The sequence below is a fragment of the Amycolatopsis sp. NPDC004169 genome, assembly GCF_040610315.1.
GTDB lineage: Bacteria > Actinomycetota > Actinomycetes > Mycobacteriales > Pseudonocardiaceae > Amycolatopsis.
In genome coordinates this window covers 1-55,639 of sequence record NZ_JBEXMD010000038.1, presented here as the reverse complement: position 1 = coordinate 55,639, position 55,639 = coordinate 1, and the positions used below count along the sequence as shown (strand labels likewise).

General features: G+C 71.8%; 54 protein-coding genes and 1 tRNA gene (1 of these 55 cut by a window edge). 24 read left to right on the top strand and 31 right to left on the bottom strand.

Annotated features, from left to right (window positions below):
- A protein-coding gene (locus ABZX11_RS36930) for an adenylate/guanylate cyclase domain-containing protein (protein WP_354922189.1) crosses the window boundary here: on the bottom strand, positions 1-204 show its start. It extends 1,344 nt beyond the left edge of the window; the window shows 204 of its 1,548 coding nt (coding positions 1-204); its start codon is at positions 202-204; the stop codon falls past the left edge of the window.
- 106 nt (positions 205-310) lie between these two features.
- Between ABZX11_RS36930 and ABZX11_RS36925 the strand changes: the two genes are divergently transcribed.
- Positions 311-1,213 (top strand): diiron oxygenase, encoded by a 903-nt coding sequence (locus ABZX11_RS36925; RefSeq protein ID WP_176170119.1) that lies wholly within the window; start codon positions 311-313, stop codon positions 1,211-1,213.
- A 1-nt stretch (position 1,214) separates the two neighbouring features.
- A complete protein-coding gene (locus ABZX11_RS36920; RefSeq protein WP_354922186.1) occupies positions 1,215-2,684 on the top strand; it encodes an FAD-dependent oxidoreductase in 1,470 nt (489 codons plus the stop codon).
- 206 nt (positions 2,685-2,890) lie between these two features.
- Here ABZX11_RS36920 and ABZX11_RS36915 read toward each other — a convergent pair whose 3' ends face one another.
- Positions 2,891-5,107 carry a hypothetical protein gene (locus ABZX11_RS36915; protein ID WP_354922183.1) on the bottom strand — a complete coding sequence of 739 codons (2,217 nt, stop codon included), beginning with the start codon at positions 5,105-5,107 and terminating at the stop codon, positions 2,891-2,893.
- Between the two features lie 24 nt (positions 5,108-5,131).
- A tRNA-Asn gene (locus ABZX11_RS36910) sits at positions 5,132-5,204 on the bottom strand.
- 136 nt (positions 5,205-5,340) lie between these two features.
- On the opposite strand from ABZX11_RS36910, the gene ABZX11_RS36905 reads away from it, so the two are divergent.
- Positions 5,341-5,949 (top strand): TetR/AcrR family transcriptional regulator, encoded by a 609-nt coding sequence (locus ABZX11_RS36905; RefSeq protein WP_176170117.1) that lies wholly within the window; start codon positions 5,341-5,343, stop codon positions 5,947-5,949.
- Here the strand turns inward: ABZX11_RS36905 and ABZX11_RS36900 are convergent.
- The 8 genes from ABZX11_RS36900 to ABZX11_RS36865 all read right to left on the bottom strand — a co-directional run bounded on the left by ABZX11_RS36900 (position 5,903) and on the right by ABZX11_RS36865 (position 12,220).
- Positions 5,903-6,790 (bottom strand): class I SAM-dependent methyltransferase, encoded by an 888-nt coding sequence (locus ABZX11_RS36900; protein WP_354922180.1) that lies wholly within the window; start codon positions 6,788-6,790, stop codon positions 5,903-5,905. The two genes, ABZX11_RS36905 and ABZX11_RS36900, sit on opposite strands and share 47 nt — an antisense overlap.
- A gap of 1 nt (position 6,791) precedes the next feature.
- Entirely contained in the window at positions 6,792-7,136 is a 345-nt protein-coding gene (locus tag ABZX11_RS36895) for a VOC family protein (protein ID WP_354922177.1), read from the bottom strand.
- Between the two features lies 1 nt (position 7,137).
- Positions 7,138-7,296, bottom strand: a complete 159-nt coding sequence (locus tag ABZX11_RS36890; protein WP_176170114.1) for a CopG family transcriptional regulator — start codon at positions 7,294-7,296, stop codon at positions 7,138-7,140.
- Positions 7,297-7,339: 43 nt separating this feature from the next.
- On the bottom strand, positions 7,340-8,458 hold the full coding sequence (locus tag ABZX11_RS36885; RefSeq protein ID WP_354922174.1) for an alpha/beta hydrolase: 1,119 nt from the start codon (positions 8,456-8,458) through the stop codon (positions 7,340-7,342).
- A gap of 114 nt (positions 8,459-8,572) precedes the next feature.
- Complete coding sequence (locus ABZX11_RS36880; RefSeq protein ID WP_354922171.1) at positions 8,573-9,124, bottom strand: snapalysin family zinc-dependent metalloprotease; 552 nt, start codon at positions 9,122-9,124, stop codon at positions 8,573-8,575.
- A gap of 162 nt (positions 9,125-9,286) precedes the next feature.
- The gene (locus tag ABZX11_RS36875; protein ID WP_176170113.1) at positions 9,287-9,841 is read right to left on the bottom strand and encodes a TetR family transcriptional regulator; all 555 of its coding nucleotides are present in this window, start codon (positions 9,839-9,841) and stop codon (positions 9,287-9,289) included.
- Between the two features lie 2 nt (positions 9,842-9,843).
- Complete coding sequence (locus ABZX11_RS36870) at positions 9,844-11,334, bottom strand: MFS transporter (RefSeq protein ID WP_354922168.1); 1,491 nt, start codon at positions 11,332-11,334, stop codon at positions 9,844-9,846.
- A 61-nt stretch (positions 11,335-11,395) separates the two neighbouring features.
- Positions 11,396-12,220, bottom strand: a complete 825-nt coding sequence (locus tag ABZX11_RS36865; protein WP_354922165.1) for a class I SAM-dependent methyltransferase — start codon at positions 12,218-12,220, stop codon at positions 11,396-11,398.
- Between the two features lie 170 nt (positions 12,221-12,390).
- Between ABZX11_RS36865 and ABZX11_RS36860 the strand changes: the two genes are divergently transcribed.
- Positions 12,391-12,621 carry a hypothetical protein gene (locus ABZX11_RS36860; protein ID WP_176170111.1) on the top strand — a complete coding sequence of 77 codons (231 nt, stop codon included), beginning with the start codon at positions 12,391-12,393 and terminating at the stop codon, positions 12,619-12,621.
- A gap of 19 nt (positions 12,622-12,640) precedes the next feature.
- Here ABZX11_RS36860 and ABZX11_RS36855 read toward each other — a convergent pair whose 3' ends face one another.
- Positions 12,641-13,813: an ROK family protein gene (locus ABZX11_RS36855; protein WP_354922285.1), complete on the bottom strand. Its 1,173-nt coding sequence runs from the start codon at positions 13,811-13,813 to the stop codon at positions 12,641-12,643.
- A 136-nt stretch (positions 13,814-13,949) separates the two neighbouring features.
- Between ABZX11_RS36855 and ABZX11_RS36850 the strand changes: the two genes are divergently transcribed.
- Genes ABZX11_RS36850 through ABZX11_RS36840 form a run of 3 tightly spaced genes read left to right on the top strand, consistent with a single transcriptional unit; the run spans position 13,950 to position 19,104 of the window.
- Entirely contained in the window at positions 13,950-15,374 is a 1,425-nt protein-coding gene (locus ABZX11_RS36850) for an APC family permease (protein ID WP_354922162.1), read from the top strand.
- Complete coding sequence (locus tag ABZX11_RS36845; RefSeq protein WP_354922159.1) at positions 15,371-18,199, top strand: beta-mannosidase; 2,829 nt, start codon at positions 15,371-15,373, stop codon at positions 18,197-18,199. The genes ABZX11_RS36850 and ABZX11_RS36845 overlap by 4 nt, the downstream gene beginning before the upstream one ends.
- The gene (locus tag ABZX11_RS36840) at positions 18,196-19,104 is read left to right on the top strand and encodes an ROK family protein (protein ID WP_354922156.1); all 909 of its coding nucleotides are present in this window, start codon (positions 18,196-18,198) and stop codon (positions 19,102-19,104) included. The genes ABZX11_RS36845 and ABZX11_RS36840 overlap by 4 nt, the downstream gene beginning before the upstream one ends.
- Positions 19,105-19,234: 130 nt before the next feature.
- On the opposite strand, the gene ABZX11_RS36835 is transcribed toward ABZX11_RS36840, so the two are convergent.
- On the bottom strand, positions 19,235-20,443 hold the full coding sequence (locus ABZX11_RS36835; protein WP_354922153.1) for an MFS transporter: 1,209 nt from the start codon (positions 20,441-20,443) through the stop codon (positions 19,235-19,237).
- A gap of 116 nt (positions 20,444-20,559) precedes the next feature.
- Between ABZX11_RS36835 and ABZX11_RS36830 the strand changes: the two genes are divergently transcribed.
- Positions 20,560-21,168, top strand: a complete 609-nt coding sequence (locus tag ABZX11_RS36830) for a hypothetical protein (protein ID WP_354922150.1) — start codon at positions 20,560-20,562, stop codon at positions 21,166-21,168.
- A gap of 4 nt (positions 21,169-21,172) precedes the next feature.
- On the opposite strand, the gene ABZX11_RS36825 is transcribed toward ABZX11_RS36830, so the two are convergent.
- Positions 21,173-22,168 (bottom strand): LacI family DNA-binding transcriptional regulator, encoded by a 996-nt coding sequence (locus ABZX11_RS36825; RefSeq protein WP_354922147.1) that lies wholly within the window; start codon positions 22,166-22,168, stop codon positions 21,173-21,175.
- Between the two features lie 131 nt (positions 22,169-22,299).
- Here ABZX11_RS36825 and ABZX11_RS36820 point away from each other — a divergent pair, with 131 nt between their 5' ends.
- From ABZX11_RS36820 to ABZX11_RS36805, 4 genes are read left to right on the top strand one after another with little or no spacing between them, the layout of a single operon-like run.
- Entirely contained in the window at positions 22,300-23,955 is a 1,656-nt protein-coding gene (locus ABZX11_RS36820; RefSeq protein ID WP_354922144.1) for a peptide-N4-asparagine amidase, read from the top strand.
- A 9-nt stretch (positions 23,956-23,964) separates the two neighbouring features.
- Positions 23,965-24,558, top strand: a complete 594-nt coding sequence (locus tag ABZX11_RS36815; RefSeq protein ID WP_354922141.1) for a hypothetical protein — start codon at positions 23,965-23,967, stop codon at positions 24,556-24,558.
- A gap of 11 nt (positions 24,559-24,569) precedes the next feature.
- Positions 24,570-25,211: a methyltransferase domain-containing protein gene (locus ABZX11_RS36810; RefSeq protein ID WP_354922138.1), complete on the top strand. Its 642-nt coding sequence runs from the start codon at positions 24,570-24,572 to the stop codon at positions 25,209-25,211.
- A gap of 53 nt (positions 25,212-25,264) precedes the next feature.
- Positions 25,265-26,542: a cytochrome P450 gene (locus ABZX11_RS36805; RefSeq protein ID WP_354922135.1), complete on the top strand. Its 1,278-nt coding sequence runs from the start codon at positions 25,265-25,267 to the stop codon at positions 26,540-26,542.
- A 2-nt stretch (positions 26,543-26,544) separates the two neighbouring features.
- On the opposite strand, the gene ABZX11_RS36800 is transcribed toward ABZX11_RS36805, so the two are convergent.
- Together ABZX11_RS36800 and ABZX11_RS36795 are read right to left on the bottom strand one after the other, a co-directional pair.
- Positions 26,545-27,174: an alpha-ketoglutarate-dependent dioxygenase AlkB gene (locus ABZX11_RS36800; protein ID WP_354922132.1), complete on the bottom strand. Its 630-nt coding sequence runs from the start codon at positions 27,172-27,174 to the stop codon at positions 26,545-26,547.
- A 57-nt stretch (positions 27,175-27,231) separates the two neighbouring features.
- Positions 27,232-27,807 carry a dihydrofolate reductase family protein gene (locus ABZX11_RS36795; protein WP_176170102.1) on the bottom strand — a complete coding sequence of 192 codons (576 nt, stop codon included), beginning with the start codon at positions 27,805-27,807 and terminating at the stop codon, positions 27,232-27,234.
- Between the two features lie 242 nt (positions 27,808-28,049).
- Here ABZX11_RS36795 and ABZX11_RS36790 point away from each other — a divergent pair, with 242 nt between their 5' ends.
- Positions 28,050-28,628, top strand: a complete 579-nt coding sequence (locus ABZX11_RS36790; protein ID WP_176177677.1) for a hypothetical protein — start codon at positions 28,050-28,052, stop codon at positions 28,626-28,628.
- Here ABZX11_RS36790 and ABZX11_RS36785 read toward each other — a convergent pair.
- Complete coding sequence (locus ABZX11_RS36785; RefSeq protein WP_354922128.1) at positions 28,609-29,580, bottom strand: RluA family pseudouridine synthase; 972 nt, start codon at positions 29,578-29,580, stop codon at positions 28,609-28,611. The two genes, ABZX11_RS36790 and ABZX11_RS36785, sit on opposite strands and share 20 nt — an antisense overlap.
- 15 nt (positions 29,581-29,595) lie before the next feature.
- On the bottom strand, positions 29,596-29,988 hold the full coding sequence (locus tag ABZX11_RS36780; RefSeq protein ID WP_354922125.1) for a DUF5313 domain-containing protein: 393 nt from the start codon (positions 29,986-29,988) through the stop codon (positions 29,596-29,598).
- Between the two features lie 70 nt (positions 29,989-30,058).
- Here ABZX11_RS36780 and ABZX11_RS36775 point away from each other — a divergent pair, with 70 nt between their 5' ends.
- Entirely contained in the window at positions 30,059-30,496 is a 438-nt protein-coding gene (locus ABZX11_RS36775; protein ID WP_176170099.1) for a MarR family transcriptional regulator, read from the top strand.
- A gap of 56 nt (positions 30,497-30,552) precedes the next feature.
- Positions 30,553-31,434: a TIGR03854 family LLM class F420-dependent oxidoreductase gene (locus tag ABZX11_RS36770; RefSeq protein WP_354922122.1), complete on the top strand. Its 882-nt coding sequence runs from the start codon at positions 30,553-30,555 to the stop codon at positions 31,432-31,434.
- On the opposite strand, the gene ABZX11_RS36765 is transcribed toward ABZX11_RS36770, so the two are convergent.
- Positions 31,431-32,213: a hypothetical protein gene (locus ABZX11_RS36765; RefSeq protein WP_354922119.1), complete on the bottom strand. Its 783-nt coding sequence runs from the start codon at positions 32,211-32,213 to the stop codon at positions 31,431-31,433. The two genes, ABZX11_RS36770 and ABZX11_RS36765, sit on opposite strands and share 4 nt — an antisense overlap.
- 153 nt (positions 32,214-32,366) lie before the next feature.
- Between ABZX11_RS36765 and ABZX11_RS36760 the strand changes: the two genes are divergently transcribed.
- Positions 32,367-34,622: a tetratricopeptide repeat protein gene (locus tag ABZX11_RS36760; RefSeq protein ID WP_354922116.1), complete on the top strand. Its 2,256-nt coding sequence runs from the start codon at positions 32,367-32,369 to the stop codon at positions 34,620-34,622.
- Between the two features lie 152 nt (positions 34,623-34,774).
- Here the strand turns inward: ABZX11_RS36760 and ABZX11_RS36755 are convergent, their stop codons facing one another.
- The 4 genes from ABZX11_RS36755 to ABZX11_RS36740 form a co-directional block, all read right to left on the bottom strand.
- Complete coding sequence (locus ABZX11_RS36755) at positions 34,775-35,953, bottom strand: hypothetical protein (RefSeq protein ID WP_354922113.1); 1,179 nt, start codon at positions 35,951-35,953, stop codon at positions 34,775-34,777.
- 414 nt (positions 35,954-36,367) lie between these two features.
- Positions 36,368-37,231, bottom strand: coding sequence for a helix-turn-helix transcriptional regulator (locus ABZX11_RS36750; protein WP_354922110.1), 864 nt, complete (start codon positions 37,229-37,231; stop codon positions 36,368-36,370).
- A gap of 183 nt (positions 37,232-37,414) precedes the next feature.
- Positions 37,415-37,570, bottom strand: coding sequence for a DUF397 domain-containing protein (locus ABZX11_RS36745; protein WP_354922281.1), 156 nt, complete (start codon positions 37,568-37,570; stop codon positions 37,415-37,417).
- 371 nt (positions 37,571-37,941) lie between these two features.
- Positions 37,942-39,450 carry an MDR family MFS transporter gene (locus ABZX11_RS36740; RefSeq protein ID WP_354922107.1) on the bottom strand — a complete coding sequence of 503 codons (1,509 nt, stop codon included), beginning with the start codon at positions 39,448-39,450 and terminating at the stop codon, positions 37,942-37,944.
- Between the two features lie 121 nt (positions 39,451-39,571).
- On the opposite strand from ABZX11_RS36740, the gene ABZX11_RS36735 reads away from it, so the two are divergent.
- On the top strand, positions 39,572-40,732 hold the full coding sequence (locus ABZX11_RS36735; protein WP_354922104.1) for a DUF1015 family protein: 1,161 nt from the start codon (positions 39,572-39,574) through the stop codon (positions 40,730-40,732).
- Here the strand turns inward: ABZX11_RS36735 and ABZX11_RS36730 are convergent.
- Positions 40,729-41,652, bottom strand: a complete 924-nt coding sequence (locus ABZX11_RS36730; RefSeq protein ID WP_354922101.1) for a squalene cyclase — start codon at positions 41,650-41,652, stop codon at positions 40,729-40,731. The two genes, ABZX11_RS36735 and ABZX11_RS36730, sit on opposite strands and share 4 nt — an antisense overlap.
- The gene (locus tag ABZX11_RS36725; RefSeq protein WP_176170090.1) at positions 41,652-42,158 is read right to left on the bottom strand and encodes a DinB family protein; all 507 of its coding nucleotides are present in this window, start codon (positions 42,156-42,158) and stop codon (positions 41,652-41,654) included. Before ABZX11_RS36725 ends, ABZX11_RS36730 begins: the two co-directional genes overlap by 1 nt.
- A gap of 71 nt (positions 42,159-42,229) precedes the next feature.
- Between ABZX11_RS36725 and ABZX11_RS36720 the strand changes: the two genes are divergently transcribed.
- Both ABZX11_RS36720 and ligD read left to right on the top strand, forming a co-directional pair.
- Positions 42,230-43,309 (top strand): ATP-dependent DNA ligase, encoded by a 1,080-nt coding sequence (locus ABZX11_RS36720; protein ID WP_354922097.1) that lies wholly within the window; start codon positions 42,230-42,232, stop codon positions 43,307-43,309.
- Positions 43,306-44,310, top strand: a complete 1,005-nt coding sequence (ligD, locus tag ABZX11_RS36715) for a non-homologous end-joining DNA ligase (RefSeq protein WP_354922094.1) — start codon at positions 43,306-43,308, stop codon at positions 44,308-44,310. The genes ABZX11_RS36720 and ligD overlap by 4 nt, the downstream gene beginning before the upstream one ends.
- Here the strand turns inward: ligD and ABZX11_RS36710 are convergent, their stop codons facing one another.
- Positions 44,311-45,441, bottom strand: a complete 1,131-nt coding sequence (locus ABZX11_RS36710; RefSeq protein ID WP_354922091.1) for an MFS transporter — start codon at positions 45,439-45,441, stop codon at positions 44,311-44,313. It lies immediately after the preceding gene.
- Between the two features lie 92 nt (positions 45,442-45,533).
- Here ABZX11_RS36710 and ABZX11_RS36705 point away from each other — a divergent pair, with 92 nt between their 5' ends.
- Positions 45,534-46,094: a TetR family transcriptional regulator gene (locus ABZX11_RS36705; RefSeq protein WP_354922088.1), complete on the top strand. Its 561-nt coding sequence runs from the start codon at positions 45,534-45,536 to the stop codon at positions 46,092-46,094.
- Here ABZX11_RS36705 and ABZX11_RS36700 read toward each other — a convergent pair.
- Both ABZX11_RS36700 and ABZX11_RS36695 read right to left on the bottom strand, forming a co-directional pair.
- The gene (locus ABZX11_RS36700; RefSeq protein WP_176170087.1) at positions 46,091-46,345 is read right to left on the bottom strand and encodes a hypothetical protein; all 255 of its coding nucleotides are present in this window, start codon (positions 46,343-46,345) and stop codon (positions 46,091-46,093) included. The two genes, ABZX11_RS36705 and ABZX11_RS36700, sit on opposite strands and share 4 nt — an antisense overlap.
- 67 nt (positions 46,346-46,412) lie before the next feature.
- Complete coding sequence (locus ABZX11_RS36695; RefSeq protein WP_354922085.1) at positions 46,413-47,438, bottom strand: GTP-binding protein; 1,026 nt, start codon at positions 47,436-47,438, stop codon at positions 46,413-46,415.
- 383 nt (positions 47,439-47,821) lie between these two features.
- Here ABZX11_RS36695 and ABZX11_RS36690 point away from each other — a divergent pair, with 383 nt between their 5' ends.
- The 3 genes from ABZX11_RS36690 to ABZX11_RS36680 all read left to right on the top strand — a co-directional run bounded on the left by ABZX11_RS36690 (position 47,822) and on the right by ABZX11_RS36680 (position 50,902).
- A complete protein-coding gene (locus ABZX11_RS36690) occupies positions 47,822-48,970 on the top strand; it encodes a nitric oxide synthase oxygenase (protein ID WP_176177674.1) in 1,149 nt (382 codons plus the stop codon).
- A 75-nt stretch (positions 48,971-49,045) separates the two neighbouring features.
- Entirely contained in the window at positions 49,046-49,552 is a 507-nt protein-coding gene (locus tag ABZX11_RS36685) for a flavodoxin domain-containing protein (RefSeq protein ID WP_176170085.1), read from the top strand.
- Positions 49,553-49,630: 78 nt separating this feature from the next.
- Positions 49,631-50,902, top strand: coding sequence for an MFS transporter (locus ABZX11_RS36680; protein WP_354922082.1), 1,272 nt, complete (start codon positions 49,631-49,633; stop codon positions 50,900-50,902).
- Between the two features lie 8 nt (positions 50,903-50,910).
- Here ABZX11_RS36680 and ABZX11_RS36675 read toward each other — a convergent pair whose 3' ends face one another.
- Genes ABZX11_RS36675 through ABZX11_RS36665 form a run of 3 tightly spaced genes read right to left on the bottom strand, consistent with a single transcriptional unit; the run spans position 50,911 to position 54,773 of the window.
- Positions 50,911-52,908: a hypothetical protein gene (locus ABZX11_RS36675; protein ID WP_354922079.1), complete on the bottom strand. Its 1,998-nt coding sequence runs from the start codon at positions 52,906-52,908 to the stop codon at positions 50,911-50,913.
- Positions 52,905-53,564: a response regulator transcription factor gene (locus ABZX11_RS36670; RefSeq protein WP_176170082.1), complete on the bottom strand. Its 660-nt coding sequence runs from the start codon at positions 53,562-53,564 to the stop codon at positions 52,905-52,907. The genes ABZX11_RS36675 and ABZX11_RS36670 overlap by 4 nt, the downstream gene beginning before the upstream one ends.
- Before the next feature lie 9 nt (positions 53,565-53,573).
- Positions 53,574-54,773 carry a histidine kinase gene (locus ABZX11_RS36665; RefSeq protein ID WP_354922075.1) on the bottom strand — a complete coding sequence of 400 codons (1,200 nt, stop codon included), beginning with the start codon at positions 54,771-54,773 and terminating at the stop codon, positions 53,574-53,576.
- Between the two features lie 169 nt (positions 54,774-54,942).
- On the opposite strand from ABZX11_RS36665, the gene ABZX11_RS36660 reads away from it, so the two are divergent.
- Positions 54,943-55,551, top strand: coding sequence for an MmpS family transport accessory protein (locus ABZX11_RS36660; protein WP_354922072.1), 609 nt, complete (start codon positions 54,943-54,945; stop codon positions 55,549-55,551).
- Positions 55,552-55,639: the final 88 nt, after the last annotated feature.

Here is a 55,639-nt window from a genome sequence, read left to right as displayed (position 1 = left end):
GCGGACGAGTTCGCCGGACATCCCCGGCGCCGGCATCAGCAGCGCCGCGAGGCCGACGACGACCAGGGCACCGATCACGTTGGTGGCGATCAAAGTGGCCGTGAGCAGGCGCTGGACGCGCCGGCGGAGCAGGGTGGCGTGCTCGTCGACCGGCCCGAGCAGGCCGGAGCCGAACGGCTTCGCCGTGGCGCGTCCTGGGTTCACCATCCGAGTGTACAGTCGTTCACTCAATTGCCCCGCGACGGGCTTCCGAGTATGTGTTACGGTTGGTAACAGTGAACTTCGGTAACACCTGACGAGGAGGTCGGTAGTGACCAGCATCAGCGAATCGGGCGTGTCGGACCGGGAGACCGTGGCGCGGCGGCTGCTCGACTCGTCGGAGCAGCTGTCCTACGACCCCGTCAAGGAGGTCGACTGGGAGACGCCGCTCGACACGGGCTACCACGGCGCGAGCCCGGAGTGGAGCACGCTGTACGGCACCTCCTACTGGGACGACATGACCCCGGAGCAGCAGCGCGAGCTGACCCGCCAGGAGGCGGCGTCGGTGGCCAGCACCGGGATCTGGTTCGAAATGATCCTGCAGCAGATGGTCCTGCGCGACTTCTACGCCAAGGACCCCACCGACCCGGCGTTCCAGTGGGCGCTGACCGAGATCGCCGACGAGTGCCGTCACTCGATCATGTTCGCCCGCGGCGCGGCGAAGCTGCGGGCACCCGCCTACCGGCCGCGCCGGTTCGTCGTCGAGCTGGGCCGCGTCTTCAAGGCCACCGCGACCGGCGAAGCCGCGTACGCGGCGATCCTGGTGGCCGAAGAGGTCCTCGACGTCATGCAGCGCGACTGGATGCGCGACGAGCGGGTGGTCCCGTTCGTGCGGACCATCAACAACATCCACGTCGTGGAGGAGTCGCGGCACATGAAGTTCGCCCGCGAGGAGACCCGCGAGCGGCTGCGCGGCGCCGGCTGGCTGCGGCGGCAGGTCAACGGCCTGGTCGTCGCGATCGCGTCGTACTTCATCGTGACGAGCATGGTGAACGCCAAGGTCTACGAGAACGCGGGCCTGGATGGCAAGCGCGCGCGGCGCGAGGCGAAGGCCAACGAGCACCACAAGTCGATGCTGCGCTCGAGCTGTGCCGGGCTGATGGAGTTCCTGCACTCGGCCGGGCTGCTCACCAAGCCGTCGCTGTGGTTCTACAAGCGCGCGAGCCTGATCTGAGATGGCCTTCGCGATCACCCAGACCTGCTGCGCCGACGCGTCCTGCGTGTCGGTCTGCCCGGTCAACTGCATCCACCCGACACCGGACGAGCCGGACTTCGGGACGACGGACCTGCTCTACATCGACCCGGCCACCTGCATCGACTGCGGCGCCTGCGCGGACGCCTGCCCGGTCGACGCGATCTTCCCGGCCGGCGACCTGACCGGGCCGCTGCGGGCCTACGAGCAGATCAACGCCGAGTACTACGCGGGCCGGGACGTGCTCGCCGACGTCTCGGTGGCCCCGAACTTCCACCGCTGGTCGCCGCCGTCGTTCGCGCGGGTGCTGCCGAGCGACTTCGCGCCGCTCGACGTCGCCGTCGTCGGCACCGGCCCGGCGGGGATGTACGCGGTCGAAGACCTGCTGCTGCACACCAACGCCCGGGTGACGCTCGTCGACCGCCTGCCCGTGGCCGGCGGCCTGATCCGCTACGGCGTCGCGCCGGACCACCCGTCGACGAAGAAGATCGGCGAGACGTTCGCGCGGTTCCACGACCACCCGCGGCTGCGCCTGCGGCTCGGCGTCACGGCCGGTCCCGAGCTGGCCGACCGGCACGACGCGGTGATCTACGCGGTCGGCGCCACGGAGGCCCGGCGCCTCGGCGTCCCGGGCGAGGACCTGCCCGGCAGCCTGCCGGCCGCGACGGTCGTCGGCTGGTACAACGGCCACCCGGACGTCGAGCCGGACGCGGTCGACCTGTCGGCCGAGCGCGTGGTGGTCGTGGGCACGGGCAACGTCGCCCTGGACATCGCCCGCATCCTCACGGCGGACCCGGGCGAGCTCGCCGAGACGCCGATCGCGCCGGACGCACTGGCGCGGCTGCGGTCGGCCAAGGTCCGCGAAGTGGTGCTGCTGGCCCGCCGCGGCCCGGAGACGGCGGCGTACACGCGCCCGGAGCTCCTGGCCCTCGCGGCCCGCGGCGGCCTGGTGGTGGACACGCACGACCCGCGCGTTCCGGCGGCCATCGACGCCGCGGAGCCGGGGGAGAAGGCGGCGTGGCTGCGGGGGGTGCCGCGGGAGCGGGTGGACTGGTCGGTGCCGCCGCCGGAGGGCCGCCGGATCGTGCTGCGGTTCCACTCGGCACCGCTGGAGTTCGGCGGCGACACGGAGGTCCGCGCGGTGGTGACGTCGGGCCCGTCGGGTGCGGTGGAGATCCCGGCGGGGCGCGTGGTCCGGGCGGCGGGGTTCCGCGGGGTGCCGGTGCCGGGACTGCCGTTCGACGAGGAGGCGGGGATCGTGCCGAACGCGGCGGGCCGCGTGTCCGGCCGGCCGGGGGTGTACGTGGCGGGCTGGATCAAGCGCGGCCCGTCGGGCGGCATCGGCGCGAACAAGGCCTGCGCGCGGGAGACGGTGGGCGCCCTGCTGGAGGACGCGGTGGCCGGGCGCCTCCCGGCCCGGCGGAAAGCGGCGAGGTTTTTCAGCCGAGCTTAAGCGGCGTGAAAGGGCCGAGGCTGCTCCCGGCCGAAGCTGCGGTCACGCCGGGATTGCTCGGCCGAGCCCGAGCGGCTGCCGAGGAGCGAGGCTGGTTTCCGGCCGCGCCCGAGCGGCTGCCGAGGGTGGGGCTGGTTTCCGGCCGAGCCCGAGCGGCTGCCGGAAACTCGCGTGGGAACGGGTTTCCGGCCGCGTCGGCGCGCGAATCACCGGCACCAGTGCGGCCCGGTCGTCCAGCCGAGCAGCCGCCGTCCCGAGCCGTCCGGCAGTGTGCCGTCCGGCGAAAACCGCGCGCCCTCGACCGCCGCCGCCAGGCCGGTCACCGCCGGGCCGAACCGGTGCTGCAGCCCCGCCTGCGTCACCAGCTCACCCAGCTGCGCCACCGCGGCGCGCTGCTCGTCTTCGCCGCGGAAGCTCAGGAAGAAGATCGCCTGCCGCCAGGCGTACGCGATGTTCTTGAGCAGCTGCCGGTCCCACGACCGCTGTCCCGCGAGGCGGCGCACCACCCAGGTGAACACCCGGCCGGCCAGGCCGGGATCCAGGCGCGACCGCAGGTCCAGCGTCTCCGCCAGCACCGCCAGGTTGTGCGTCGTGAGGATCTGGCTCTGCTCGATCACCATCCCGTTGCCCGCCACCGACCGCCGCCGTCGGCCCGCCCGGGCCTCGCAGACCGCCGCGAAGTCGTCCGCCGTGCGTCGCAGCCTGCGCGGCGGGGCCGGCCACCCCTCCGGGAGGTCGTAGTAGCGGGCGTACAGCGTGCCCGCCATGACCCGGCTCGCCGTCGCCGCCGCCGTGCGCCACTTCTCCGTGAAGGTGCCCACGAAGATGTCGGCGGCCAGTTCCTCCAGCAGCGGCATCGGTACCCCGGCCTGCTTCGCCAGGGCGCCGAGCTCGCGCAGCAGCGTGTTCGGCAGGATCGCCTGCGGAAAGGCCCCGAGCGCCAGCAGCACCGTCTGCGTCAGCGTCTGCCGCGCGGCCCCGGCGACGTCCGGACGCCGGGCGCGGAACGGCTCCAGCGCCCGGATCCAGGGCAGTTCCTCCAGCCGGACCTGGTGCTCGAGGTCGAGCAGCAGCAACCCCCGGCGACGGCGGAAGGCGGCGTAGGTCTGCGCGTACAACACCGCCAGCCGCTCGTCCTCGAGGTTCGCCGCCATCAGCTGGGCGGTGAGCTGCGGCAGCACCACCGCGAGGACGTCGCCCGAGGTGATCACCCCGCGTTCGACCAGCTCTTCGACCGGCGCTTCGAGCGCCCGCGTCACCTTCGCGACCAGGTGCGGCGGCACGGCGTCCGCCGGCTCGACGACCGGGTCGAGCGCCGGGAGGCCACCGTCGCCGGGGTAGGCGTCGAGGCGGCCGGCCAGGACGGCCGCGAGCTCGGCGTGCGTCGGGCGCGCGGCCACCGCCGCCTGCACCGACCGCAGGGCCGCCCGCCGCTCCGAACCCGGCTCGCCGTGCCGGGTGATCGTGTTGGCCAGCGCCCGGCGGATCCAGCCGACGTCCCGGCCGGTGAGCCGCGCACTCGCGAACTGGCACAGGGTGAGCGCCCGGTACAGCCGGGCGAAGTTGCTCTTCGGCTGCCGGTGGGACGTCGACGCCCGGTGCCGCGCGCACGCCGTCGCGTAGTCCGCGAGCCACTGCGCGCGCCGCGAACCCCAGCCCTCGGGCCACGTCCGGCAGGGCCAGCCGCCGGTGACGCCGTCTTCGGTCAGCCGCGGCAGCTCGCCCTCGACGGTCTCCGCCCAGAGCGCCACCAGCCGGTCGTAGAGCGGGTGCCACACCCGCAGCGTCTCCAGCATCGCCGCGATCGCGGGCTTGGTCTTCGCCGACCGCAGGGTTTCGCGGACCTCGCCGACCGTGGCCAGCCGCACCAGCGCGCCGGACGGCCGCGGGACCGCGCCGGGGAGCGGGGCCAGCCGCAGCCGGTGCAGGAGCGGCCGCAGCTCGGCGATGAGGTCGAGGGCGGCCTCGGCGTGCCCGTGGTCGAGCAGCCAGGCGGCCACCGGCAGCGCCGCGTCCTCCGGCACCTCGACCCGGTAGGCCTCGGTGGCCAGTGCGGTGCGCAGGGCGGCGAGCCCGCTGTCGGTGAGGTGGCCGAGGTTGACGCGCTCCCGGTCGGTGCGGCCCGGCGTGCCGGCGGGCACGGCGGCGAGTTCGTCCGGGCGCACCGGCACCTCGGCGAGGTACCGGCCGGTGGCGAACCCGCCGTGGGCGACCTCGATGGTCACCCACGACGGGGTGTCCGCGACCGGCGTCCGCGAGCCGACGCCCAGTGACCCGTCGGCCATCCCGGCGAGCACCGCCCGCCACCGCGCCGCCTTGGCGTCGGCGCGCCGGCGGACTTCGGCGTCCTGTGTGGACGAAGCGGTGCGCAGGGCGCGTTCGAGCTGCCCGTAGGCGTACCCGCGCGACACCTCCGGTGCCATGTGGACTCCCCCTGGTGGAACGGGACTTGGAGGCAGGATTCGAACCTGCGCCCTCCCGGAGAACAGCCGGGTGTTCTGCCTGCTGAACTACTCCAAGCTGCGGGGACCCGAGCCGTCGGGGTTTCCCGCACCGGAAGGGTAAACCGCCGCGCGGACGTGCTGCGACTGACTTTTCGGCGCCGCTCGGGTTAGGATTAATCCGAATAAAAGTCAGGTTCAGCTTTGGGGAGCGGATGACCGACAGCCGGCTGCGCCGCGTGCCGCGCCAGGCGCGCTCGCGCGAGAAGGTGGCCAAGGTGCTGGCGGCCGCCGATCGCCTGCTCGGCGAGGAAGGCGTCGAAGCGCTGACGACGACCCGGGTCGCCGCCGAGGCCGGGATCTCCGTGGGGGCGCTGTACCAGTACCTGCCCGACCGCGACGCCATCGCCGAAGCGCTGGGCGAGCTCTACCTCGCCCGGCTGGAAGAGCTGATGGACTCGTTCGCCGAGCAGGCGGCGCGGGAGACCTGGGCGGATCCCGTCGGCCTGCTCGTCGACGCCTTCGCCGGGCTCTACCGCGCGGAACCCGGGTTCCGCGCGCTGTGGTTCGGCCGCGGCCTCACCGACGGAACCCGGGAAGCCGACCTCGCGCACAAGCGCGTGATGGCCACCGGCGTGCACCGCATCCTGGTCGCCCAGCAGCTGCTGCGCGACGACTACCCGGCCGCGGTGGCGTGCCGCACCGCGTTCCTCGCCGCCGACGCGGTGATCCAGGAGGCGTTCCGCGGCGACGGTGCCACCGAGCTGCTGGAGCCGGTCAAGACGATGCTGCGGGCGTACCTGCAGCTGCAGCCCCGGCCGTAGGTTCCGTGGTGGCGACGAGGAACTCCTCGCCACGGGCGATCCGGAGCCCGTCCGCGCGGCCCGCGAAGTACCGCGATTCCAGCTCGGCGGCCGACACGTGGACGGCGTCGCGGAACCCGGCCTCGCGGGCCATCGCGAGCATTTCCGCCGGCGAGAACGAGCTGACGAACGGCGTCCCCGCGGCCGCGGCCTTGCTCGCCGTGGCCTCGTGCCGGGCGCGCTCGCCGTCGCCGAGCAGTTCCGCCGGCAGCATGAACGTCATCGCCAGCGTGGAGCCGGGGGCGAACCCGGCGATCCGGCGCAGTGTGGCCGCGTTCGCCGCCTCGGTCAGGTACATGCTGACGCCGGTGGAGGCGACGACCGCCGGTTCGCCCGGCGCGAAGCCCGCGGCCGTGAGCCGGTCCCACCACGACGCCGTCTCGAAGTCGACCGGCACGAAGTGCAGCCAGTCCGGGACGCCGAGGCCCAGTTCGGCCAGCCGGGCGCGTTTCCACGCCTGCGGACCGGGTTGGTCCACTTCGTACACCCGCAGGCGGCCCGCGAGTTCCGGACGGCGCTGGGCGAAGGTGTCCAGCCCGGCCCCGAGGATCACGTACTGGCCGACACCGCGCGCCGCCTGCTCGGCGACGAGGTCCTCGACGAACCGGGCCCGGGCGACCATGCCGGCCCGGTAGCGGCCGGCGGTGGCCGGGTCCATGTCGTCGCGGTGCCGCCAGCCCTCGCCCGGCTCGGCCAGCCGCAGGCCCACCTCGTCGGCGAACACGTGCGGCGGCGGATCGACGGCGACGTGCAGGGCCCGCCACAGGGCGGTCCGCACCGCCGTGCTGTCGGGCGCGGCCACTTCAGGCCGCACCCGGAGCCGACAGCGTCCACGTCCGCCCGTCCGGGTCGCGGACGGTCATTTCCCTGGTGCCGTAGTGGGTTTCTTCGAACGGAGTGACCACCTCGACGACGTCGCCGGCCTCGAACTTCTCCGCGTCCGGGACCTTGAACACGATCTGCGTCCGCGGCTCCTGGCTTTCGGGCACCTCGGCGATGAACAGCCAGGGACCGTCGCCGTTGCGCAGCTGCCCGGAGTTGTGGTCGGTCGCGAAGTCGATCTCGTAGCCCAGCGCCTGGAAGAACTTGGCCGCCTTGCCCCAGTTGTGCGTTTCCAGGTACATCGCCTCGATGCCCTCGGTCGTCATGTCAGTGCTCCTCTTCGGAATCGGTCTCGAGGTAGGCGCGCAGCGCGGCGGCGACGAGCGCCGAAAGCGACTGTTCGGTTTCGACGGCGCGGAGCTTGACCTGCCGAATCAGCCCGATCGGCAGGTACACGTTGAACTGCTTGACGTCTTCATCGCCCACGAGCCGACGCTAGCATGCTAGCAAGCTAACTTGCTAGCGCGGGTCAGCAGTCCGGTTCGAGATAGCGCTTGAAGAACGCGCCGAGGGTCGCTCGCTGGCCGGCCACGCTTCGGTCCGGGTCGACGGTCCCGACGAACGGCGCGATCGCCGCCGGGGCGAGGCCGAGGCGGGGGAGGAGCACCTGGTAGTCGGTGTAGCTGAAGTGCTCGCCGTCCGGCAGGTGCTGTGTGCGCACCGGCCCGCGCTGGTGGGCCAGGAATTCCTGCCACGACGGATCGGACGCCGCGTTGTGGTTGCCCGCGCTCAGCAGCAGGAACGGCTGGTCGAGCCCTTCGTCGGCGGCGCGGCCGAACTCGCGGGCCGACTGGGAGTAGGCCATGCTGCCGTCGAGGTCGGCCCCGGCGGCCACGCGGGCGTCCGACACCATCGTCTCGGCGGTGGTGAACCCGCCCGCGGAGTGGCCGAACATGCCGATGCGGGAGACGTCCGGGGCCAGCCCGGCCGGGAGCGCGCGGTGCTCGGCGTCCGGATTCCCGCCGCGGGCCAGGGTTTCCAGTGCGTCGAGGACGAACCGGGTGTCGGCAACGCGCGTGGCGATCAGCCGGCGTCCGGCATCCGGGCCGGTGGGCAGCACCTGCCGTTCGACGCGGCCGCCGGGGAACTCCACGGCGGCCGGCTCGTGGGTGTGGTCGATCGCCACCGTCAGGTAGCCCTCGCCGGCCAGCTGCTCCAGCTGCGCGGTCCCGACCGAGCGCGGGTACTTGGCGCCGGGCGAGTACAGCACGACCGGCCGCCGCCCGCCGGCCGCGGGAACGCCCGCGCGGGCGTGGGTGGGGAAGGTGTAGCGGACCCGGTCGGCGGCGATGCCGAGCTGCCGAGCGTCTTCGGCGGCGAGGACGGCCGCGGCTCCCGGCGTTTGGTACGGCACCCTCGGGCCCCCGCCGGAGCGGGCGGGATACCGGACGGTCACCATGAGTTCCCGGGGCTTCCCGGCGACCCAGGGGTCCGGCCGCGCGTGGTCGACGAGGTGCAGATCGACGCTGCCGACGGCGAACGGTCCGGTGGGAGCGGGCAACGCGAGCCCGGTGGCCGCGGCGGCGGAGACGGGGAGCGCGGTCAGGAGCAGAACGCCGGTGAGCCCGGCGACGAGTCGTTTTCGCATGGTTCGACCGTATTGACGGCCGCGCTCCGCCACATCGGGATGATCACCGAGGCGGCCCCGGACAGGGCTGTGGCCCGGGCGTGTCCGCCCGGGCCACAGCTCAGTCGTTCCGGCTCAGAAGCCGTAGATCGTCTCGTACACGCGCTCGGCGTTGGTCGCCACGAGGCCGTTGGCCCACAGCTGGTTGACCCGGCTGCGCTCGGTCGAGTTCGGGAAGGCGTTGGTGCACGACGTGCCGGGGCCGCCACCCGACATCAGCTCGGAGCACGGGCCCGAGTAGTGGTCGGGCAGCCCGAGGGCGTGCCCGGTCTCGTGCGCCGCGATGCGGGTCGGGTTGTACTGGCGGGCCTGGGTGTAGTCGATGAAGATGGTGCCGCTGCCGTGGCCGTTGGTCGAGGCGTACGAGCCGCGGGGGTCGTTGCCCTCGGTGTAGCGCAGGCTGGCGCCCGAGTTGCGCTCGACCAGGCGGACGTTGGTGACGCTGTTGTTCCAGTTGGCGGCACCGGCGTTGATCACCGAGCGGAACGTCGGTGCGCTCGCGGTGCTGTAGTAGACCGTCGTGACGGCCGCTTCCTGCTCGGTGGCGGCCGACGCGGTCCCCGCGGCGAGCGGGGTCACGGTCAGGGCGAGCGCAACGGCGCCGGCCAGGGCGAACTTCCTCGACATCGGAAGACTCCTCGGAGGGGACGGGGATTTGCCGGAATTGCGCGCGCTGTCGAAAATTTACCCGGAAGACACGTTCGCCGGAGCCGACTAACGTAGGGCCCGGCAACTGGTGATTTCCCAACACCAAAGTCGGGTTGACTCCGCCGGGTCACGCCGTCCGGATCATCGGCGGGTGAGGGCGAGCAGCTGCTGCTCCAGCTTCCGCGCGGCCGTCACGTCGATGCCCACACCCCACAGCGGCGCCGTGCTCGCGCCGTCGGCCGCGGCGATCACCAAGGTGACCACCTCGGCCGGCAGGCCGTCGTCGTGGAGGTCGCGCTCCCACCTCTGCGCGTCCGCGCGGGCGAGGTCGGCGATCTCGGGGATCGAGATCAGCTGCGCGATGAGCGCGATGTTCTCGCGGATCGCGACCTCGTCCTGCGAGGTGTCGAGGGACGCCCGGACGTACGCGCGCGTCAGCCGTCCGGGCTCGGTGTCCGCCGGGTCGAGCGCGGCCTGCACCTCGGTGCGGAACTCGTCCAGCAGGTCCTGGGCGAGCGTGCGCACCAGCGCGTCCTTGGCCGGGAAGTGGTACAGCAGCCCGCCTTTCGACACGCCGGCCGCGCGCGCGATGTCGTCGAGGGAAGCCGACACGCCGCGGGTGCGGATGACCGTCGCGGCGGCGTCGAGCAGCGCGCGGCGCGTCTCTTCCGGGCCGCGCCCGGCCTTGCGTGGCATGCTCAGTCCTTTCCGGACGGAATGCTACGCCAGGCGATCACCGCGGCGACGGCGGTGACGGCCGCCGCCGCCAGCGACGTCACCTGCATCGCGCCGGTGAACGCTTCCCGGGCGGCGCCGGCGAGTTCCGAAGCCGGGTCCAGCACGCTCGCGGCCCCGGCGAGGGAGTCGCGGACCTGGTCCGGGAGCGGGCCCGCCGGCAGGGACGCCCGGTAGACCAGGTTCACCACCGAGCCGAGGATCGCGATGCCCAGCGCCGCCCCGAGTTCGTAGGCGGTCTCGGAGATCGCCGACGCCGAGCCTGCCTTGTCCCGCGGGACCGCGGACAGCACCGAATCGACGGTCAGCGTCAGCGCCAGCCCGACGCCGAGCCCGACCGGCACCAGCGTCAGGCCCAGCCACCAGTACTGCGGTGCCCGTTCGGCGAGCGACACCAGCGCGAGGCCGAGTGCGGCGACGGCGAGCCCGGCCGCGACGGCCCGCCCCCGCCCGAGCCGTCCGGCGACCACGCCGACGGCGGCCACGACGGCGATCGAGGCGAGCGTCGCCGGCATCTCCGCGAACCCGGCCTGCAGCGGCGAGAAGCCGCGGACCAGCTGCAGGTACTGCGAGAAGAAGAACAGCAGGCCCATCAGCGCGAAGACCGCGATGAAGTTCGCCAGGACGGCGCCGCTGAACGCCCCGTTGCGGAACAGCGTGACGTCGATCAGCGGCGCCTCGGCCCGCCGCTGGCGGCGGACGAACAGGACGCCGGACCCCAGTCCCACGGCGGCCGCGATCGCCACCTGCAGGTCGGGACCCGAGCTGACGGCGTGCTTGACCGCGTAGACCAGCGGAACGATCGCGGCCAGCGACAGCCCGGCCGAGAGCAGGTCGAACCGGCCCGGGTTCGGGTCGCGCGACTCCGGCAGCAGCCAGGCACCGGCGATCAGGAAGACGACGACGATCGGGACGTTGATCAGGAACACCGAGCCCCACCAGTAGTGCTCCAGCAGGGTGCCCCCGACCAGCGGGCCGAGCGCGATACCGCCGCCGGACCCCGCCGACCAGATGGCGATGGCGCGGGTGCGCTCGCGCGGGTCGGCGAACAGGGTCCGGATCAGCGACAGCGTCGAGGGCATGATCGTCGCACCGGCGACGCCGAGCAGCAGCCTCGCGACGACGAGCACGCCGGCGGTGGGGGAGAAGGCGGCCAGCACGGAGGCGAGCCCGAACGCCGCTGTCCCGAGGAGCAGCACCCTCTTGCGGCCGAAGCGGTCGGCGAGGTTGCCGGCGGTGACGAGCAGCCCGGCCAGTGCGAGCGAGTAGACGTCGCCGATCCAGAGGATCTCGGTGGCGGTCGGCGCGAGCTCGCGGGTGAGCGACGGCACGGCCAGGTACAGCACGGTGCCGTCGACCGCGAGCAGCAGCACGGCGCCGACGAGCACGCCCAGCGCGGCCCAGCGGCGCCGGGGGCTCAACGGACGTGCGGAAGTCGGGAGGAGGGCGGTCATGCGGCTTACTATACCGTCTGGACGGTATAGTAAGCCTGGTGACGCCGCCCACCCGCCGGGTTCAGGCCTTCGACAGGAAGAAGTAGGCGTAGTGCTTGTCGAGCTCGTTGCGGGGCACGAGCTGGACGGCGGCCGGCGTCAGGCCGCAGCGCGACGCGAGCTCCCAGAACGCGGCGATCGGGTAGGTCGTCATCTCGGCGAGCCCGGACCGGTAGCCGCGGCGGCGCGGCCGGGTCCACCAGCTGCCCGTGTCGTACTTGATCTGGATCAGGGCCAGCCCGCCCGGGGCGAGCAGCCGCGAAGTGATGCGGAGCAGGCGCTCGCCGTACTCCGGGGTCGGGATCAGCTCGAAGACGTAGAAGCTGAGGAAGACGTCGCAGGGTTCGCCGATCCGCGCCAGCGCCGCTTCGGGCGCCTCGACGTCGATCGAGACCGGCGTGAACGGCGTGTCGCACGTCGCGGCGACCTCCCGCTCGCATTCGCGCAACGTGTCCGCCGAGATGTCGACGCCGACGTACTCCCGTGCGTGCGGTGCGAACGCCACGGCGTTCGCACCACCGCCGCAGCCCCAGTCGACGATCCGGTTCCACGGCCGGGTGAAGCCGGCCATCTTCGCGCCGCGTTCGAACAGTTCGAGGTGCTCCCGGCCGATGCGCGACCACAGGTCGTTGTCCCGGAACACCGACGCGTCCCGCCAGTGGGAGTTCGCGAGCCACCGGTCGCCGGTGGGCTCGCGCCAGTACGCCTGGGCATCGGTCGCGATCCGGCTCTCGGACTGCCGGGCACCCACGCCGGTCAACGTCCGCTGAACGAGCTCTTCGGCGCGCCGGGCGAGTCGTTTCGCCTGCCGGGTCGCGGTGGACGTACACGGCGCCACGCTGAACATTCCAGTCACCGTCCGGGGGGAGTGGGGGAGTGCCGACACGGGAGATGTCGTCGGCGCCCCGGTCGGCGTGTCGGGCCGGAGGTCCCCACCCGTCCCGGGAAAGACAGGACCCGGACAGGGCCGTCCGGCCCTGTTCGCCGGTACGCTCGAAGCAGCGGAAGGAGGCGGACGTGACGGCCGAGGAACTGATCATCGAGTTCGCCCTGACGCGCATGGACCACCCGGATCTCGAGTTCGAAGAGATCGCCGCGCTGCTGGTGCGGCGCGGCGGGCCCGAGCGGGAGCTGGAGTTCGCCGCCCGTAACCTGGCCGACCGCGGCGAACTCCGCGGCGCCGCCTTCCCGGCGGCGGTCGAGTACGTGCTGCGGGTGGTGCTGACCCTGCGGGGCCCGTCCGACTAGTCCACTGTGGACACCGCGGTCAGGCGTCCCCGGCGGCGCGGCCGAGGCCCCGGCGGTCGAACACCAGCTCGTGGGCCGTGCTCAGCGCCGTGGCGATCGCTCCCGCCAGCACCGCGTCCTCGCCCAGCTGGCCCGCCACGATCTCCGGGACCACCGGCGTCGTCGCGGCCAGGGCGCGGCGCATCGGCCCGGCCAGCAGGTCCGTGTTGCCGCCGATGCCGCCCCCGAGCACGATCAGGCGGGGGTCCAGGACCGCCGTCACCGCCGCGACCACGTACGCGAGCTTCTCCGCTTCCTCCTCGACCACGCCGAGCGCCCGCTCGTCGCCCGCGCGGGCCAGCCGGAACACGTCCTTCGCCGAGCGCGCGTTCGTCAGCCCGCGGGCGCGGGCCGCGGCCAGCACCGCCTGGCCCGCCGCCGCCGTCTCGACCGGGCCGGGGCGCCGCGCGCCCGTGCCGGACGGCCGCGGGTCGAACGGCAGGTCCGCGATCTCGCCGGCCGCGCCGTGGGCGCCGCGGAACAGCCTGCCGTCCATCAGCAGGCCCATGCCGATCCCGGTGCCGACCGTCAGGCACACCAGCACGTCCACGCCCAGCGCCGCGCCGAGGGCGTGCTCGCCGACCGCGCACAGGTTCGCGTCGTTCTCCACCACCACGTCCGAGCCCGCGCCGGCCAGCGCCGAGACGAGCTCGTGCAGCAGCCCGCGCCGCTCCCAGCCCGGCAGGTTGGGCGCGCGGTGCACCGTGCCGGTCGCCGGGTCGGGGACGCCGGGCGTGCCGACCACCGTCGAGACGACATCGCTGCGGCTCAGGCCGGCCGCGGCGACCGCGCGTTCGACGGATTCGCTCACCGTGCGCACCAGCGTGCTCGCCGACCGGCACCGGTTGGGCTCGTCGAGCCGCGCGACGATGCTGCCTTCCAGGTCGGCGACGGCGATCCGGATCGCCCGCCGCCCGATGTCGACGCCGACGACGTGCCCGGCGTCCGGTGCGGCCTGGTAGACGACCGCCGCACGGCCCGGTCCGGCCAGGCTGCGGCCGGTGGTCCGGACCAGCCCGTGCTGCTCCAGGTCGAGCAGGGCCTGGCCCACGGTGGGTTTGGACAGCCCGGTGTCGGCGGCGATCCGGGGCCGCGTGGCTTCGCCGTGCGCGCGCAGCCGGTCCAGCACCAGGCGCTGGTTCAGCGCCCGCATGTGCGCCGGGGTCCCGACTTGCGGCCCGTTTCGTCCCACGCGTCCTCCTGAGTTGCCGCATGTTTATCCGCGGACCCTTCCGGCCCGCGGCGTTCTATGTTAAGAAACTTTACTAACTACTAGTCGGAGGCACGTCGTGAGTTCACCCACTCGTTCCGGGGAGCCGCCCGCCCTGGAACGCAAGATCGGCCCGCTGCAGGCCACCGCGATCAACATGACCCAGATGTGCGGGATCGGCCCGTTCGTCACGATCCCCGCCATGGTCGCCACCATGGGCGGCCCGCAGGCGATGTTCGGCTGGATCATCGGGGCGATCGTCGCGCTGGCCGACGGGCTGATCTGGGCCGAACTCGGCGCCGCGATGCCGGGCGCCGGCGGCACGTACCTCTACCTGCGCGAAGCGTTTCAGTACCGGACCGGGCGCCTGATGCCGTTCCTGTTCGTCTGGAGCGCGGTGCTGTTCATCCCGCTGATCATGTCGACCGGCATCATCGGGCTCGTCCAGTACCTCGGCTACCTGATCCCGGGCGTCACCGACGACGCGGGCACGACCCCGCTGGGCAAGATCATCGGCGTCGGCATCACCCTGGTGATCATCCTGGCCCTGTTCCGGAAGATCGGCCAGATCTCCAAGCTCACGACGGTCCTGTTCGTGGTCATGCTGGTCGCGGTGCTGACGACGATCGTGGCGGCCTTCTCGCACTTCAGCGGGGCGCAGGCGTTCGCCTTCACCCCGGGCGCGTTCAGCTCGGCCGGCACCGGCACGTTCTGGGGCGGCCTCGGCGCCGGCCTGATCATCGCCATCTACGACTACCTCGGCTACAACACCTCCGCCTACCTCGGCGGCGAGGTCCGCGACCCGGGCCGCACGCTGCCGCGCTCGATCATCTTCTCCATCCTCGGCATCATGGGCCTCTACTTCCTCCTGCAGGTCGGCGTGCTCGGCTCGATCCCGCTGGAGCAGCTGAAGGACGCGAAGTCGGTGGCGTCGTCGGTGCTGGAGCAGGTGTGGGGCACCGGGGTCGCCAAGACCGTCACCGTGCTGATCGTCATCGCCGCCATCGGGTCGGTGTTCGCGGGGCTGCTCGGCGGCTCGCGCGTGCCGTTCGAAGCCGCGCGCGACAAGGTGTTCCTGCCGGTGTTCGGCAAGCTGCACCCGAAGCTGCACCTGCCGACCGCGGGCGTGCTCACCATGGGCGCCATCACGATCGTCGGCTCGCTGTTCACCTTGACCGAGGTGATCAACGCCGCGGTCGCGACGCTGGTCATCATCCAGTCGCTGGCCCAGGTCGCCGCGATCGTCGTGCTCCGCCGCCGTCAGCCGAACCTGAGGCGGCCGTACCGGCAGTGGCTCTACCCCGTGCCGACGATCATCGCGCTCGTCGGCTGGGTGTACATCTACAAGTCGGCCGAGTGGCTGTCCATCTGGCTGTCGCTGGGCTGGATCGCCGTCGGCGCGATCGCCTACCTCGTCTACGCCAAGGCCGAGCACACGTGGCCGTTCGGGCCCAAGGAGATCAAGGAAGCCTTCGCCACCGAACCGGAAGGGGTTCAGGCATGACCCGCAAGCTCGCGGTGCTCGCCGCGCTGCTGCTCGTGCCCGGCGTGCTGAGCGTGGCCGCGCCGGCGTCCGCGCAGCAGGACCTCGCCCAGCAGGATTTCACACAGCCGCACGGGCTCACCACGATCGGCCTGCAGGGCTGGCAGGTGCTGACCACGGCGAGCGTCAAGGACGGCGGTGAGAAGGTCTCCACGCCCGGGTACGCCACCCGCGGCTGGCTGCCGGTGAAGCCGGACGACGCCGGCGCGCCCGGCACCGAGATCACCGCACTGGTCCAGAACGGCAAGTGCCCGGACGTCTTCTTCTCGGACAACATGCGCAAGTGCTTCGGGTACGTCGACAAGCTCGGCCCCGTCGTCACGAAGCCGTTCTCCGACCCCTGGTGGTACCGCACCGACTTCACCCCCGGCATCCGGCCGGGGCAGCACGCGAAGCTGACCATCCCGGGCGTCGTGGGCGAGGGCGACGTCTGGGTGAACGGCTCGCTCGTCGCCGCCAAGGACGTCGTGAGCGGCGCGTTCGCCGGCCACACCTTCGACGTGACGAAACTGGTCAAGCCGGGCCGCAACACGCTGGCGATCAAGGTCTACCCGAACAACCCGCTGAAGATGTACACGCTCGACCAGGTCGACTGGGGCCAGATCCCGCCGGACAACGACACCGGCATCCAGTTCCCGCCGACCCTGCAGGTTTCCGACGCGCTGACCGGCGAGAACGCCCACGTCGTCCAGGACAATGCGCCCGACCTCTCGAGCTCGAAGGTGACGGTGAAGCTCGACGTCACCAACAACGCGGCCACCGCGCAGACCGGGGACGTCGCCGCGACGATCACCGCGCCCTCGGGCGCGCCGATCGTCGTCAAGCAGCGCGTGACGATCCCGGCGAACACCCAGCGGACGGTTTCGCTCGCGCCGGTGAAGATCGACCACCCGAAGGTGTGGTGGCCGTATTCGATGGGCGACCAGCCGCTGTACACCCTGACCACCGCGGTCTCGCAGGACGGCGCGCTGTCGACGTCGTCGAAGAGCACCTTCGGCATCCGCACGGTGACCTCGCGACTGGTCGGCAAGTCCGCGCCGCTGCCGGAGGGCGCGCGGCAGTTCACCATCAACGGCAAGGACTTCGTCTTCCGCGGCGGCGGCTTCGCGCCGGACCTGTTCCTGCGCTACGACAAGGCCGACACCGCGCACCAGCTCGCGCTGATCAAGAACCTGGGCCTGTCCGGCGTCCGGCTCGAGGGCCACGACATGCCGCAGGACTTCTACGACCAGGCCGACCGCGCCGGCCTGCTGGTGATCGGCGGGTTCCTCTGCTGCGACGCCTGGCAGCCCGACACCGCCGAGCAGCTCGGCGAGCGCGACCTGCGGATCATCCACGACTCCTCGGTGAGCATCGCGCAGCGCGAACGCAACCACCCCAGCGTGTTCAACTACGGCTGGAGCGACAACGAGCCGTTCCCGAACCAGGAGCAGGCCGTCCTCACCGCGTTCCGGCAGGAGGACTTCCAGGTCCCGGTGATCGCCTCGGCGGAGTACAAGAGCACGCCGACGCTGGGCAACTCGGGGGAGAAGGAGGGCCCGTACGACTGGGTCCCGCCGTCCTACTGGTACGACAGCTCGCACTTCGACGCTTCCGACGACAGCCGCACGAACGCGGGTGGCGCGTGGGGCTTCGCGAGCGAGCAGAGCGCCGGGCACACCGTGCCGACGCTCGATTCGATCAAGCGGTTCCTCTCGCCTGCCGAGCAGGCGAAGCTGTGGCAGGACCCGGCGTACAACCAGTACCACGCCAACTTCGAGCCCGACCACGGCGGTTACGCCTTCGGCACGCTGTACACGCTGGACCAGTCCATCCTGCAGCGGTACGGCAGGTGGTCGTCGCTGAAGTCCTATGTGGACCTGGCGAACATCGCGAACTACGAGAACACCCGCTCGCAGTTCGAGGCGTTCCTGCACCACTCGACGGACAAGGCGAACCCGTCCACCGGCGTCGTCTACTGGCAGCTGAACAAGGGCTGGCCGACGCTGCTGTGGTCGCTCTACAACGACGACGGCGACCAGCCGGGCGCGTACTTCGGTGCCCAGAAGGCGAACAAGCCGCTGCACGCGCTCTACGGCTACGACAACGGGTCTGTCACCCTGGACAACCTCGGAGCGGCCACGCAGTCCGGGCTTTCGGTGCAGGCCCGCGTGCTCGACACCGCCGGCAAGGTGCTCGACGACCAGACTGCTTCGGGGATCTCCCTGGGTTCGCAGGGTGTGCGCACGGGCGTCCTGAAGCCGAAGGTTCCGGCCGAGACGAAGGCACCGGCGCCCGCGCAGGTCTACTTCGTCGAACTGCAGGTGAAGCAGGGCGGGAAGGTCGTCGACCGGAACGTCTACTGGCTCTCGACGCAGAAGGACGTCGTCGACTGGGCCAAGACGCTGGGCAACCCGCAGGCGACGCTCTCGCAGTACAGCAACCTGCAGGCACTGCAGAACCTGCCGAAGTCGCAGGTCGGCGCGGTGGCCTCGACCCGCGCGCAGGGCGGTGACCTCGTCACCACGGTGACGGTGACCAACACCGCGAAGACGCCGGGTGCGGCGTTCTTCCTGCGGGCCGACGTCCGCCGCGGCACGCCGGACGGGCGGGAAGCGCCGGGGGACAACCAGCTCGCGAACGCGACCTGGGACGACAACGACATCACGCTCTGGCCGGGCCAGTCGCAGACGCTGACCGTCACCTACCGGGCCGCGGACCTGCGCGGTGCGGCGCCGGTGATCAGCGTCGACGGGTTCAACACCGGCCGGATCGTGGTGCAGGGGACGGGAGGGGCCCACGCGTGAGCGGGGATCGGATTCTCGGGATCGACTTCGGCGGCACCAAGGTGGCGCTGGGACTCGCCGATCGCGACGGCACCTTGCTGGCGACGCGCCGGCTGGACACCGACGCGCAGGCGGGGGCCGAGCAGGTGGTGGTGCGCGCGCTCGCCGCGGCCAGGTCCCTCCTGGCCGACGAGGGCGCGACGGCCGCGTGCGTCGGCGTCGTCAGCCCGGGGATCGTGCTGCCGGACCGCATCCTGCTCGCACCGAACGTGCCGGGGTGGGAACAGCTGCGGCTGGCCGAGCTGGTGGCCGCCGAGTTCCCTGGCGTGTCGATTTCGGTCGGCACGGACGCGAAGGCGGCGGCGCTGGCGGAGTGGCGCTGGGGCGCGCTGGCCGGGGCCGACCCCGCGGTGTTCCTGTCGCTGGGCACCGGCATCGCGGCCGCGGTGCTGATCGGCGGCCGGGTGCTGACCGGCGCCAACGGAGCTGCCGGCGAGATCGGGTACAACCTGCTCTCGCCGCAGGACACCGAGGGTTTCGCGAGCGGAGCGGCGCCGCTCGAGGAAGCCGTCGGTGGGCGTGGGCTGGGCGGCCGGGCGAGCGAACTGCTCGGCCGCCCGGTCACCGCCGGGGAGCTGTTCGCACTGGCCAAGGAGAACGTCGAGGCCAAGGAGCTGGTGACGGCGGCGCTCGACGAGCTCTCGATGCACGTGGCCAACCTGGCGATCGCCCTGGACCCGCAGCGCATCGCGGTCGGCGGCGGGCTCGTGCGCTCGGCGGACGTGCTGCTGCCGGCGCTGGCGGACCGGCTCGCGCACGCGGTGCCGTTCCCGCCCGAGCTGGTGGCGGCCCGCTTCGACCAGGACGCGGCGCTGCTGGGCGCGGTGGCGCTGGCGCTGGGCAGTGACCAATCCGGCCAAAAGTAGGCCGACCCCCCGCGGGCACGTAACCGTGGTGGCCAGGTCATTCGGCCGTGGCTGTGGCCGGATTGGTCACCATCGGCACAGTGGCGTCCGGGTGGTGTGCCGGTGCCCCGACCCGGCACACCACCCGGTATCAAGCCCGGGCGGCGGCGAGTTCTTCGGTCCGCCGGAAGGCCGCGGGGGAGAGCTGGAACCAGACGAGGACCGCGCTGATCGCCTGGATGCCCGCGGCCATCACCCAGACCGCGCGCAAGCCCCAGTGCGCGGCGACCAGGCCGCCGGCCAGCGCGCCCAGCGGAGTCAGGCCCCAGGCCAGCGCGCGGTGGCTGGTGAGCACCCGGCCCAGCAGCGGCGCCGGCGTGAAGCGCTGGCGGCTCGACTGCGAGCAGACGTTCCAGATCAGCACGGTCGCCGTCAGCGAGACCAGCACGAGGCCCACCAGCGGTGGCCACGGCGGGACGATCGCGATCAGCAGCGTCACCACGGCACCGAGGCTCTGCGACAGCCGCATCGACCACGAGTAGCCGAGCCGGTCCACGATCTTCTGCACCACGAACGAGGAAGCGACCCAGCCGACGGCCAGGCAGGCCAGCAGCAGGCCGTAGCCGACCGGGCCGACGTGCAGCACCTGCGTCGCGTAGAGCACGAACATCGAGTTCCCGGCGCTCGCGGCGAACGAGCCGAGCGCGACGTTGGTGGTGATCGACCGCAGCAGCGGCGTCCGCACCAGGTGCCGCAGGCCGCCGGAGAGGTCCCGCAGCGGGTGCGTCGTGGCCGCCACGACGGACTGCGAGGGAATCCGGCGCGCCAGCACGAGCGCGACGAGTGCGCAGGCCACGGCCAGCCAGGCGGGTGCCCCGCCGCTCACCGCGACCAGGAACCCGGTCAGCGGCGGCACGACGAACCGCACGACCCCCTGGTCGATCACGGTGAGCCGCGCGTTGGCGTGGGCGAGCCGCTCGTGGCCGACGACCTCCGGGACGAGCGCCCCGCTGGCACCGTCCCCGAGCACCCGCGCCGAGGTGACGACGAAGGCGACCACCAGCAGCACGGGCAGGCTCAGCACCCCGGCGGAGGCCACGGTCGCGAGAACGACGGCGGCCGCGCCGAGCACGGCGTAGGCCCAGGCCAGCACGGTGGTCCGGCGCACCCGGTCGATGACCACCCCGGCGAACAGCGACAGCAGCAGCCAGGGGGCTTCCCCGACGACGTTGATCAGCGACACTTCCCGCGGATCGGTGGTGACGGAGACGGCGAGCAAGGGAATGGCGGCCAGGAGCAGCCCTTCGGCGGCCGAACCGGACACCGCGACGGCCTGCAGCCGCACCCACCTCGACGCCATGGCCCCGAGCTTGCCGAACGCACCGGTGAATTCCAACCGATTTAGCGGCGGGCGAAGGGCAGAAGTTCCGAGACGGCCGTCGTAACGCTGCGGAGCCAATCGGAGACTCATCATCCATGTCGGGCGCAGCAAATCAAGGCGGTCAGGTCGACCGGTCGGCGGTCGAGGCGGCGCGCATCAACCGCCGCGGCACGCTGGTCACCGCACTGGCCACGGTCATCGCCGCGTTGATCGGCGGCGTGTTCGCGGCGTACAAGGTCGGCAACGACCAGGGCACCGCGGCCGTCCCGCCGCGGACGGTGACCGTCACGGCCACCCCGCCGGGACAGGGTGTCCCGCCCGCGTCGACCGGCGTGGCGCAGACGAGCGACGTGTCCGCCCAGGTGCGCCTGGAGGCCGGTACCGGGGTCGACGTCGACGCGGCCGATCCCCACGCGGTCGACACCAGCGGCCCCAACGGCGAGATCGACCTCTTCTACTCGGGTGTCTGGGTCACGGTCAACCGGTCCGCGGCGTACTCCTACAGCGGCGGCGAAAAGGCGGCGAGCACCGCTTGCCCCAGAGTGGTGGCCAACGACAAACCCGCGCCGGGCGGGCAGGTCATGCTGGTCGCCGGATACCAGTTCTGCATGCGGACCTCCGACGGCAAGGTCGGCTGGGTCGGCTGCAACGACGTCCAGGTGCCCAATTACATCGTCTTGAACTACCGGCTGTTCACCACCTGAGCCGTCAGCGGCGCACCCGCGTCGACTCGCGGACGACGAGCTCCGGGGTGAAGACCACCGCCTGGCGTTCCGCTTTCGTGTCCGACGTCTCCGCCAGGAGCAGCTCCGCGGCCGTGCGGCCGAGACGGCGGGCGGGCTGGCGGACCGACGTCAGCGGGACCGCCGCCGCGCCCGCGAACTCGATGTCGTCGTAGCCGACGATCGCCATCTCGTCCGGGACGCGCACGCCCGCGCCGACCATCGCCTGCAGCACGCCGAGAGCGAGCAGGTCGTTCGCGCAGAACACCGCCGTCGGGCGGGGGCTCGCGCCGAGCAGGCGGGCGCCCGCGTCGCGGCCCGAAGCGACGTCGAGGCCGATGGCTTCCAGCACCGTCAGCTCCGCGCCGGAACCGGCCAGTGCGTTGCGCAGCCCCTGTTCGCGGTCGCGGCACTGGGCGAGGATCGCGGGGCCGTTGACGAACGCGATCCGCCGGTGCCCCGTCTCCAGCAGGTGCCGGCCGCCGAGTTCGCCGCCGGCGACGTCGTCGACCGACACGGAGCTCGCCTCGGACGCCGGAGCCTTGCGGTCGACGAAGACGTACGGCGTGCCGGTGCGCCGGAACGTCCGCAAGGCTTCGCCCGACGTCGAGACCGGGCTCAGCAGCACCCCGCGGACCCGCTGCTCGGCGAACATCGCCAGGTACGACGCCTCCAGCGCGGACCGCTGCCCGCTGTTGCAGGTGATGATGTTGAGGCCCTCGGCGTGCGCGGCCTGCTCGGCCCCGCGGGCGACGTCGACGAAGAAGGGGTTCCCGAGGTCGAGCACGAGCAGGCCCATGACGCGGCTGCGCCCGGCCCGCAGCTGACGCGCCGACTCGTCCCGCACGTAGCCGAGCTCTTCGATCACCGAAAGCACGCGGCTGCGCGTCGCGGCCGCGACGACGTGCGGCCGGTTGACCACATTGGACACCGTGCCGATCGAGACGCCCGCCCGCTTGGCGACGTCCTTGATGCCGACCACCGGACCCCCTCGCTGAGAAGTGTGAGCCTAGCACGATCTGAAACGTTTCAGAATCCGGATTACCGACGTTGGTCGCATGATCGCGCCGCTAGGCTCCAGGCGGGTTTGCCTGCCGCTGGGAGGAGTCCGGGGTGCGGATCTTCACGATCGTCCTTTCGCTCGTGCTGACGTGGGTGTTCACCGGGGCGGTGGCCGCGGCCGCACCGGTTGTGGAGGGTGACACCGACAACCCCGTCACCGCCGCGCCCGCCGTCACCCGGCCGGGCACGCCGCACTGCAGCGTCACCCTCGCCGACGGCTTCCGCTCCAACGCCGCCGACGGCAGCCCGCAGTTCTACGAAGGCACGCTCACGCCGCCGAAGGCCTGCCCCGGGCCGTGGGCGAAGGTCGTCATGGACCAGACCGTCACCGTGAGCGGGCGGCAGTACGACCGGATCGGCGACCTGCGGATCGGCGGCACCGAGGTCTGGTGGGGCACGACCGAGGAGCCCAGCGGCGAGGGCAAACGCCCGATCACCTACCACTTCGACAAGGACCTCACCCCCTACAGCGCCCTGCTGCGCACGCCACAGCCCTTCCACGGCGGCATCGAGAACTACAACTCGCCGATCTACACCGGCGTCTACGCCCAGACCGTGACGCTCACCTACTACCAGGCGGACCGCAAGCACCCCGCGCCCGAGACGCCCGATCACGTCGCCGGGTTCGGGCACGCCGACGCGACCCCGGCCGCGCCGACCGTGCACTTCACCGCGAAAGACCTGCCGCGCAACATCACCCGCGCCTACCTGGAGGTCACGCTCGAGGGCCACGCGTGTGACGAGCAGTGGTTCGACGACGTGCCCGACGACGTGTCCGCGAAGTACCCGGCGGCCGGCCTCTGCGGGAAGGGCCCGTACCGCGAGGCGAACTTCGCCATCGACGGCACGGCGGCCGGCAGCGCGTTCACCTTCCCGCACATCTACTCCGGCGGGATCGTGCCGCAGCTGTGGCGGCCGGTCGTCGCGATCGACACCTTCAGCCTGCACGCCGAGACCTACGACGTCACGCCGTTCGCCGGGCGCCTCGTCGACGGCGGTACCCATGACCTTTCCTTCTCCTTCCCGGACATCGGCGGCGAATTCACCGTCGTGCCGACGCTACTGCTCTACACCGACAAAAACGCGACGCGGACGTCCGGCGCCCTGACCCGCGCGGGCGTCGCGGCCGCACCGGCCCGGCAGACAACGGTCAAGGACATCACCGGCGGCGTGAACGTGACGGTCACGGCCAAGCGCGACGACGTGACGGCGGGCTACGTCGACACGTCGGCGGGCCGGGTGTTCACGCGGGTCGAGCGCACCCGCGACTACCGCAACAGCGACGACATCACCGGCGGCGGCTTCACCCAGCACGTCGTGCAGGCGGATTCGGGGCAGCAGACCTCGACGTCCACAGTGGACGGCCGGGTGCGGGCGGCGAGGCACACGTGGTCCTACCCGCTGACCACCGACGCGACGGCGAACATCACCGACGACCAGAACCTGCGGATCTCGGGATCGGTGGAGATGACGAAGATCCTCGGCGACACCACGGGCGACGGCCGGAGCTGGCGGCCGGTGAACGCTTCCCGGGAGTGGCTGGCGTCCTCGGGCGTGCTGGCCCGCACGAACGGCGTGAACACCGAAGCCGACGGCCGGTCGAAGACGCTCTTCACCGGTGGTGACGACCTGGGGCGGCCGTACTTCCACTACGTGGCCAGCGAGCACGGGCTGATCACCGAGAACCGGGAGCTGCCGCCGCACTAGTCTGCCGACATGGCTTCCGGTCAGGTTTCGGTCTGGGTACCGATCGTCGTGGGAATCATCGGCCTGGTCGGGGTCGTCACCGGCCAGCTCATCAACAGCCGCCGGGAGGACCGGCGGTGGGAGCGCGAAGCGGCGCGCGAGGAGCTGCGGCACCGGCGGGAAAGCGAACGGCTGGCCGCCGAGCGCGCGCACGCGATCACGCTGCACTGGTCGCAGGAGCGCCGGGACGCTTATGCCGGTCTGCTCAAGGAGACCGACGAGTACCTGAGCGCGTTGCTCAAGTGCGTGGAGGCATTGGCCCGGCACGAACCGGTCAGCGAGTTCCAGGCGCTCATGGGCGAGCATGCCAGCGCCATCGCGTCCTTCCACGCGGCCGTCGACATCCTCGCCTCGCCGCGCATCTGCGCGCTTGCCGAAGATCTCGTGCAGGCCGCGCTCGGCGCGCGGATCACCGTCACGTCCGAGGGGGTGGACGGCGACTCCCGGGAATCCGCCCTGCAATGCGCCGAGCGTGCCCAGAGCGCGTTCCTCGCCGAAGTCCGCGCGGAACTCGGCGTGGACACTCCGGCGGAACCGCCGGAGCCGGCCGGGGAACACCGATAGGGTCGCAGCCCATGACCGAACCCGCCTTCGTGACCGAGACCCGGACCGCCTACGACACCGTCGCCGACTCCTACGCCGAGGAGCTCCGGAACCTTCTCGACGAGAGCCCGTGGGACCGGGCGGTGCTGAGCACGTTCGCCGAACTGGTCGGGAAGACCGGTCTCGTCGGCGATCTCGGCTGCGGCCCGGGCCGGCTGACCGGGTACCTGGCCTCGCTCGGGCTGGACGTCTTCGGCGTCGACCTTTCGCCGGGCATGATCGACGCGGCCCGCCGAGCCCATCCCGAGCTGCGTTTCGAGGTCGGCTCGCTGGCCGCCCTGGCGCTGGCGGACGGGAGCCTGGCGGGCGCGGTGGCGTGGTACTCGCTCATCCACACGCCTCCCGCGGACCTGGCGCCGGTGATCGCGGAGCTCGCCCGGGTACTGGCGCCGGGCGGACGGCTGCTGACCGGGTTCCAGGTCGGTGACGAGCGCCGCCGGATCACCCGGGGCTACGGTCACGACGTCGCCTTGGACGCCTACCGGTTGCCGCCGGAGTTCGTCGCCGGGTTGTGCGTCGAGGCCGGGCTGGTCGTGGAGGCTCGGGTGGTCCGGGAGCCGCAGCCGCCCGAGAAGACCCCGCAGGCCTATCTGCTGGCGCGGAAGCCCGCGTGAACCCCGTCTCGGTTCTCGTCACCCGATCGGGCTAGTACGGTACTGTCGGTCCCATGGGGAGTCTCCGCTCACGGGTCCTGGGCTGGGTCGGCCGGCGCTACCTCGCCCGGCAGTCGAAAAAGGGCTTCGACCTCGAAAAGATGTCGGCCATCCTGCCCGATTCGGCGCTGCTGCCGCTGAAGCGGGACGGCCTCGACCCGGTACCGGCGATGGCCGAAAACCGCCGTGAGGCTCCGATCGGCAAGCTCGACCTGCCGTTCGGGATGAACGCCTGGCTCGTCACCGGGTACGACGAGGCGAAGGCCGTGCTCGGCAAGGCCACCGGGTTCTCCAGCGACTTCGGCAACCTCGTCGGCAACGCCGGCGTCACCGCCGACCAGAACCCGGGCGGGCTCGGCTTCGCGGACCCGCCGGTGCACACGCGGCTGCGGAAGCTGCTGACGCCGGAGTTCACCATGCGCCGGCTGAGCCGGCTGGCCCCGCGCATCGACGAGATCGTCGCCGAGCAGCTCGACGCGATGGCCGCGGCCGAGGGGCCGGTCGACCTGTGGCAGGCGTTCGCGCTGCCGATCCCGTCGCTGACCATCTGCGAGCTGCTCGGCGTGTCCTATGAGGACCGCGAGGACTTCCAGCGGCTGAGCACCGCCCGCTTCGACCTCTTCGGCGGCGCCGGCGCCTCGCTCGGCGCGATGTCGGAGTCGCTGACCTACCTGCTCGACATCGTCAAGAAGCAGCGCGAACAGCCCGGCGACGGCCTGCTCGGCATGCTGATCAAGGAACACGGCGACGAAATCGACGACCGCGAGCTGGCCGGCCTGGCCGACGGCGTGCTCACCGGCGGCCTGGAGACGACGGCGAGCATGCTGGCCCTCGGTGCGCTGGTGCTGCTGCGCGACGAGAAGGCGATGGACGCCGTCCGCGGCGACGACGAGTCCGTGCACCGGTTCGTCGAGGAGCTGCTGCGCTACCTGACCGTGGTGCAGATGGCGTTCCCCCGGTTCGCCAAGGAGGACATGGAAATCGGCGGCGTCCACATCGCCGAGGGCGACATCGTGCTGGTGTCGCTGTCGGCGGCCGACCGCGACCCCAAGCTGGGTCCGGACATGGAGACGTTCGACGCGACCCGCGAGCCGACGTCGCACCTGGCCTTCAGCTACGGCATCCACCGCTGCATCGGCGCGGAGCTGGCCCGGATGGAGCTGCGCACCGCGTACCCGGCGCTGATCAGCCGCTTCCCGAACCTGCGGCTGGCGGTGCCGGAGGACGAGCTGTCGTTCCGCAAGGTGTCCATTGTGTACGGTCTGGACGAGCTCCCGGTGCTGGTGGACTGACCTCAGCGCACCCCGCGCGGCCGGAACTGGATGCTGATCCGCGGCCCGGCCGCCCGGTTCGTCTTCGGCACCGCGTGCTCCCACGTCCGCTGGCACGAGCCGCCCATCACGATCAGGTCGCCGTGGCCGAGGGCGTAGCGGCAGGACTCGCCGCCGCCGCCGCGGGGGCGTAGGGCCAGGTGGCGGACCGCGCCCACCGAGATGATCGCGACCATCGTGTCCTCCGTGCTGCCCCGGCCGATCGTGTCGCCGTGCCAGGCGACGCTGTCGCGGCCGTCGCGGTAGTAACACAGGCCCGCCGTGCGGAACGGCTCGCCGAGCTCGCTCGCGTAGTGCTCGCTCAGCGCCGCGCGGGCTTCCGCCAGCACGGGGTGGGGGAGCGGCGCGGCTTCGCGGTAAAAGCACAGCAGCCGCGGGACGTCCACCACGCGGTCGTACATCTTCCGCCGCTCCGCCTGCCAGGGAACGCCGGTGGCGAGGTCGGCGAACAGCTCGTCGGCGCCGGCGAGCCAGCCCGGCTGCACGTCGACCCACGCGCCGGAGCCGAGCTCGGTCCGGCGCGGGGCCAGGGCGTGCAGCGTGACGGGGCCGGACTCGCCGAACAGTGAGGCCTGCAGTGCCGGAGTCGTCATGACCCCGACGGTACACGATGTTCGAACAGATGTTCTACGTGAAACATCGCCACACGGTCAGTGCGTGACGTCGTAGACCAGCTTCTGGACGCCGTTGCCGTAGGCCTCGCTGGACACGAGCTTCAGGTTCTGCTTGTCCTTGTCGGTGTCGCTGAAGAGCCGCTTGCCCGCGCCGAGCAGGACCGGGAAGACCAGCAGGTGGTACCGGTCGATCAGGCCGGCGTCGGCCAGTGCGCGGTTGAGGGTGGCGCTGCCGGCGATGATGATCGGGCCGCCCTCGGTCTCCTTCAGGGCCGCGACCTCGTCCAGGGACCGCAGGATCGTCGTCTCGCCCCAGTTGTCGACCAGGCCGGCGTCGGTGAGGGTGGTCGACACGACGTACTTCGGCATCGCGTTGTACCCGGCGAACTCCACGGTCATGCCCGGCCAGACCGGCGCGAACGCCTCGTAGCTGACCCGGCCCATCATCAGCGCGGTGGCTTCCTCCTGCTCGCTGCCCTTGATCGCGTAGGCGGCCGGGTCGAACTCGATGTCCTTGAACGTCCAGCCCGAGTTGCGGTAGCCCGGCTCGCCGCCGGGGGCTTCGACGACGCCGTCGAGTGAAACGAACGAGCTGGAGATCAGGGTGCGCATGGGGTTGCTCCTCGGTGGTCGATCTTGCTCCTGCAAGTCTGTCGAACGGGGCAAGCCGGATTCGACACGGCTTCCGAAGAAAACTTCCGACAGACCGCAGAGCGGGAACGGTGACTCTTGCCCGCCGCGGTCCGGGCTCGTACAGTCGTCTCCACGCCCGCAAAGGTCTGAACCTGTTGCCGGGTGACCGCCGCCTCGAGTGTCACAGGAGGTTGACGGTGCACAGACTTCGCGGTGCGGGCGTGCTCGCGGCGACGGCGCTGGGGCTCGCGGTGCTCACCCCGGCGGTGGAAGCCCAGGTCGGCACGGGTCCGTGGGTCTCGGATTCCCCGGGCTACTCCGAGCAGGAGCGGGGCTGCGGTGACATCTCCGGGTTGACGTTCAAGCTCACCTGCTCGACCGGCAGCGGTGACCAGCGCGCGGAACGCCGCTACACCACCTACACCGGCGGCACCCACCAGTTCGAGGGCTCGTTCAAGATCACCAGCATGGGCGGCAGCCGGATCAGTCTCAAGCAGACGTTCCGGGACGGCTCCAGCGCCGGGCCGTTCTTCCTGCTGGCGGTGGAGAAGGGCGGCCGCCTCTACGCGGTGCACGGCGGCGAGACGATCGCCACCGGGGCCACCGTGGGCACGAGCGTGCGGGTGAACACGATCAACCAGGTCGGCAGCACGCACAAGGTGTACATCAACGGCTCGCAGAAGGACTCGGTCTCCAGCCCGAGTGGCAGCTACTACGACAAGTTCGGCAGCTACCGCACCGCGAGCGGCGCGGGGCCGATCACCGTGCAGTGGAGTGGGATCAGGTTCTGGCACAAGTGACGTCCGCGGCGGCGTCCCCGCCCGGGGACGCCGCCCAGGCGTCGAAGTCGTCCCAGGCGGACAGCCGTCGCCGGCTGGTGAAGCGGCGGTGGGCGCCGGTGAGCGGGTCGTCGAAGTCGAGCACCCTGGCCAGCAGCTGCAGGGGTTTCGTGAAGTCGCCCAGGGGCTTCTCGCGCAGCTCGGGGTAGAAGTCGTCGCCGAGGATCGGGACGCCCAGGCCGCTGAGGTGCACGCGCAGCTGGTGGGTCCGGCCGGTCGAGGGGACCAGCCGGTACCGGCCCCGGCCGTCGCGGTGTTCGAGCAGCTCGACGTAGGTCTCGGCGTTCGGCTCGCCCGGCACCTCATGAGCGGCCAGCACCCCGCGGTCCTTGACGATCCGGCTGCGGACGGTTCTCGGCAGGGCCAGCGCCGGGTCGTACGGCGCGATCGCTTCGTACTCCTTGTGCACCCGGCGGTCGCGGAACAGCGTCTGGTACCTGCCGCGCAGCTCGGGCGTGATCACGAACATCACCAGCCCCGCGGTGACGCGGTCCAGCCGGTGCGCGGGGGACAGCTGCGGCAGGTCGAGGTCGCGGCGCAGCCGCACGAGCGCCGTCTCCAGGATGTGCTGCCCGCGCGGGATGGTCGCCAGGAAGTGCGGCTTGTCGACGACCAGCAGGTGCTCGTCGCGGTGCACGACGTCGATCGCGAACGGCACCGGCACCTCGTCGGGCAGGTCGCGGTGGAACCAGATGAACGAGCCGGGCGCATACGGCGTGTCGACGCCGAGCGGGCCGTCCGTGCCGTGGATGCGCTCCTCGCGCAGCATCTGCTCGATGCGGCCGGGCGCCACGCGGGGCAGCCGCTCGACCAGGTGCGCCAGCAGGGTCGGCCACTCGCCGTCGGGCAGTTTCAGCCGGGCGGGGTCGAGCCCGTGACGGGGCGGGATCGGCGGGCGGAGCTTGCGTCTCATCGCCCCCGACTGTAACTAACCCTCCGACGGCGTCCGGTAGCGCGCGAGGTAGCGGGCGGTGACTTCGGCGTTCTTCGCCTCGGCCGCCTCGGCGCGGAGGCGGCGCCCGGTGTTGTGCGGGAAGCCCTGCCTGCCGAGCCGGTGCTCGACGCTTTCCTCCATGTACGCGCACGAATAGAAGTACGCGACCAGTGCCGCCATCAGCACCAGGGAGAGCCGCAGCCAGATCGAGCCGGGCAGCAGCAGCCACACCGCGCACAGCGGCACGATGCCGATCGACCGCTGGACCACGAACCGGGCTCGCCAGTGCTTCGACGTCGCATCGTGCAACGCCCACTCGTTGTAGCGCTCGGGAAGGCGCACGCCCACGGCGTACCCGAACCAGCGGAGCGCACTCGGTCGTTCCATGACTTCGACAGTACACTAATACTTAGTGCCCTAATCATTAGGGCGACCGACGACACAGTAGGATTCGGACATGATCGACCTGGGTGAGGACCCCCTGAAGCTGGACCGGCAGGTGTGCTTCGCGCTGTCGGTGGCTTCGCGCAGCGTGATCGCGATCTACCGGCCGCTGCTCGAGCCGTACGGCCTGACCCACCCGCAGTACCTGGTGATGCTCGCGCTGTGGGAACGCTCGCCCAGGTCGGTGAAGGACCTCGGCGAGGCCCTGCGGCACGAACCCGCGACCCTCTCGCCGCTGCTCAAGCGGCTGGAAGCCCTGGGGTACGTGACGCGGGCCCGCAGCCGTTCGGACGAGCGGCGGCTGACGGTCGAGCTGACCGAGGCGGGCCGGGCGCTGCGGGCGGAGGCGGAGAAGATCCCGTACAAGGTGGTGCAGACGCTCGGCATGGACGTCGCCGAGCTGGAAGCCCTGCACGGCGTGCTGACCCGGGTCATCGACGCGACCGCCTGAGGAATTCCCGGCCGCCCGGCGCGTTGCTCCCCGAGAGAGCCTTCCGGGAGGAACCCTTGCTGAAGATCAGGCTGGGCGTCGCGCCCGCGGCCGGGACCGGGCCGGCGGAGTTCGCCGGGCTCGCCGCCCGGCTGGAGGACGCCGGCGTCGACTCGCTGTGGCTGTCCGAGCTCGTCTACTCGCCCGAGGTCGACCCGATGATCGGGATGACGCACGCGCTGGCCCGGACGTCGAAGCTGAAGGTCGGCACCGGCGTCGCGATCCTGCCGGGACGGCACCCGGTGCTGGTCGCCAAGCAGCTGCTCACCCTGGCCGGGCTCGCGCCCAAGCGCGTGCTGCCGGTGTTCGGCCTGCGCCCGGCCCGTGCGGCCGAAGCCGGCCTGTTCCCGGTGCCGCCCGGCCGCCGCGCCGCCGTTTTCGACGAATCGCTCGTCCTGCTGCGCCGGCTGCTGGAGGAGGACGAGGTGTCCTTCGACGGCGAGTTCTTCCAGGTCGACGGCGTCCGCCTCGGCCCGCGCCCGCAGAAGCGCCTCGACGTCTGGCTGGGCGGGTCGGCGCCGGCGGCCCTGCGCCGCACGGGCCGCCTCGCGGACGGCTGGCTGGGCAGCTTCCACACACCGTCGCAGGCCCGCGACGCCCGCATCGCCATCCAGCGGGCCGCGGCGGAGGCGGGCCGCGAAATCGAGGAAGACCACTTCGGGCTCAGCCTCGCGGTGGCCGACCAGGGGATCCCGGCCGCGCTCGCGGCGGCCGCGGCCCGGCGCAACCCCGGTGCGGCGGTGGCGGATCTCGTCGCGACGAGCTGGCCGGAAGCCCGGCGGCTGGTGGAACAGCACATCGAAGCCGGGCTGTCGAAGTTCGTGATCCGGCCCGTGCACGGCGACTTCGACGGCTTCCTGGAGAAGTTCCGGGCGGAGCTGGTGCCGCTGCAGAACTAGCCGTGGCGGAGGTCGCCGTGCACCTGGCCGATCTGGAACGCCGTCCCGCGCACGGTCCCGTTGATCGTGTTGGTCGTGCTGCCCGGGGCCGGCGGCTCGATCTTCGCCCGGGCCGCCGCGAGCTCCTCTTCGAAGCCGGCGCCGTGGCGCAGCAGGTCCCCGCTGGGGTTGGGGATGTAGAGGTAGACCGTGCCGCGCTGCTCCTTGACCCGGACATCCGCCGGCACCACCTTCGACGCGGGCAGGTCCGCGTACCCGCCGGCCAGCACGTCCTCGAAGATCCGCTGCGACAGCGCCACCGCGAGGAACGTCTGGTCCGGGTCCGAGCGCTCCAGCACCGCGCGCACCGGGGCGGCGTCGAGCAGCCGGTGCGTGGTGATCACCGCGCTGCCGATCGCGGCCGCCGCGGTGGTTCCCGGCTCCGGCTCGAGGATCGGGCCGACGTTCAGGCTGGCCCGCATCCGCAGGCGCACCGATCGCGCGGCCGAGCGCAGGCGCGCGTCCCGCTCGGCGAGCACGGCTTCCAGCTCGTCGAAGAACCGGCTGACCACCGCGGGCAGGAACCGCGGGTCGAAGCCGAGGCCGTAGCCGTCGCCGGTGCCGTGCGGGAACAGGGCGGTTTCCCACACCTCGCGCAGCCCGGCGCGGGCGAACGCCTGGGACAGCACGTCGGGGATGGCCGCGGAGAGCATCGCCTGGGTGGCGGCCGGGTTGCCGCCGAACCCCTTGGTGTCGACCACCAGCAGGGCGCGGTACGGCGGGAGTTCGTCGAAGGTCAAGGCCGGGCCTTCCTGGTTGCCGGTGGCCTTCGATTCTGACGGACCGCGGGCGCGCGGTCCTCGTACGTTCGAGGTAATTCGCCCGGCTTCCCGTGCCGTCGCGCGCGAGCGACAGGTACACAGAGAAGTTCGAGTCTGGGCGGGAGTTCTCGGATGACGTCTCGGAGCGGTGCCGCATCACCATCCGAAGTGCACAACCACATCGACGGTGGCGCGGCCGGGGTGGTGCTGCAGGCCGGGACCATCACCGGCGACGTCTGGGTGGCCGCCCCGCGGTCACCGCACCCGGTGCCCCGGCAGCTGCCGCCGTCGCCGTCGCACTTCACGAGCCGGGCGGCCGAGCTCGCGGCGCTGGACGAGGTCGCCGGGCAGGAAACCGGGGGACAGCCGGCGCTCGCCGTGCTGATCGGGCCGGGCGGGGTCGGCAAGACCGCGCTCGCCGTCACCTGGGGCAGCCGGCACGCCGGGCGCTACCCCGACGGCCAGCTCTACGCCGACCTGCGCGGCTTCTCGCCGGGCACCGCGGTCCTGCCGGACGAGGCACTCGGCGCGTTCCTGCGCGCTTTGGGCATCGCGCCCGAGCACGTCCCGCCCGGCTTGGCCGAGCAGGCGGCGCTGTTCCGGACGCTGACCGCGGGCCGACGGCTGCTCGTCCTGCTGGACAACGCCTTGTCGGCGGCCCAGGTCCGGCCGCTGATCCCCGCGTCCGCGGGCTGCACGGTGGTGGTGACCAGCCGGCTGCGGCTGGACGGGCTGGTGTCCGAAGGCGCGCGGTTCCTCGACGTGGCGCCGCTCGCGCAGCCGCACGCCGTGGAGCTGGTGGTGAACGCGGTCGGCCGGACCCGGGTCGCCGGCGAGCTCGACGACGTCGCCGAGCTGGCCACGCTGTGCGGGCGGCTGCCGATCGCGCTGCGCGTCGCGGCCGCCCGGCTGGCGTCCCGGCCCCGGTGGCCGGTGGCGCGGGTGGTCGCCGAGCTGGGCGACGAGAACTCGCGGCTGAGCCGGCTGTCGGCGGAGGGCGAAGCCCCGGTGGCGGCGACGTTCGACTGGTCCTACCGGGCGCTGCCCGAACCGGCGGCGAAGTTGTACCGCCTGCTGGGCGAGTTCCCGGGCGCGTCGTTCGGCGTCGACGTCGCGGTGGCGGCGACCGAGCTGGCCGACCCGGCCGACGGCCTGCAGCAGCTGGTCGACGCGAGCCTCCTGGAAGAGGTCGACGAGCGGCGCTACCGCTTCCACGACCTCGTCCGGCTGCACGCCCGCGCCCAGCGCGACGACGATCGCTTCGAGGTCCTGCCGCGGGTGGCGACCTGGTACCTGCACGCGATGACGCGGGCGAACATGGTGGCCATCCCGATCCGCTGGCGGGTCAGCCCGGTGTGCGAGCAGTACCGCACCAGCCCACCCGCGTTCGGCTCCGGCCGGGCGGCGCTCGACTGGCTCGACGAGCAACTGCCAAACGTGCTGGCGGTGCTCGAGGAAGCCGCCGCGCAGCGGCACGACGAGGTGGCCTGGCAGCTGTGCGAGGCGTTGTGGGAGCTGTTCCTGCACCGGAAGCACTTCCCACTGTGGCTGCGCTCGCACGAGATCGGGATCGGCGCGGCGCAGCGGTGCCGGAACGTCGTCGCGGAGTCCCGGCTGCGCTGCCAGCTGGGGCGCGCGTACCTCGATCTGGGCCGCTTCGAGGCGGCGGAGCAGGAGTGCGGCCGCGCGCTGGAGCTGGCCCGGGCGGCGGGGAGCAGGCACAACGAATCGGTGGCGCTGGACCAGCTGGGCACGGCGGCGCAGGGCCGTGGCGACGTCGCGGCGGCGATCGCCTGCTACACCGGCAGCCTGGAGATCGAAGCCGAACTGGGCATCGACCGCGGCGTCGCCCAGCGGCACCGCCGGATCGGCGAGGTGCTGGCGAAGGCGGACCGTGATCCCGAAGCGTTGGCGCACCTCGAGCGCGCCCGCCGGATGTTCGCCGACATGGGGGACGAGAAGGACGAGGCGAAGGTCCTGGTGGGGCTCGCCCGCCTGGACGCCCGCGCCGGCGAGGTCCCGGCGGCGCGGCGGCGTCTGGAGCGGGCGTGGGCGGTGCTGTCCGAATCGGGGTCAGCGGTCTACCAGGCGGACGTCTTGGTCGGCTTCGCCGACGTGGCGGAGCACGGCGACGACCCCGCCGCGGCGCGGGGTCACCTCGCCGAGGCGCTGAAGCTCTACGAGCAGGTCGGCGGGCCGCAGGTGACGCGGGTCCGGGCCCGGCTGCAGCGTTACGCCGCCGAGGTCGGCGAGCCGGCGGCCACCGAGGACCCAGAGGTGGGCGGCGATCCCGGCGAGGGCGCTGTCGACCACGGCGAGGCCACCGGAGCGGTCCCCGACGACCGGGCCGACGGCGGCGACGGAGAGCCCGGGCAAGCCGGCGAATGACCGGGCGATCAGGGCACGGGCATCGGCGAAGGCGCGGGTGCCGTCGTGGATGAGCACGTCCGCCAGCGCCGGGTGCTGGTGGCGCCCGGCGGTGGTGAAGCTGCCCTGCGCGCCGGAGGTGAGCGCGTAGGTCCACAGCGACGGCGGGAGGGTCACCGGCTTCGCGGCAGCGGGATCACCGGCCAGGTCACGCGCCGGGGGAGCGGCGCCGGGGAGAACGGCACCGTTCGCGCCGGTTCGCCGAGGCCGAGCAGGCCGTACATCTCCCTGCGGAGGATCTTCCCGGCTTGCCCGGGGCGCGAGGTCACCAGGCCGGCGATGTGGGCGCCGAGGCCGTGGCACTGCGCCTTCTGGGCGGCTTCGAGCTGGGCGGCAAGCGGTCGCTTCCGGTTCCAGAGCGGGGCTTCCGCGGCCAGCACGGCGGCGGGGCTGCCCGCCAGCAGCGGCTGGGGGCCGTGCGGGATCCGGAGCACGGGCACACCGAAACCGGCCGCGAAGGTGCCGACCGAGGTGTAGTCGGCCATGACGGCGTCGGCGGCGACGACCGCACCGCGCCAGTCGCTGTGCGGAGCCAGCACGGTGAGCCCGGCGTCGACGGCGTCCGTGAGCCAGCCGAGCACCTGGCCGGTGCCGTGCTGAGACCAGATCTGCGGGTGCAGCGAGGCGACCACGCACGCGCCGGGCGCGGCCTCGGCGACGTCACGGAAGACACGGGGGTCGATGCCGAAACCGGACCTGGCGGACCAGGTCACGGTGACGAGGATGATCTCCCGGTCGTCGGTGACGCCGAGCGCCTCCCGGTACTGGTCGCGGTAGGGAGCGCTGGCGACCAGCCGGTCGAAGGCGATGTCCCCGGCGACGACGGCGTGCGGGACGGCCTGCGGGCAGACCTCGGCGAGCAGGTCCAGTTCCCGTCCGTGGGTGAGCACGATCCGGTCGGCCCGAACCCGGCCGCCCCGCACCAGCCGGCTCGAGTCGAGGCCGGTGACGAGTTCGCCGGAGCGGTACTGCCCGAGGCCGCCCCCGTGCGGGACCAGCAGGACGGGGCCGCGCACGTCGTCGAGGCCGCGGGTGCTGCCGGCGAGGACGAGGCCGTGGGTGGCCTGCCGCGCCTGCTCCGCCGAGAGGAGGATTTCGCCGCGCTCGCGGATGAACCGACCGGCGTCGGGCCGATCTTCCCCGTCCACCGGGACGGCGTAGTTGCGCTGCACCCGGTGATCGGTCTCGGCGAGCGGGTTGAGGTCGTCGAGCCGCAGGAGGGCGACGATGTGCGGGGCGAGGACGAGGAGGGACTTGCCGAGCCGGGTCGCCCAGGAGCGGTCGCCGGTCATTGTCGCCCCCTCGGTGATGAGGCGTAGCAGAGGGCACCGGCCCGGCTGGCCAGCGCGGCACAGGGGCGGGGGAACGGTCTGCGGTCAGCACGGACGTCGAAATGCACAGTGCCTCCTCGAACTGGCCGGCGCTCGCCGGACTCGGATCGGTGCGCCGCGGACGCTGCCCGAGGAGGAGGCCACCGCCGAGCCTCGGCTCGTGGTCGGCCTTTTGTCACCAGCGAGTGACGTCATGCCCCTCGGGAGAATGAACTCGGGGCATGAGCCGGACGGCGGGACCGTTTCCCGGATCCGGAGTCGTATGCTGGCGCCTCGGCAGTATGTCCGCGCTTGCTTCTGGGTGGGTCGGAGGTATTGCCCTTCGAAGCGGTCCCTGGGTACCAGCCAGGGGCCGCTTCCCTATGCGCGTCTCATTCAGTCCTCCAGCCGGTGCAGCATCTTGTCGATGAAGTCGGGCGTTTCTTCGGGGCTGAGGGCGGCGTCTTCGAGCCGGTAGAAGATCCGGATGAACTGGGCGGCCTTTTCGGCGCCGATGACGTCGTCGAAGAAAAGGTCACCGTCGGGTTGTTCCAGGTTGAGGAACAGGTCGTTGGTCTGCTCGGACAGCTGGAGCAGCTCGAAAGAACTCTGCATCCCTTCCACCCAGCCGGCTTTGAACGGCAGAACTTGCAGGGTCACGTTGGGCTTCTGGGCCACTTCGCGGAGGTGGCGCAGCTGGGTTCCCCAGCTCTCGCCGTCGGTGACGCGGCGGTGCAGCACGGATTCGTCGAGGATGAAGAAGTGCTCGAGTTCGGGGTCTTTGAGCCGCTCCTGCCGCTGCGTGCGCAGCCTGATCCGCCGCTCCTGGACCTCGGCGTCCTCGGTGACCTGCGCCATCAGGGAACGGGTGTACTCGGGCACTTGCAACAGTCCCGGCACCAGGTGCAGCTGGTACTGGCGAAGGATGACCGCGGCCGATTCGAGGCCGAGGAACTTCACGAACTCCGGGCTGCTGGTGCGCTTGAACTGGTCCCACCAGCCCGGCTCCCGGCCGGCCTTGGCCATGGCGACGTAGGTTTCGACGCGGTTCCGGTCGGTGATGCCGTAGTGCACCAGGAGCGCCTTGAGGTCGGTGATCGACAGGCCCACGGTGCCGTTTTCGATGCGGATGAGCTTCGAAGTCGACCAGTCCAGTGCCTCGGCGACGTCCTTCTGGGTGAGCTGCAGGGCCTCACGCGCCTCTCTTATCTCCGCCAGCACACGGCGCTGGCTGACCACTGGCGAGTGCGCCCTAGTCATGATTTTCTTCACTCCTCCATGTGTCGGGTGGCAGGCTACCGATCTGCCACATGGCAGAACGGTAGCACCACACTCGTCGTGTGGCATATTGCGTCCCACCATATGGCGTGGTGTCTGGGCATGAACGGCAGCAACCCCGGCCGGACCTCGATCAGGTCGGCCGGGGTCGCGGGAAAGCCTTGCTCAGAGTCGGCGCAAGAACGCCAGCCAGCTTCCGGGGGGCATCGAGAGCCAGGTGCCGGGCTGCTTCGAATCGCGGATGAGCACGTGCTCGGAAGTTCGGGCGACCTCGACGCAGGCATCTCCCTCTGCGCCGCTACCGCTCGCCGAACTCTTCACCCAACGCAAGCCTGGGGTGATCTCTGTCGAAGGCCCGTCCAGTTCGGCCACGTGCGTCCCCTCGGTTTTCGACGGGCGCGTGCCGGCCGGCCGGGTGCGGCATCGAGGGCCGGAACGTCGCGTAGGCGTCCGTTCAGGTTAACTGCGGAACGTGACGGTTCGACACCGCCGAGAGCAGGATAACGCACGTCTGGTTGCGCGGCTGCCCCGTTATTCCCAGTCAGATAAGTGACAATTCCTGGACGTTCGCTCACCTCGATTTTCCCTGCGCCGCAAGGGATCGACTCGGCACCCGGTCGCCTGCACGTGCACGTGGAGTGCGCAAACGAACGTGCTGTCGAATCGAGTTGTCGGGATCGAAGAAACGGGGATCAGAACTCCAGTTGTTCGGTCTTCCGCGGCATCAGCAGCAATGCCCCCACCGACAGAACGGCCACCGCCAGCAAACCCAAGAACACGTAGTGCGTCGCATCTGCCAACGCCTCGCGCACGAACACCGCCGCCGGGGAATTGTCCGCGTGGCCGCCCAGTACCAGGCTCGTCGCGTCCACCGATGGCGGCAACGGACCCACCTCCGCCGGCGGCGAAGCGAACCGGGCCGCCAGTGTCGCGTTCGCGATCGCCCCGAACACCGCCGCCCCGACCGCGCTGCCCAGGGACCGGCTGAACAGGTTCGTCGCCGTCACCACTCCGCGGCGGTCCCAGCCCACCACCGACTGGATCGCCACCAGCGTCGGGCTCGCCGCCAGGCCGAGACCCAGCCCGAGCACGAACGCCGCGAAAGCCGCCGCCCACAGGGACGATCCCGCGCCCAGCAGTGCCACCAGGACGCCGCCCGCGATGATGAACACGCTGCCGATCAACGCCGTGTCGCGGAAGCCGATGCGCAGGTAGATCTTGCCCGCCAGCGACGCCGAAATCGGCCAGCCCACCGTCAGCGCCGCCACCGCGAAGCCCGCCACCAGCGCGCCCGCGCCGAGCACGCCCTGCGCGTACGTCGGCAAGTAGGACGTCAGCCCCATCAGGACCGCGCCGACCACCACCGCCACCAGGTTGCCGCCCACCAGGACCCGGCGGGTGAACACCCACAGCGGCAGCACCGGCTCCACCGCGCGCTTCTCCACCAGCACGAACGCCACCAGCAGCAGCACGCCCACGACGAAGATCGCCACACTCGGCACGGAACCCCACGCCCACGCCACGCCGCCCTCGAGCAGCCCGAGGATGAGCAGGGAACAGCCGACCGTGAGCAGGCTCGCGCCCAGGTAGTCGACCTTGTGCGGCTTGCGCTCCACGCGCTCGGCGAAGCCGCGGAACAGCATCAGCGCCGCGATCGCGCCCAGCGGCAGGTTGATGAAGAAGATCCAGCGCCAGTCCAGGTACTCGGCGAAGAGGCCGCCGAGCGTCGGGCCGATCACCGACGCCGCGCCCCAGACGCTGGCCACGTAGCCCTGCACCCTGGCGCGTTCCTCCACCGTGTACAGGTCGCCGATGATCGTCATCGACATCGGCTGGATCGCGCCGGCGCCGATGCCCTGGACCGCGCGGGCGGCGATCAGCACCGGCATGCTCCAGGCCGCGCCGCACAGGACCGAGCCGACCAGGAACGCGGCGATCCCGAAGAACATCACCGGGCGGCGGCCGAGCTGGTCGGCGAACTTGCCGTACAGCGGCACCGTCACGGCCTGGGTGAGCAGGTAGATCGAGAACAGCCACGGGAACTGCGCGAACCCGCCGAGGTCGCGCACCACCGACGGGACGGCGGTCGCGATGATCGTGCTGTCCAGCGCGACCAGTGCGGTGCTCAGCATGACCGCGATCAGCACCGGGCCGCGGTCGGACCGGAAACCGACCCCCCGGGTGGCGGCGGACGTCGTCATCGGCGGGGTGCTCCTCGGAACGGTCATGATCGGGGTCAACTACTTTGCAGTCCTAAGCATTCCATCCCGGCGGCACCGGCCCCAGCGAATTATCCGGCGCCCGTGGCGCAAGATGGTCAGGATGAGCGACTGGATCCGGCCGATCGGGCGGGGCTGGGTGGTCCGCGACGCGGTCCCCGGCCCCGACGTCGACGAGTTCGCCGAGCCCGAGCGGGTGATCGCCGCGCTGGCCGCGCCCGGGGCGGCGGACAGCCTGCTGGCCGTGCAGCACCCCGCCCGCACGCCCGCCGCGCTGGCTCGCGGTCTCGATCTGGCGGCCGCCGTCCCGGTGGCCCGCGCCGTGCTCGAACGGCTGCGCAAGCGGTTCTACCGGCCGGTCCGCAACGTCGTCGCGCCCTACCGGATCGAAGGGCCGGACGGGGTGGCGCTCGGCCTGCTCTGCCTGGTCGACCCGGCGGCGGTGGCCGACGACGGTGCCGCGCGCGTCCGGCACACCGAGGACGTCTACCCCGACGTCGTCGCCGAACGGGCCGCGGTGCTCGCCGGCCTCGGGTGCGCGACGAGTGCCGCGCTGCTCGTCCCGGCCGCCGGCGGCGAGGAGCTGACCGCGCAGGTCGAGCAGGCCTGCGCCGGGCTCGGCCTGCCCGATCTGTCCACTTCGGACGGGGCCGGCCGGCGGCACGACCTGTGGGTGGTCCCCGAAGGCCCGCTGCAGAGCCGCCTGCTGGCCGCGGTGGCCGGCGCGGACCTCCTGGTCGCCGACGGCAACCACCGGGTGGCCGCCGCGGCGGCGGCCGGCCACGGCGCGCTGCTCGCCCTGGTCACCGCGGGACCGGCACTGGAGATCGGCGCGATCCACCGCGTCCTGACCGGCACCGGCCTCGGCCCGGACGACCTGGTGACGCGCTGGCGCGCGGCCGGCCTGGACGTCCGCCACGCCGAGGACGCGGTGCCGGTCACCGGCGAGGTCGTGGTGCGGGCAGGCGGAGCCGTGCTGCGGGTGCCGCTCCCGGCCCCGGACGGGCCGCGCCCGGTGATCGACCACGAGGTCGTCGAGCAGGTCCTGTTCGCCCGCGCGCTCGGCGTCGACCCGGACGGCCCGTGCGTCCGCCCGCTCCCGGCGGGACGCCCGCTGCCCCCGGACGCGGACGCGGTGGTGCTGCTGGCCCCGGTGAGCTACGCGGATGTCCTGGCCGTGCACGCGGCCGGCCGCCGGATGCCGCGCAAGGCCACGTATTTCACGCCGAAGCCGCGCAGCGGGCTGGTGCTGGCCCAGCTCTAGCGGGCGTCCCACCAGTCCAGGACGCGGGTGGCGGAGAGCGTCAGCCACTTCGACGGCTGCCCGGCCGGGACGTCCACCTCGAACCACACCCGGCCGGGATCCGTGCGCTGCTGCAGCCACGTCCCGTCGGGCTGCCGTGCCGCGCGCACCAGCTCGATCGCTTCGGCCAGCCGCTCGTCCCGGCGCCCGGCGTCGCGGAAGTAGCAGGTCGCGTTGAGCACGTCGTAGCGCCAGCGGAACGGGTAGCCGAACTCGCGCACCCACGGCCCGATCGGCTCGCCGGTGGACCGGCGGCGGAACAGGCCGCGTTCCAGCAGGTACTCCTCACCCGCCGAGCGGGCCGCCCGGGTCGCCGGGGTGCCTCCGGTCGCCGTCTCGTGCGCGAGCAGTCCCTTGAGCGCGTTGAGCGTCGAGTGGACCGAGGAACGCGTCGAGCCTTCGACCCACTCGCAGTTCCAACCTCCGTCGGGGAGCCGGTGCTCCACGAACCACTCCGCGATGCCCTCGACGTCCGCGCCGAGCCACACCCCGTTGGCCAGGGTCCACGCGTTGATGCAGACGTCGACCTCGCCGTCCCAGTAGGGCAGGTCTTCGTACTCCCACCGGCTGTTCGCGGCCAGCAGCTCGGCCGTACCGGCCAGCACCGAAGCTTCGACGCCCCATTCGCGCAGGGCATTGAGCGACCACGTCGTCGCGGTCCAGGGCTGCGGTTCGTCCCCGCGGAAGCCCGCGGGGAAGAACGCGCCGCCCGCCCACTGGCCGTCGGGGTCCTGCGCGGCCAGCAGCCGCGCGCCGAACCCCTCCTCGGCCACCCGGGCCCGCGTCGCTTCCCAGACCGGGGCCGGCTCGCCCGCCAGGTCGCGCTCCACCTGCCAGCGCAGGGCCGGATCGGAGTCGCGCAACCAGGCGAGCACGTCCATCAGGCGCCCGTGACGCCGTCGATGGCCTCGCGCAGGAAGTCCGCGTGGCCGTTGTGCCGGGCGTACTCGTGGATCATGTGCAGCATCACCAGCCGCAGCGAGACGTCCTCGCCCCAGCGCGGCTGGTGGCCGGTGACGTCGAGCGACTCGGCCGCCTCCTCGATCTTGCGTGACTGCTCGACCTCGGCTTCCCACGCCGCGAAGGCCTCCGACCGCGTCGACGAACTCGCGTCGTAGGCGGCCTGGAAGTCGTTCTCGTCCGACCACACCAGCGGGACGTCCTCGGCGTTGATCACCCGCCGGAACCAGGTGCGCTCGACCTCGGCCATGTGCCGGACCAGGCCGAGCAGCGAGAGGGTCGACGGCGGGCTCGAGGCCCGGCGGAGGTCCTCGTCGGACAGTCCGTCGCACTTCATCGCGAGGGTGGCGCGGTGGAAGTCGAGGAAGGTGCGGAGCATTTCGCGCTCGCCCCCGGTCAGGGGCGGTGCGGGGCGTTCGGTGGTCACGCGGGAGTGTCTATCACGCCGGGCTGTGTCTTTTTCCAGGAAGTGTCGTACCCGTGTTTTAAGCTCGCGCCGTGGACTTGCCCGTCATGCCGCCGGTGCGGCCGATGCTCGCGAAAGCGGTGCACGAGGTACCTCGTGCCCCGGGGCTGCTGTACGAGCCGAAGTGGGACGGCTTTCGCTGCATCGTCTTCCGCGACGGCGACGAGATCGAGCTCGGCTCCCGCAACGACCGCCCGCTCACCCGCTACTTCCCGGAGCTGGTCGAGCTGCTGGCCGCCGCGCTGCCGCCCCGGTGCGTGGTGGATGGCGAGATCGTGCTGGTCACGCCGGCCGGGCTCGACTTCGAGGTGCTGCAGCTGCGGCTGCACCCGGCGGCCTCGCGGGTGCGCAAGCTGGCCGAGGAGACGCCGGCCAGCTTCATCGCCTTCGACCTGCTCGCCCTCGGCGACACCGACCTCACCGAACAGCCGTTCCGCGAGCGGCGCAAGCAGCTGGAAAGCGTGCTGTCCACGAACGCCGAAGGGCTGCAACGCGTCCACCTCACTCCGCTGAGCGAGGATCCGGCGCAGGCCGAGGACTGGTTCACCCGGTTCGAGGGCGCGGGCTTCGACGGTGTCATGGCCAAGCCCGGCGACCTGCCGTACGAGCAGGACAAGCGGGTGATGCTCAAGGTCAAGCACGAGCGCACCGCCGACTGCGTCGTCACCGGGTTCCGCTGGCACAAGGACGGTGTGGGCGTCGGTTCGCTGCTGCTCGGGTTGTTCGACGGCGAGGGCGTCCTGCACCACGTCGGGGTGGCCAGCAGCTTCACCAAGGCCCGCCGCGCCGAGCTGGTCGAGGAGCTCGCGCCGCTGCGTGAGAACGCCCTGGAAAACCACCCGTGGCGGTCCTGGGCCGAATACGAACCCGAGCCCGGGCGGCAACCGGGCGCGAACAGCCGGTGGGCGCCGCAGAAGGACCTGTCGTGGGAGCCGCTGCGGCCGGAGTGGGTGGCGGAGGTGCGTTACGAGCACCTGCAGGGCGGCCGGTTCCGGCACGGCGGGCGGCTGGTGCGCTTCCGGCCCGACCGCACGCCGGAGTCCTGCACGTACGCCCAGCTCGACGAGGCACCGCCCGCCGAGCTCGCGAAGCTGTTCGGGGAGGCGCGATGAGCGCGGCGGTCCTGCTCGACGTCGACGGCGTCGAGGTCAAGATCAGCAGCCCGGACAAGGTCTACTTCCCGGAGCGCGGCGAGACGAAGCTCGACCTGGTCGAGTACTACCGGGCGATTTCGGGGCCGCTGCTGGCCCGGCTCGGCGGCCGTCCGCTGTTGCTGGAGCGCTACCCGGACGGCGCCGGCGGCAAGAACTGGTTCCAGAAGCGCGTCCCGAAGGGCGCGCCGCCGTGGCTGACCACCACCGTCGTCTCGACGCCGAACGGCACGACGAGCGACGCGCTGGTGGCCAAGGACCTCGCGCACATCCTCTGGGCGGTGAACCTGGGCTGCCTCGGCTTCCACGTCTGGCCGTACCTCGCCGACACACCCGAGGTCACCGACGAACTGCGCGTCGACCTGGACCCCTCGCCCGGCATCGGTTTCGACGAGCTGCGCGAGGCCGCGGTGCTGACCAGGGATTTCCTGGCCGAGCACGGCATCGAAAGCCACCTGAAGACGTCGGGCTCGCGCGGGCTCCACCTGTACGTGGTGCTCGAGCCGCGCTGGGACGGCTTCCAGGTGCGGGCGGCCGCGGTCGCGCTGGCACGGGCCCTCGAACGCCGTCACCCGGAGAAGATCACCGCGCAGTGGTGGAAAGAGGAACGCGGCACCCGCGTGTTCGTCGACTTCAACCAGAACGCCCCGCACAAGACCGTGTTCGGCACCTGGTGCGTGCGCCCGCGCGTCGGCGGCCAGGTGTCCACGCCGATCGGCTGGGACGAGCTGGACACCGTCGAGCCCGACACGCTGACGCTGAGCACAGTGCCCGCCAGGGTGGCCGAGCGCGGCGATCCGTGGGCCGGCGCGGGGGAGCGGCCGCAGTCGATCGAGCCGCTGCTGGAACTGTCCGAACGCGACATGGCGGCCGGGCTGATGGACGCGCCGTGGCCGCCGGTGTACCCGAAGATGCCCAACGAGCCGCCGCGGGTGGCGCCGAGCCGCGCGAAGAAGGCGTGATCACGGTGGACCGAAGCGCGGGTGGAGCTGGCTCCACGCGGTGAGCGCGACCAGGGCGGTCAGCCCGAACACCGCCGCGGACCCGAGGCCGCCGGCCAGCACGCCGGCCAGGGGTGAGGCGACGGTCTGGCCGACGCCGAGCCCGGCGAACGACCAGGTGATGGCGCGAGCGGGCCGTTCGGGGTCCAGCCGAGTGGCCCACAGGATGCACAGCCCGGTCAGCGCCATGTAGGTGACGCCGAACAGCGCGCCGGAAAGCAAGGCGAGTGGCACCCCGGGGTCCGGCAGGGCGAGCAGCGCGAAGCCCGCGGCCGCCAGGGTCCAGGTCGCGAGGTTGACCGTCCGCAGGCCCGCGCGCCCGGCCGCCCGGCCGGCCAGGCCGCCGAGCAGCCCGGCCAGGCCGATCGTGGCCCAGCACCAGGTCGCGGCCACCGGGCTCAGCCCGGCTTCGGCGAGGCGGGAGGTCGAAAACGTCCAATACGGCGCGCTCGTCACGCCGATGAGCACGGAGTTGAGCACGAGCGGAGCCATCCCTGGGGCGGCCTTTGCTGCCACCGGTGTGCCGGTGGGCCCCGAAGGCAACGTCCGCCACGCGAGAAACGTCACCGCCACGCCGAGGGCGGCGAACGCCGCCCAGATCACCGGCCAGCCGAAGGCCAGCAGGGGAGTGAACGCCGACGCGGCCAGCCCCAAGCCGGTCCCGGTGTTGGCCCAGGTCTGCGCCCGGTCGCGGGCGCCCGTCCCGACGGTCTCGCCGATCAGCTGCGCGACGCCCGGCGAGACGAGTCCCGCGCCGGCGCCCGCGACGGCGATCCCGACACCGAACACCGCGACGTGCGGGGCCAGCGCCATGAGCGCGAGCCCGGCCGTCGCCGAGGCCGCGGCCAGCAGCACGGTGCCGCGCGCCGATCGTGCGGAGGTTCTCGGCGCCAGCAGCAACCCGAGGCCGTAGCCTGCGGTGGAGAGGCCACCGAGCACGCCCACGCCGACCGTCGTCAGCCCGAACGTCTCGCTGAACCGCGGCACGAACGGCCCGTACGCGTAGCGCGCGAACCCGTAGCAGAGGGCGATCACGACCGCGCCGACCGCGGCCGTGGCCCACCAGGTGTCCGTCTTCGTTCCCGTTGCCATCGGCTCTAGCGAACAGACAGGTCTGTCTGGTGTCAAGTGATGGTAGAATCACTGCAGGTAGACAACCGTACCGATCTGTTCGGAGGGGTGCTGTGGGCCGGACCCGTCCCGGCGATGCGGGCGCGAAGGTGCTCCAGGCCGCGTCCACGCTGTTCTACCGCGACGGCATCCACGCCGTCGGCGTCGACACGGTGGCGGCCGAGGCCGGGGTGACGAAGGCGGCCCTCTACGGCAACTTCGGGTCGAAGAGCGGGCTCGTCGTCGCGTACCTGCGGGAGCGTGACCGGCGGTGGCAGGAGGAGATCGACCGGATCACCGCCGCGCACGCCGATCCGCGGGCGCGGGTGCTGGCGGTCTTCGACGCCTACGGCGCCTGGCTTTCCCGCGACGGCTACCGCGGCTGCGCCTTCCTGAACGCGACCTCGGAGTTCCCCGACCCCGCCGACCCGGTGCGCGAAGTGGTCCGGCACCACAAGACCGCGTTGCACGGCTACCTGCGGGCGCAGCTCCAGCGCCGGGAAGCCGGGCGCGCCGAGGCGCTGGCCGACGAGCTGATGCTCCTGCTGGAGGGGGCGGCGGTCACTTCGGTGGTCGCCCAGAGCCCGCAGCCGTTCGACACGGCGAAACGGCTCGCCCGGACGCTGACCGCCTAGACCCCGAGCTCGAGGGCGAGCTGGCCCCGGTCCTCACCGACACCGGACAGCGTCGCGACGCACGCGGGGCACGGCGGCACCTCGGACGTCGCCGGATCCACCGGTTTCCAGCTGCGGGACTCCCGCTCGCCGCAGGCCGAACGCCGGTAGCGGAGGTCGCCGGAGCGGGTCATCAGGTGGGCCAGGGGGACGTCTTCGGGCAGCACGCCGACCAGGTACCAGCGTGGTGCGCTCACCGCGGTGGTCGTCATGGCGTCAGTGTCCGGTGCGGCTGCCCGGACGGCGGCGCATTTGCCGATCTTCGGCGTGGCGGCGCGGTCAGGCCTGGTCGGGCAGGTACCGCAGGATGTGCAACAGACCGCGCTCGTCGACGGTGGCCGGGTCTTCGGCGAGGCAGCGGCCCAGGTCGGCCAGCACGGCGTCGGTGTCGATGCCGGCGCCGATCAGCACCAGCTCGGTCCGCCGCGGCTCGCCCGGCGGCCAGGCCGAGCGCTCCAGCTGCACGAATCCGCCGACGGTGTGCAGGTGGAAGCGCGCTTCCGGGCCGGTGGGGCCGAAGTCGGCCTGGCCCTTCATCCGGTAGAGCCCGGCCGGGCGCCGCTCGAGGAAGTCCACGAAAGCCCGCGGGGCGAGCGGCGTCTCGGCGGTGAAGGTGACCGTCTGGTACTCGGCGTGCAGGTGGTGGGCGTGGTCGTGGTCGTCCTCGCGCAGGTCGTCGAAGGACAGCTGGCCGACCCGCTCGCCGCGGGGTTCGGGGTCGAAGAACAGCCGCGGGTCGACCCGGCCGTGTTCGGTGACCAGCAGCGGACGGCCCGGCGCCAGCTCTTCGACGGTCGCGCTCAGCTTCGCCAGCGCCTCGGCGGGGACCCGGTCGGCCTTGTTCAGCACCACGAGGTCGGCCAGCCGCAGGTGGTCGGCCAGTTCCGGATGGCGTTCGCGGGCGGCTTCGAACTCCGCGGCGTCGACGACCTCGGCCAGCCCGCCGTAGCGGATGTCCGGGTTCTCGCTGGCGATCATCAGCCGGATGAGGTCACGGGGCTCGGCGATCCCGCTGGCTTCGACGACGATGACGTCGATGCCCGCTTCGGCGCTGGACAGCTTCGCGAGCATGGCGTCCAGCCCACTGGCGTCGACGGCACAGCAGAGGCAGCCGTTGCCGAGCGAGACCATCGTGTCGACCTGGCCGGCGACGGCGAGCGCGTCGACGTTCACCTGCCCGAAGTCGTTGACCACCACGCCGACCCGGGCGCCCTCGCGGTTGGCGAGCAGGTGGTTGAGCAGCGTCGTCTTGCCCGCGCCGAGGAACCCGGCGACGAGGACGACCGGGATGCGCCTTGCGTTCACGAAAACCGTCCCTCCTCTGCCGATCACCGCGACTCTAACGCGGGCGCGCGTACCCGGGCGGCCGCCCCCGGTGAAGGCGGTTCGGCGAATACCACGAAAATGCGGGGCGTGTGGCCGCGAAACGATCACGTGCGATTTCCGGTCTCGGGTGATCGATGACGAAAAACGCGGTGCGCCATGTCCGGATGACTCTTGGTAGCAGATGTTTTCGGCAATGAAATTTGCGGTATTGTCCCCTGCCTGGCCGGAGTCCTCGGGGTGGTGGGACATCCGGCTCGTGGTGTGTCGGCGACTTCCGGAGGAACGGTGGACCTTTTCGGCGGGCTGAAGATCGCAGTTCCGGAAAGCGGGAAGGAACGGTGACCGTCACACCTGAACGGGTGATGCCCGGGCGGCCGGTCCACTCACAGTGCGTCTCGGTGGAGCCGAGCGTCGATTTCGCGGAAGCGGAGGAATTCCTGGACCGGATGTTCGCCGAAGGCGCCGCGGAAGCGGGGGAGCGCTTCGAGGCCCGGCTTGCGGAGGTGCGCGCGGAAATCCGGGAAACCGGTACCTACCGGCACACGGCGGCCGAGCTGGCCTACGGTGCCCGGGTCGCCTGGCGCAACTCGGCGCGCTGCATCGGCCGGCTGTACTGGCGCAGCTTGCGGATCCGGGACCGCCGCCGGGTCACCGACCCCGCCGCGATCGCCGGCGAGTGCGTCGCCCACCTCCGCCAGGCCACCCGGGGCGGGCGGATCCGGCCGACGCTCACCGTCTTCGCGCCGGACACGCCGGACACCCCCGGGCCGCGCATCCACAACGAGCAGCTGATCCGCTATGCGGGGTACCGCTTCGAAGACGGCTCGGTCCTCGGCGATCCGCGCTGCACCGCGTTCACCGAGCAGGTGCGCGGACTCGGCTGGCGGCCACCGGAGCGGCGCGGCTCCTTCGACGTCCTGCCCCTGCTGATCGAGGCGGTCCCCGGCGAACCGCGGCTGTTCACGCTGCCGCCCGACGCCGTCCTGGAAGTCCCGCTGACCCACCCCGACCACCGCTGGTTCGCCGGGCTGGGGCTGCGCTGGCACGCCGTGCCCGCGATCAGCAACATGCCGCTGGAGATCGGCGGTGTCACCTACCCGGCGGCGCCGTTCAACGGCTGGTACCTCGGCACCGAGGTCGGCGCCCGGAACCTGGCCGACGCGCAGCGGTACGACCTGCTGCCGGTGATCGCCGAGCTGATGGGCCTCGACACGGCGTCGGAGCGCACGCTGTGGCGCGACCGGGCGCTGGTGGAGCTGACGCTGGCGGTGCAGCACTCCTTCGACGCGGCCGGCGTCACGATGGCCGACCACCACACGGAGGCGCACCGGTTCCTGTCCCACCTGGAGCGCGAGGAGCGGGCCGGGCGCCGGTGCCCGGCGGACTGGAGCTGGATCGTGCCGCCGTTGTCGGGCGGGCAGACCGCGGTGTTCCACCGCTACTACGACGAGCCTGACCCTTCGGAGCGACCGGCGTTCCTGCCGCCGCCGGGAGAGCAACGCGGAGAGTAGCGTGGAAGCGCCCGTTCGGCGGATCGTGCGCCAACCATGGGGCAGTGCGCGCCGCGAGGGCCGACAATGGAGCGCATGACCGCAGTCCTCGTCGCCTACGCCGGGCGTCACGGCGGAACCCGGCAGATCGCCGAGGTCATCGCCGCCGAGCTCGGTGAAGCGGGCCTGACCGTCGACGTCCGCGACGCCGCCGACGTGGCCGGCGTCGAGCACTACGCCGCGGTCATCGTGGGCAGCGCGCTGTACTACCACCGCTGGCGGCCCGAAGCCGTCCGGTTGCTGGAACGCAACGCCCGGGCGCTCGCCGAGCGCCCGGTGTGGTTGTTCCACAGCGGACCGTGCGGCCCGGGCGCGGCCACGCACCAGGTCAGCCTGCCGGCGAACGTGGCCCTGCTGGCCGCGCGCATCGACGCGGAGCGCACGGCCACCTTCGGCGGCCGGCTGGACCCGGCGACCGTGCGCGGGCTGATCCCGAAGCTGGTGGCGTCCGGGAGGCGGGCCGGCGACTTCCGCGACTGGGACCGCATCAGGGCGTGGGCCCGGGACGTCGGCCGCCGGGTCCGCACGCGCGTCTCGCTCTGATCCCTTGCCCGCCCGGGGTGGTGGGTGCTAAACCGGGCCTGAGGTCTTCCGGTGGGAAACCGACGGAACGGGGCGAACGTGACAGACCGGAAAGCGCTTACTCCCGACCAGCGCAACGCGTTCCTCGCCGCATTGCTCGGCTGGAGCATGGACGCCTTCGACTACTTCCTCGTCGTCTTCGTGCTGGCGGACATCGCGAAGGACAAGTCGTTCGGAGCGACGGCGACCCAGCTGGCGTTCATCACGACCGCGACACTGGTGATGCGCCCGGTCGGCGCGCTCCTGTTCGGCCTGTGGGCCGACCGGGTGGGGCGCCGGATCCCGCTGATGACCGACGTCGTGCTGTATTCGGTGGCCGGTCTGCTGTGCGCGTTCGCGCCGAACTACGCGGTGTTGCTGGTGCTGCGGTTCGTCTACGGCATCGGCATGGGCGGCGAGTGGGGCCTGGGCGCGGCGCTGGCGATGGAGAAGATCCCGCCGGAGCGCCGCGGCTTCTTCTCCGGCCTGCTGCAGGTCGGTTATTCGATCGGCTATCTGCTGGCGGCGCTGGCGTACCTGCTGTTCCACTCGGCACTCGGCCTGCCGTGGCGGTGGATCTTCGTGCTCAGCATCTTCCCGGCGCTGATCAGCCTGCTGATCCGGGCGCGCGTCCGCGAGTCGGAGGTGTGGGAGACCGCGCGCGAAAAGCTGAAGGTGACCCGGACGTCGGTGAAGGACATCCTGCTCAACCCGAAGGTCATCCGCCGCTTCGGTTATCTCATTTTGCTGATGACGGCGTTCAACTGGATGAGCCACGGCACCCAGGACGTCTACCCGAGTTTCCTGAAGGCCCACGACAACGGCGGCGCCGGCCTGAGCGCGGCGACGAGCACGTGGATAGCAGTGCTGTACAACATCGGAGCCATCATCGGCGGCCTGACGTTCGGAACGCTGTCGGAGAAGCTGGGCCGCCGCCGCACCATCGTGGCGGCGGCGGTGCTGGGCTTGCCGGTGATCCCGATCTTCGCGGTCGACCACGGGGCCGGGATGCTGGCCCTGGGTTCGTTCCTGATGCAGATCATGGTCCAGGGCGCATGGGGCGTGATCCCGGCCCACCTGACGGAGATGTCCCCGGACGCCATCCGTGGCTTCTACCCGGGAGTGACGTACCAGCTGGGAAATCTCCTGGCGGCGTTGAACCTGCCGATCCAGCAGGCGATCGCGGAGTCCCACGGGTACACATCGGCGCTGGTGTGGACGGTGGTGCCGGGATTGGTCGCGGTGGCGGTGCTGACGGCGGTGGGGAAGGAGGCGAAGGGGATCCGGTTCGGCGAGTCGGCGGTGGCCACTGCGCCGGCGGGGTCGAAGTGAGCGGGTGGTCAGCGGTCGGGGCCGAATGTCCGCAGTAGTTCGACCGACTCGGTGTGCCGCGATACGGCGGCAATTTGCCGCAGCATCTCGATGTCGGCCCACCGGTTCCGGCGGGCGAGGTGCGGGACGATCATACGAAGATAGGCAAGATCATCGAAGACGACGGCATGCTGGGCAAGCCGGAAGAGCGTGAGCGGAGGTTCCTGGTCTGCGAGCCACGCAAAGGCGACAGCGAGGCTCTGTTCTTTGACGCTTTGCGCGATCCTCTTCAACCCGGTCAATGTTTCGCCGACGACCTCGGGACTGCCACTTTCGACCGACAGCCGGGCAAGATCGGCCACTTGAACGGAGGTGAGGTTTGTCCCCGCTGCCATCTCGGTGATGGTTCTGACGTCGGGTGCGCCTGAGTGGATGGCGAACGCAGCGAGGTCGTGGAGCTCTGCCGAACGGCCATTGCTGCTCAACATAATCGTCGCCAGAAGGACCGCATCTTGGTTGCCGGTCGTGATCGCATGCCGGACGAGGTCGGAGATGTCGTCGAACCGCCCTTCAAAGGCGAGCGCAGCCACGGCCGGTATCATGACGTCCCGGTTGCCGGACCCCGCCGCGTTTCGGAAGATGTCCTTGACCTCGGAGAACCGGCCCATTCGGCCGATGGCCACGGCCACCCACCCAATGGCCCTTTCGTCTCCGGCAGCGTCAGCCCGTCGGAAGCATCTTTCGGCGAACTCGAACCGACTGGCCTCGTAGGCGCCGATGCCGATCGACACGACATCCTGATCGGAACTCAGCGAGAAAAGGGTGTCCCACAGGTGATCGGGAATCGGCGAGGCACCGAGCGGGCCGGCGCCTTCCTGTGCCCGGTCGACCAGGTAGTCCGAAGCCAGGTACCTGTCGCCGACCCGTGGCTGCAAGCACGAACTGGCGCCCAGTACCGGCCGGGCCGCCCACTCCAGACCTTCGGCGACCGGCGGGAGATCCGGACGGTCGCACCACGGCGTGGGCAGGTAGTGGCGGTGCAATGCGGCGAGCGTGGCGCCCGGAACGGGGCGGGCGTAGCCGGCCCGTCGGCAGTCGACCGCCGCGCTGATCAGTGCCTGGCCGACGTGGAACAACGGGCTGTCACCGACGGCCCAGCGCTCCAGCATCGGCGGTCCCGCCGCGAGGTATTCGGCGAAGCCCTCGGCGGCCTCGAGCGCTCGGCCGATGCGTGGATCACCCGCCTGCAGGAGCCTCGCCTGTTCTTGCTCGGCCTCCGTCAGGTGCTGCTTGATCGCGATCAGGTGGCTCGGCGGGATGCTCGCGATCAGCTCCGCCGCAGCCTTGTTGATCGCTCCCTCCGTGCGGAGGGTAGCGAGTTCGTGGTCGCGGATCGTGGCAACTACGCACACCGAGCGATCCAGCCGCTGGAGCAGTCCCACGTCGAGCCCGCCGGGAACGAGGAAACGCTCCAAGTCGTCGAGCCAGATCACCGTGTCCTTGAGCCCGGCCTCGACGATCTGCCGCAACGCCCGACCGTCAATCGGAACGAGCAGGTCATGACCGGGACGCAACCGGCGCACAGCCTCGGCCGCCATCCGGCTCTTGCCCGCGGCGGCGCGGCCGTGCAGCACCACGAGACCGCCGCTCGCCATCGCCCACTCCAGGTCCTCGTCGCGGTCGCGGGGAACGTATCGGGGAAGGGCCTGGCCGTCGGACGTGCCCACGGCCCGCTTCACCCGCAACGCCAGCAGTGACACATCGGCCACGCGAGGCAGCTTGTCGCCGTCAAGGTGCAGCGCACGACCTACGTGAACACTCTGCGGCACCTCCGGCTTTCGGCGCCGCAGTTCGACCAAGGAGAAACCGACTGCCACGATCGCCGCGAGCCAGCTCAGCGCCTCGAGCGTCTTCCGGACCGGACCCCCGTCCGCCACCAGCCAGCTCAGCCAACCGAACCACAGCGCCACCAGAAGCACGACCGGCACGAGGACGGCCGAGGCGAGACGGACCCACCGGGACTTCACGGCGTCACAAGGGCCGCTTCATAAGCGAAGATCGTCAACTGCACCCGGTTCGAAACATCCAGCTTCGCGAACGTCCGCGTGATGTGCGTCTTCACCGTCGCCTCGCTGAGGAACAGCTCTGCCGCGATCTCCGCGTTCGGCTTCCCCTGCGCCACCGCCGTCACCACCTGGCGCTCCCGCTCGCTCAGCAGCTCCAGCTTCGCCTGGGCCCGCGATCGCCGCGGGTTCGCCCGGGCCGCCACGAACTGGCCGATCAGCTGCTTCGTCGTCCGCGGGGACAACATCGCGTCGCCGGCCGCCACCACGCGGACGCCCTCGATGATCTCCTGGGGTGAACCCTCCTTCAGGAGGAAACCGCTCGCTCCTGCCGCCAAGGCCTCGAACACGTACTCGTCCAGGTCGAACGTCGTCAGGATCAGCACCTTCGGCGGGCGGGGCTGGGCCAGCACCGCCGCCGTGGCCACCAAGCCGTTCATGCGGCGCATGCGGATGTCCATGATCACCACGTCCGGTGCGTGCCGGGCGACCTGCTGGACCGCCTCGTCGCCGTCGCCCGCCTCGGCCACCACCTGCAGGTCGGGGGTGCTGCCCAGTATCATCGACAATCCGGTGCGGACCAGGGGATCGTCGTCGACGAGCAGGACGCGTACGCTCACCCGCCCATGCTAGGGCGCCGGTGCCACCCACGGCAGCCAGGCCCGCAGCGCGAACGTGCGCTCGTCGAGCGGGCCCGCCGAGAGGGCGCCGCCGAGGAGGGTGACCCGCTCGTTGACGCCGGTGAGCCCGGTGCCCGACCCCGGTGACGGCACCGGGTGCGGCGGCAGCGGGTTGAACACCTCGACCGACAGCCCCGCGCCCGGGCCGCCGCGGACCAGGACCTCCGCCGGCGCTCCCGGTGCGTGGCGCAGCACGTTGGTCAGGGCTTCCTGGAGGATCCGGTACGCCGCCGTGGCCAGCGGGGCCGGTGCTGTCGCGGCCTGGTCGAGCAGGACCGTCAGGTTGACCGCCAAGCCCGCCTGCCGGGCGCCGGTGACCAGGTCGGGGATGTCGGCCAGGGTCGGCTGGGGCGGCTCCGCGGCGCCGGCCGGAGCACGGTCGGCGAACCCCGAGCCGCGCAGGACGCCGATCACCTGGCGCAGGTCGTCGAGCGACTGCCGGGCGGTGGTCCGGACCGTCTTGGCCGCCTCCGCCGCGTCCGCCGTCGTGCCCGCCGTGACCTCCAGCGCGCCCGCCTGCAGCGAAAGCAGGGACAGCCGGTGCCCGAGGACGTCGTGCATCTCGCGCGCGATCCGCGCCTGCTCCTCCCGGCGCGCCACCTGATCCCGCAGCGCCGCCTCTTCGGCGGCCAGGCGGCGTTTCTCGGTCAGGCTGTACCGGACGATCCCCAGGGTGAGCGGGACCGCCGTGTACACCGCCGCGGTGACGAGGACGCCGATCAGCTTGGCGCCGGTCGTCTCGGTCGAGATCCAGGTTTCGGACAGCGACATCTCCGTGGGCCGGCTCGCGTCGCGCCACACCGCGAGCCCGGTCGCGGCGAACACCAGCGTCACCGCGCCCCAGCGCCACCAGCCGGTGTAGCGGGTCGCGAGCGCGGCGAGGGCGATCAACGCGGCCAGCGAGTCGGCGACGAGCAGCAACGGCGGTGCCACCGCGATACCGGTCACCACCAGGGGCCAGCGCCACCGCCAGACCAGCATGATCGCCGCGCCGATCCCGAAGAACCAGCCGAGCACCGCCGCGGCCGTCACGTGCAGTTCGTCGGTGCCGGGCAGGCTGACCTCCAGCGACACGTTCACGATGCCGGTCACCACGCTCGCGGCGACTGCCAGCACGGTGCACACCACGCCCAGCACGGACCGTCCCATGGAGGCCAGCCTACGAGGTGACCACCGCGCGCCCATCAGCCGATCCGCTCGTCCGGGCCGCGGCCGGTGACGACTTTCGTCGTACCGGGTCGAGGCTTGCGGACGACGCGGGCCGGACCGCGCCGCTGGTTTCCTTCTCGCCGTCGAGAAAAGGCGAAAGGAAACCCCGATGACCGACTACACCCCGATCCAGCAGCACGCGGCCCCGCCGGCCGCGCCGCCGCGCAACGGCCTGGGCACGGCCGGGTTCGTCCTCGGCCTGATCGGGCTCGTGTTCGCCCCGATCCCGCTCGTCGGCGTGGTCGCCTGGCCCCTGTGCGTGCTCGGCCTGATCCTGTCCGCGGTCGGCGTGGCCAGAGTGCGCTCCGGGAAGGCGACCAACAAGGGACTCTCGATCGCCGGCGCCGTCGTGGCCCTGCTCGGCCTGGTCGTCTGCATCCTGTGGGCGGTGGTGATCGGCAAGGCGATCGGCGACGTCAACGAGCAGGCCACCGCGCACCACACCATCGTCTACGAGGTCAGCGGCGACGCGAAGGCCGTCGACGTCGTCTACAGCACCTTCGACCGGAACACGATCCTGATCAACACCGAAACCGGCGCGACGGCGCCGTGGACCAAGACCGTGGAAGCCACCGGGTTCCTCGCCGGGGCCCAGTTCACCGCGACCGCCGGGCCGGACGGCGGCTCGGTCGGCTGCAAGGTGGTCGTCGACGGCAAGGAGGCCAAGACGGCGACCGCGGCCGGCGCCGGGGCCGTCGCCAGCTGCACCGGTTTCTGAAACCGCCCGCGCCGCCCGGTCGAGGGGGCCGGTCCCGAACTGAACGAATTGAACGAACTGCGGGGGAGCGCCGGTGCGGGCGGAAAAC

What these genes read in the sequence shown, in the direction of transcription:
- ABZX11_RS36920 (WP_354922186.1), top strand. Translation starts at nt 1,215, where the DNA reads ATGGCCTTCGCGATCACCCAGACCTGCTGCGCCGACGCGTCCTGCGTG.
- ABZX11_RS36915 (WP_354922183.1), bottom strand. Translation starts at nt 5,107, where the DNA reads ATGGCACCGGAGGTGTCGCGCGGGTACGCCTACGGGCAGCTCGAACGC.
- ABZX11_RS36905 (WP_176170117.1), top strand. Translation starts at nt 5,341, where the DNA reads ATGACCGACAGCCGGCTGCGCCGCGTGCCGCGCCAGGCGCGCTCGCGC.
- ABZX11_RS36895 (WP_354922177.1), bottom strand. Translation starts at nt 7,136, where the DNA reads ATGACGACCGAGGGCATCGAGGCGATGTACCTGGAAACGCACAACTGG.
- ABZX11_RS36885 (WP_354922174.1), bottom strand. Translation starts at nt 8,458, where the DNA reads ATGCGAAAACGACTCGTCGCCGGGCTCACCGGCGTTCTGCTCCTGACC.
- ABZX11_RS36880 (WP_354922171.1), bottom strand. Translation starts at nt 9,124, where the DNA reads ATGTCGAGGAAGTTCGCCCTGGCCGGCGCCGTTGCGCTCGCCCTGACC.
- ABZX11_RS36875 (WP_176170113.1), bottom strand. Translation starts at nt 9,841, where the DNA reads ATGCCACGCAAGGCCGGGCGCGGCCCGGAAGAGACGCGCCGCGCGCTG.
- ABZX11_RS36870 (WP_354922168.1), bottom strand. Translation starts at nt 11,334, where the DNA reads ATGACCGCCCTCCTCCCGACTTCCGCACGTCCGTTGAGCCCCCGGCGC.
- ABZX11_RS36865 (WP_354922165.1), bottom strand. Translation starts at nt 12,220, where the DNA reads ATGTTCAGCGTGGCGCCGTGTACGTCCACCGCGACCCGGCAGGCGAAA.
- ABZX11_RS36855 (WP_354922285.1), bottom strand. Translation starts at nt 13,813, where the DNA reads ATGCGGGCGCTGAACCAGCGCCTGGTGCTGGACCGGCTGCGCGCGCAC.
- ABZX11_RS36845 (WP_354922159.1), top strand. Translation starts at nt 15,371, where the DNA reads ATGACCCGCAAGCTCGCGGTGCTCGCCGCGCTGCTGCTCGTGCCCGGC.
- ABZX11_RS36835 (WP_354922153.1), bottom strand. Translation starts at nt 20,443, where the DNA reads ATGGCGTCGAGGTGGGTGCGGCTGCAGGCCGTCGCGGTGTCCGGTTCG.
- ABZX11_RS36830 (WP_354922150.1), top strand. Translation starts at nt 20,560, where the DNA reads ATGTCGGGCGCAGCAAATCAAGGCGGTCAGGTCGACCGGTCGGCGGTC.
- ABZX11_RS36815 (WP_354922141.1), top strand. Translation starts at nt 23,965, where the DNA reads ATGGCTTCCGGTCAGGTTTCGGTCTGGGTACCGATCGTCGTGGGAATC.
- ABZX11_RS36810 (WP_354922138.1), top strand. Translation starts at nt 24,570, where the DNA reads ATGACCGAACCCGCCTTCGTGACCGAGACCCGGACCGCCTACGACACC.
- ABZX11_RS36805 (WP_354922135.1), top strand. Translation starts at nt 25,265, where the DNA reads ATGGGGAGTCTCCGCTCACGGGTCCTGGGCTGGGTCGGCCGGCGCTAC.
- ABZX11_RS36800 (WP_354922132.1), bottom strand. Translation starts at nt 27,174, where the DNA reads ATGACGACTCCGGCACTGCAGGCCTCACTGTTCGGCGAGTCCGGCCCC.
- ABZX11_RS36795 (WP_176170102.1), bottom strand. Translation starts at nt 27,807, where the DNA reads ATGCGCACCCTGATCTCCAGCTCGTTCGTTTCACTCGACGGCGTCGTC.
- ABZX11_RS36785 (WP_354922128.1), bottom strand. Translation starts at nt 29,580, where the DNA reads ATGAGACGCAAGCTCCGCCCGCCGATCCCGCCCCGTCACGGGCTCGAC.
- ABZX11_RS36780 (WP_354922125.1), bottom strand. Translation starts at nt 29,988, where the DNA reads ATGGAACGACCGAGTGCGCTCCGCTGGTTCGGGTACGCCGTGGGCGTG.
- ABZX11_RS36775 (WP_176170099.1), top strand. Translation starts at nt 30,059, where the DNA reads ATGATCGACCTGGGTGAGGACCCCCTGAAGCTGGACCGGCAGGTGTGC.
- ABZX11_RS36760 (WP_354922116.1), top strand. Translation starts at nt 32,367, where the DNA reads ATGACGTCTCGGAGCGGTGCCGCATCACCATCCGAAGTGCACAACCAC.
- ABZX11_RS36755 (WP_354922113.1), bottom strand. Translation starts at nt 35,953, where the DNA reads ATGACCGGCGACCGCTCCTGGGCGACCCGGCTCGGCAAGTCCCTCCTC.
- ABZX11_RS36750 (WP_354922110.1), bottom strand. Translation starts at nt 37,231, where the DNA reads ATGACTAGGGCGCACTCGCCAGTGGTCAGCCAGCGCCGTGTGCTGGCG.
- ABZX11_RS36740 (WP_354922107.1), bottom strand. Translation starts at nt 39,450, where the DNA reads ATGACGACGTCCGCCGCCACCCGGGGGGTCGGTTTCCGGTCCGACCGC.
- ABZX11_RS36735 (WP_354922104.1), top strand. Translation starts at nt 39,572, where the DNA reads ATGAGCGACTGGATCCGGCCGATCGGGCGGGGCTGGGTGGTCCGCGAC.
- ABZX11_RS36730 (WP_354922101.1), bottom strand. Translation starts at nt 41,652, where the DNA reads ATGGACGTGCTCGCCTGGTTGCGCGACTCCGATCCGGCCCTGCGCTGG.
- ligD (WP_354922094.1), top strand. Translation starts at nt 43,306, where the DNA reads ATGAGCGCGGCGGTCCTGCTCGACGTCGACGGCGTCGAGGTCAAGATC.
- ABZX11_RS36710 (WP_354922091.1), bottom strand. Translation starts at nt 45,441, where the DNA reads ATGGCAACGGGAACGAAGACGGACACCTGGTGGGCCACGGCCGCGGTC.
- ABZX11_RS36700 (WP_176170087.1), bottom strand. Translation starts at nt 46,345, where the DNA reads ATGACGACCACCGCGGTGAGCGCACCACGCTGGTACCTGGTCGGCGTG.
- ABZX11_RS36690 (WP_176177674.1), top strand. Translation starts at nt 47,822, where the DNA reads ATGCCCGGGCGGCCGGTCCACTCACAGTGCGTCTCGGTGGAGCCGAGC.
- ABZX11_RS36685 (WP_176170085.1), top strand. Translation starts at nt 49,046, where the DNA reads ATGACCGCAGTCCTCGTCGCCTACGCCGGGCGTCACGGCGGAACCCGG.
- ABZX11_RS36665 (WP_354922075.1), bottom strand. Translation starts at nt 54,773, where the DNA reads ATGGGACGGTCCGTGCTGGGCGTGGTGTGCACCGTGCTGGCAGTCGCC.
- ABZX11_RS36660 (WP_354922072.1), top strand. Translation starts at nt 54,943, where the DNA reads ATGACCGACTACACCCCGATCCAGCAGCACGCGGCCCCGCCGGCCGCG.